At 60.7% G+C, this 57,671-nt stretch carries 41 protein-coding genes and 1 pseudogene (2 of these 42 running past the window's edge); 12 read left to right on the forward strand and 30 right to left on the reverse strand.

What is annotated here, in order from left to right:
- The 4 genes from OKW29_RS02685 to OKW29_RS02700 all read right to left on the reverse strand — a co-directional run.
- A protein-coding gene (locus OKW29_RS02685; protein WP_429289850.1) for a neuraminidase-like domain-containing protein crosses the window boundary here: on the reverse strand, positions 1-7,160 show its 5' portion. 3,292 nt of this gene lie to the left of the window's left edge; only the first 7,160 of its 10,452 coding nucleotides appear in the window; its start codon is at positions 7,158-7,160; its stop codon lies off the left edge, out of view.
- 267 nt (positions 7,161-7,427) lie between these two features.
- Positions 7,428-8,456, reverse strand: a complete 1,029-nt coding sequence (locus OKW29_RS02690) for a hypothetical protein (RefSeq protein ID WP_429289851.1) — start codon at positions 8,454-8,456, stop codon at positions 7,428-7,430.
- A complete protein-coding gene (locus tag OKW29_RS02695; RefSeq protein ID WP_429289852.1) occupies positions 8,453-8,746 on the reverse strand; it encodes a hypothetical protein in 294 nt (97 codons plus the stop codon). The genes OKW29_RS02690 and OKW29_RS02695 overlap by 4 nt, the downstream gene beginning before the upstream one ends.
- Positions 8,747-8,823: 77 nt before the next feature.
- Positions 8,824-16,749, reverse strand: a complete 7,926-nt coding sequence (locus OKW29_RS02700) for a SpvB/TcaC N-terminal domain-containing protein (protein WP_429289853.1) — start codon at positions 16,747-16,749, stop codon at positions 8,824-8,826.
- A 1,119-nt stretch (positions 16,750-17,868) separates the two neighbouring features.
- On the opposite strand from OKW29_RS02700, the gene OKW29_RS02705 reads away from it, so the two are divergent.
- A complete protein-coding gene (locus OKW29_RS02705; protein ID WP_429289854.1) occupies positions 17,869-19,761 on the forward strand; it encodes a phospholipase D-like domain-containing protein in 1,893 nt (630 codons plus the stop codon).
- 35 nt (positions 19,762-19,796) lie between these two features.
- On the opposite strand, the gene OKW29_RS02710 is transcribed toward OKW29_RS02705, so the two are convergent.
- The 4 genes from OKW29_RS02710 to OKW29_RS02725 form a co-directional block, all read right to left on the reverse strand.
- Positions 19,797-20,543 (reverse strand): DUF2278 family protein, encoded by a 747-nt coding sequence (locus OKW29_RS02710; protein WP_429289855.1) that lies wholly within the window; start codon positions 20,541-20,543, stop codon positions 19,797-19,799.
- 147 nt (positions 20,544-20,690) lie between these two features.
- Positions 20,691-21,176, reverse strand: coding sequence for a histidine phosphatase family protein (locus tag OKW29_RS02715; protein WP_429289856.1), 486 nt, complete (start codon positions 21,174-21,176; stop codon positions 20,691-20,693).
- Positions 21,177-22,868: 1,692 nt separating this feature from the next.
- Positions 22,869-23,822 (reverse strand): IS5 family transposase, encoded by a 954-nt coding sequence (locus OKW29_RS02720; protein ID WP_429289857.1) that lies wholly within the window; start codon positions 23,820-23,822, stop codon positions 22,869-22,871.
- Positions 23,823-24,101: 279 nt separating this feature from the next.
- Positions 24,102-25,124 carry an IS30 family transposase gene (locus OKW29_RS02725; RefSeq protein WP_429289858.1) on the reverse strand — a complete coding sequence of 341 codons (1,023 nt, stop codon included), beginning with the start codon at positions 25,122-25,124 and terminating at the stop codon, positions 24,102-24,104.
- A 327-nt stretch (positions 25,125-25,451) separates the two neighbouring features.
- Here OKW29_RS02725 and OKW29_RS02730 point away from each other — a divergent pair, with 327 nt between their 5' ends.
- The 4 genes from OKW29_RS02730 (at position 25,452) to OKW29_RS02745 (ending at position 30,130) form a co-directional block, all read left to right on the forward strand.
- Positions 25,452-25,733, forward strand: a complete 282-nt coding sequence (locus tag OKW29_RS02730) for a hypothetical protein (RefSeq protein WP_429289859.1) — start codon at positions 25,452-25,454, stop codon at positions 25,731-25,733.
- A 477-nt stretch (positions 25,734-26,210) separates the two neighbouring features.
- Positions 26,211-26,660 carry a hypothetical protein gene (locus OKW29_RS02735; RefSeq protein ID WP_429289860.1) on the forward strand — a complete coding sequence of 150 codons (450 nt, stop codon included), beginning with the start codon at positions 26,211-26,213 and terminating at the stop codon, positions 26,658-26,660.
- A gap of 153 nt (positions 26,661-26,813) precedes the next feature.
- The gene (locus tag OKW29_RS02740) at positions 26,814-29,045 is read left to right on the forward strand and encodes a lanthionine synthetase LanC family protein (RefSeq protein ID WP_429289861.1); all 2,232 of its coding nucleotides are present in this window, start codon (positions 26,814-26,816) and stop codon (positions 29,043-29,045) included.
- Positions 29,046-29,530: 485 nt separating this feature from the next.
- Entirely contained in the window at positions 29,531-30,130 is a 600-nt protein-coding gene (locus tag OKW29_RS02745) for a type IIL restriction-modification enzyme MmeI (RefSeq protein ID WP_429289910.1), read from the forward strand.
- Here OKW29_RS02745 and OKW29_RS02750 read toward each other — a convergent pair.
- The 6 genes from OKW29_RS02750 to OKW29_RS02775 form a co-directional block, all read right to left on the reverse strand.
- On the reverse strand, positions 30,030-30,236 hold the full coding sequence (locus OKW29_RS02750) for a hypothetical protein (protein WP_429289862.1): 207 nt from the start codon (positions 30,234-30,236) through the stop codon (positions 30,030-30,032). The genes OKW29_RS02745 and OKW29_RS02750 overlap by 101 nt on opposite strands.
- A 77-nt stretch (positions 30,237-30,313) precedes the next feature.
- The gene (locus OKW29_RS02755) at positions 30,314-32,635 is read right to left on the reverse strand and encodes an SMC family ATPase (RefSeq protein WP_429289863.1); all 2,322 of its coding nucleotides are present in this window, start codon (positions 32,633-32,635) and stop codon (positions 30,314-30,316) included.
- Positions 32,623-33,192 carry a hypothetical protein gene (locus OKW29_RS02760; RefSeq protein ID WP_429289864.1) on the reverse strand — a complete coding sequence of 190 codons (570 nt, stop codon included), beginning with the start codon at positions 33,190-33,192 and terminating at the stop codon, positions 32,623-32,625. Before OKW29_RS02760 ends, OKW29_RS02755 begins: the two co-directional genes overlap by 13 nt.
- Before the next feature lie 218 nt (positions 33,193-33,410).
- A complete protein-coding gene (locus OKW29_RS02765; RefSeq protein WP_429289865.1) occupies positions 33,411-34,793 on the reverse strand; it encodes a metallophosphoesterase family protein in 1,383 nt (460 codons plus the stop codon).
- A 130-nt stretch (positions 34,794-34,923) separates the two neighbouring features.
- Complete coding sequence (locus OKW29_RS02770; RefSeq protein WP_429289866.1) at positions 34,924-36,327, reverse strand: hypothetical protein; 1,404 nt, start codon at positions 36,325-36,327, stop codon at positions 34,924-34,926.
- Entirely contained in the window at positions 36,324-36,590 is a 267-nt protein-coding gene (locus tag OKW29_RS02775; RefSeq protein ID WP_429289867.1) for a DUF7696 family protein, read from the reverse strand. The genes OKW29_RS02770 and OKW29_RS02775 overlap by 4 nt, the downstream gene beginning before the upstream one ends.
- Before the next feature lie 632 nt (positions 36,591-37,222).
- On the opposite strand from OKW29_RS02775, the gene OKW29_RS02780 reads away from it, so the two are divergent.
- The 4 genes from OKW29_RS02780 to OKW29_RS02795 all read left to right on the forward strand — a co-directional run bounded on the left by OKW29_RS02780 (position 37,223) and on the right by OKW29_RS02795 (position 39,742).
- Positions 37,223-37,843 (forward strand): DUF1845 domain-containing protein, encoded by a 621-nt coding sequence (locus OKW29_RS02780; protein ID WP_429289868.1) that lies wholly within the window; start codon positions 37,223-37,225, stop codon positions 37,841-37,843.
- 415 nt (positions 37,844-38,258) lie between these two features.
- Complete coding sequence (locus OKW29_RS02785) at positions 38,259-38,774, forward strand: hypothetical protein (protein WP_429289869.1); 516 nt, start codon at positions 38,259-38,261, stop codon at positions 38,772-38,774.
- A gap of 8 nt (positions 38,775-38,782) precedes the next feature.
- On the forward strand, positions 38,783-39,175 hold the full coding sequence (locus OKW29_RS02790) for a bactofilin family protein (protein WP_429289870.1): 393 nt from the start codon (positions 38,783-38,785) through the stop codon (positions 39,173-39,175).
- Between the two features lie 285 nt (positions 39,176-39,460).
- Positions 39,461-39,742, forward strand: a complete 282-nt coding sequence (locus OKW29_RS02795) for a hypothetical protein (RefSeq protein ID WP_429289871.1) — start codon at positions 39,461-39,463, stop codon at positions 39,740-39,742.
- An 84-nt stretch (positions 39,743-39,826) separates the two neighbouring features.
- On the opposite strand, the gene OKW29_RS02800 is transcribed toward OKW29_RS02795, so the two are convergent.
- From OKW29_RS02800 to OKW29_RS02810, 3 genes are read right to left on the reverse strand one after another with little or no spacing between them, the layout of a single operon-like run.
- Complete coding sequence (locus tag OKW29_RS02800) at positions 39,827-40,540, reverse strand: hypothetical protein (protein WP_429289872.1); 714 nt, start codon at positions 40,538-40,540, stop codon at positions 39,827-39,829.
- Positions 40,541-40,557: 17 nt separating this feature from the next.
- Positions 40,558-42,264 (reverse strand): ATP-dependent helicase, encoded by a 1,707-nt coding sequence (locus OKW29_RS02805; RefSeq protein ID WP_429289873.1) that lies wholly within the window; start codon positions 42,262-42,264, stop codon positions 40,558-40,560.
- Between the two features lie 14 nt (positions 42,265-42,278).
- Positions 42,279-43,166 (reverse strand): ATPase, encoded by an 888-nt coding sequence (locus OKW29_RS02810; protein ID WP_429289874.1) that lies wholly within the window; start codon positions 43,164-43,166, stop codon positions 42,279-42,281.
- Positions 43,167-43,487: 321 nt separating this feature from the next.
- On the opposite strand from OKW29_RS02810, the gene OKW29_RS02815 reads away from it, so the two are divergent.
- Positions 43,488-43,886, forward strand: a complete 399-nt coding sequence (locus tag OKW29_RS02815) for a hypothetical protein (protein ID WP_429289875.1) — start codon at positions 43,488-43,490, stop codon at positions 43,884-43,886.
- Positions 43,887-43,968: 82 nt separating this feature from the next.
- Here OKW29_RS02815 and OKW29_RS02820 read toward each other — a convergent pair whose 3' ends face one another.
- The 11 genes from OKW29_RS02820 to OKW29_RS02870 all read right to left on the reverse strand — a co-directional run bounded on the left by OKW29_RS02820 (position 43,969) and on the right by OKW29_RS02870 (position 54,576).
- A complete protein-coding gene (locus OKW29_RS02820; protein WP_429289876.1) occupies positions 43,969-44,574 on the reverse strand; it encodes a DUF4400 domain-containing protein in 606 nt (201 codons plus the stop codon).
- Positions 44,564-44,839, reverse strand: coding sequence for a hypothetical protein (locus OKW29_RS02825; protein ID WP_429289877.1), 276 nt, complete (start codon positions 44,837-44,839; stop codon positions 44,564-44,566). Before OKW29_RS02825 ends, OKW29_RS02820 begins: the two co-directional genes overlap by 11 nt.
- Entirely contained in the window at positions 44,805-45,323 is a 519-nt protein-coding gene (locus tag OKW29_RS02830; RefSeq protein ID WP_429289878.1) for a hypothetical protein, read from the reverse strand. Before OKW29_RS02830 ends, OKW29_RS02825 begins: the two co-directional genes overlap by 35 nt.
- 9 nt (positions 45,324-45,332) lie before the next feature.
- Positions 45,333-47,204 (reverse strand): conjugative transfer system coupling protein TraD, encoded by a 1,872-nt coding sequence (traD, locus tag OKW29_RS02835; protein WP_429289879.1) that lies wholly within the window; start codon positions 47,202-47,204, stop codon positions 45,333-45,335.
- On the reverse strand, positions 47,201-48,520 hold the full coding sequence (locus OKW29_RS02840; protein WP_429289880.1) for a TraI domain-containing protein: 1,320 nt from the start codon (positions 48,518-48,520) through the stop codon (positions 47,201-47,203). Before OKW29_RS02840 ends, traD begins: the two co-directional genes overlap by 4 nt.
- 129 nt (positions 48,521-48,649) lie before the next feature.
- Positions 48,650-49,363 carry a type IV secretion system protein gene (locus OKW29_RS02845; RefSeq protein WP_429289881.1) on the reverse strand — a complete coding sequence of 238 codons (714 nt, stop codon included), beginning with the start codon at positions 49,361-49,363 and terminating at the stop codon, positions 48,650-48,652.
- A 234-nt stretch (positions 49,364-49,597) separates the two neighbouring features.
- A complete protein-coding gene (locus tag OKW29_RS02850; RefSeq protein WP_429289882.1) occupies positions 49,598-50,332 on the reverse strand; it encodes a type VI secretion protein in 735 nt (244 codons plus the stop codon).
- A 26-nt stretch (positions 50,333-50,358) separates the two neighbouring features.
- Positions 50,359-52,821, reverse strand: coding sequence for a VirB4 family type IV secretion system protein (locus tag OKW29_RS02855; protein WP_429289883.1), 2,463 nt, complete (start codon positions 52,819-52,821; stop codon positions 50,359-50,361).
- Positions 52,815-53,078: a conjugal transfer protein gene (locus OKW29_RS02860; protein ID WP_429289911.1), complete on the reverse strand. Its 264-nt coding sequence runs from the start codon at positions 53,076-53,078 to the stop codon at positions 52,815-52,817. Before OKW29_RS02860 ends, OKW29_RS02855 begins: the two co-directional genes overlap by 7 nt.
- A 40-nt stretch (positions 53,079-53,118) precedes the next feature.
- Positions 53,119-53,511, reverse strand: a complete 393-nt coding sequence (locus tag OKW29_RS02865; RefSeq protein ID WP_429289884.1) for a conjugal transfer protein TrbC — start codon at positions 53,509-53,511, stop codon at positions 53,119-53,121.
- Positions 53,512-53,529: 18 nt separating this feature from the next.
- Entirely contained in the window at positions 53,530-54,576 is a 1,047-nt protein-coding gene (locus OKW29_RS02870; protein ID WP_429289885.1) for a CpaF family protein, read from the reverse strand.
- A 270-nt stretch (positions 54,577-54,846) separates the two neighbouring features.
- On the opposite strand from OKW29_RS02870, the gene OKW29_RS02875 reads away from it, so the two are divergent.
- Both OKW29_RS02875 and OKW29_RS02880 read left to right on the forward strand, forming a co-directional pair.
- Positions 54,847-55,314 carry a hypothetical protein gene (locus tag OKW29_RS02875; RefSeq protein ID WP_429289886.1) on the forward strand — a complete coding sequence of 156 codons (468 nt, stop codon included), beginning with the start codon at positions 54,847-54,849 and terminating at the stop codon, positions 55,312-55,314.
- 135 nt (positions 55,315-55,449) lie between these two features.
- Complete coding sequence (locus OKW29_RS02880) at positions 55,450-55,767, forward strand: hypothetical protein (protein ID WP_429289887.1); 318 nt, start codon at positions 55,450-55,452, stop codon at positions 55,765-55,767.
- A 79-nt stretch (positions 55,768-55,846) separates the two neighbouring features.
- Here OKW29_RS02880 and OKW29_RS02885 read toward each other — a convergent pair.
- Together OKW29_RS02885 and OKW29_RS02890 are read right to left on the reverse strand one after the other, a co-directional pair.
- A pseudogene (locus OKW29_RS02885) lies at positions 55,847-57,134 on the reverse strand (vWA domain-containing protein).
- A gap of 7 nt (positions 57,135-57,141) precedes the next feature.
- Positions 57,142-57,671: the 3' portion of a hypothetical protein gene (locus OKW29_RS02890; RefSeq protein ID WP_429289888.1), read on the reverse strand. 421 nt of this gene lie beyond the right edge of the window; the window shows 530 of its 951 coding nt (coding positions 422-951); the start codon falls outside the window, past its right edge; its stop codon occupies positions 57,142-57,144.

Here is a 57,671-nt window from a genome sequence, read left to right on the forward strand (position 1 = left end):
AGCGTCGGCAGTTGCTGCGGGTCATGCCAATATCGGGAGACTTGTTCCGATGGGTCGTAATACTCGTCCTGAAGCGGCTCCTCGAATGTCTGCGCCGGCAGTAGCCAGAAATAGTATTCGTCGACGAGTGGCGGATGCGCGCAGCCACATTCGGTGCAGCAACCCGGTTCCGGATGAAAATCGCTCGGGACGAACGCCGCCGCGGCAGGCGGCACGCCCCCGGCGGCAACGCGGATGAAACGCACGCCAAGACGGATGGCCGCCTCGATCCAGAGCGGCAGCTTGTCGGACGAGGCAGCCGGTGATCCGCTCGTGGCCGACATCGCGATCACCTCGCCCGCAGCACTTGTGTCCGCGACGCGAGCAATCGTGGTCGGTGGTGGATTGTTCGCGCCTTGGGGTGTCCCTTGAGGCGCACCAGCGTCAGGCGCGAGCCACGAGGGTCGGGCATCGCGCTCGGGTGTCCCCAGCACGCCGAGCCCTTCCCTCGGCGGCGTGAGTGAGCGGAGCGCGGAAGGCGTGCACCGCTGCAGCAGTTCGACCGCCGGATGCGATGGCGGTAGCGACGCCGCCCAGTATTCGAGGCCGCCGGGCGCAGCCAACGTCAGCGTCGAGCGGCGCAATTGATCTTCGAGGAACTGGAACGCTTCGATTCTGCGCGCCTTTCTCAGCTCGTCCCACGCGATCCAATTCTCGCGGTAGAGCGTCCGGCAGCGGCAACTTTCCCAGACCTTATAGCTGGCAAACACGTTCTTCCACAGACTCAGGAACGACGGTCCGATCGTCCAGTCCTCCAACCCCAGCCGTGCGCGCTGCACGAACGTCTGCACCGCCGTAATCCCTTCTTCGATACGGCTGGCCCTTTCGCAGAAGCCGGCTTCGACGTCAATCAGAAGTAGCGCGCTCAACGCCTCAGGTGATTTTGCGTGACCGCCCCACGGCAGCGGCACCCGATTCATTCCGCACAAATACGCAAGCAAATGCGCTCGTGCATGCTCGCGCAGGCAATCGTTGATTTTTCGCAGATCGTCGTAGCGGCGCAGATCGGGTTCGTCGGGCTCTATCATCGCGTTTTCGAACAGCCGCACCAAATCGAAATTGCCGGGCTGCGCTTCACTGGGCACCAGAGCCCCAGGGTCGTCCGATGCCCATAAGTCCGGCCGTGCGAGACGAATGTCATTCGGCGGGCAACGTTCGATGAGTTCGTCGATCCACTGGTTCGCATGCCAAACCCTGATGGCCCATCGATCGTCCTTCAGGTCGTCGCTGACGATCTTGTAGACGTGCGTCGTCTGCGTCGAGAAATACGACAGCACGCAGGGTGCGTGATCCAGGTCGACGTCGAGATGGCGCAGCAGCTGAGCGGGGTTGTCGGGTTGCTTCTCAGCCGCTTCTTCGAACAACAGCCAGACGGGTCTTGCGTGCGCCCCGTCCTCCTTTCCGCTCTCGTCTTCCTTTTCGTGCCCGCGCATCCTCGTGTAATCGAACATCCTTTCCCACCAATCGAACAGCGCCTGCTTGCGCTGGCTGCTCGGATGGGTGCGCTGATCCTGGCTCGCTGACGGTGGTTTGTAATAGTCGAGGAGCGGCAGCAGGTTCATGTCGAAATTTGCTGCATGCCTGACAAAACCGGGATTTTGGTAATAGCTGACGCCCGCGAACAAGTCCGCATGCCCGAACATATAGCCGAGCTCGGACTGACCAAACGGCTTCGTCGGATGTCCCGTGAGCGCGAAACGATGCGTGAACAACAGCGCCTTGAACGCGCGTTGGTAAGTACGGCGTATGTCGCGCAGGGTGCTCGTGTATCTCAGGTACAGGTACTCGGCAACGCTGCTGCCCTTCGGAAAGCTCATTTTGTCGATGAGCTGTTCGTCCTTGCTCACGCAAAAGAGCTTATCGAGCGGCAGCACCACGAGTTGCCCACGCGTATCGGCGCCCGAGTACTTGACTTCGAACCCCGTATGCAACGGACGCACGTCGTCTTCGCCCGCAAACTGAGGCTCGTTCTGGAAAAACTCAACTTCGATGTTGTATGCACCCGACTTCAGACGCAGCGTCGACTCGCTTTCGCCATGTTCGTCTTTCCAGTGATGAGACAGCACCGCCCACGTCTTCTGTCCGCGGCTCAAGATGACTCGCCAGCGGCGTTCCGGAATGCGCTCGTGCTCGTCTTCTCCGCCTTCGCCCTTCTCCTTGCCTGCGTTCCTGCGCGGCACGTCAGCTTCGAAGTGGTAGCGGCCTTCTTCGTCGATCATCAGCACGCCATGCCACTTGATATGAAAGCCGGCAGCACCGCCAAGCTCGGTGCCGCGACGGTTCTGAATCGCAAAACCATTGCGCACGCCGAGGAGCCTCAGCTGCTCGGGTGAAAGGCTCAAATCGAGAGCCGGCAGAATCGTAGGCAATGGCGCATTCTTTTCGCTCTTCTCTGTATCGAACGCCCGCATGTTCGCACGCAGCTCGCGCCAGACGAGCTCACCGCCTTTGGTGTGAAACTCCCCCATCAATCCTGTGCCGACGAGTCCCAGCAGCGCTGCAAACGCCCCGCCAGACGGCAACGGCTTCCACATGACATCGGGTATTGCACCCGAATCGTTTTCCCACGAAGTCAAACCGCGGTTCTCGTCGCCGAAGAGGTGCTGCAGAATCAGCCATGCCGTTTGCGTCTCGTGCGGCAACGGCGCGTCAGTGCAACCGCAAAACGAAGCGCTTGCGACAGCACCAACATGGCCGACCAGATGTGCAGCAATCACATGGCAGCGCTTGACCATCAGCGCAAACCGCTCGAGAAACCAGTGCCAGCGTTTTTCTTCGTCGGGCTCGGCAATCAAATGTTTTTCCGCCGCCGCGAAGTCGGGGAACAACATGGCAAACGGCGCGAGGTCGACGCGCGGCATCGCATACAAGTTCTGCACCGCATGTTGCTCGTCCACCGTCAGGTCACGGATGTGCACCAGCTTTTCGATCACGGCGCGATCGGTCAGCGGCAGCTGCGTGCAGAGCTCGTTGGTTGCCGCATCGAATCTGAACGGACCTTCCGCCGGCGTATTCCACATGTCGGCCGATGCCGTCGTCAACGGCGTGCGGTATTGCCGATCCGTCGCCCCGACGGTAACACCGGCGCGCTCGAGCATGCGGGGAAAGAAGTGCTTGCCGAGCGAAGTCAAGTAATCGGTGCCGCCGGGCGGCACGGCATAACCGAACTCCTTCTTCAACGCGCTTTCAATCCGATGCCACGTCCAGTCGTGAATCTCGCTTCCGTCGACGGTGAGAGCCAGCAGCTTCTTGCGTAACGCATTCAGGCTGTGGCCCCGCGGATTATCAGCGTTACGCTCCTGCGTCTGCCGTGGCTCTTCCTCGGGCAGATCGAAAGGATTGTCGAGTGATTCGCTGGCGTCCTGCAGCGGGAACGGATCGTCGCCGTCAAGATGCGTATCTTCCGAAAACAAGTACAGCAGTTCACCGATGCCGAAACGCGAGGCGGTGACTTTCGCGAGGACTTCGGCAAAGCGCAGCGTATATGTCGGCAGGAAATGCCAGCTATCCTTCGCGACGGTCGTCGAGAAACCAGCCAGTTCCGCCAGTGGATCAAGGTTTTCGACCAACAGCTTGATGAAATGGGGCGGACGTTTCGGGCAATGGTCGATGCGTGTCTGGGCATAGCGCATGACGCGATCGACGAGGTGACGCACAGCCCCCTTCCACTTCGCCGCCGAGGGCCCCTTCCATAGCGCGAGCACATGCGTTCTATCCGCGCCATGCGCACCCTTCGTTGCCGTGCCATCGGTCAGACGCAAGCTGAACTGGTCGCGTAGAATCTGGAACGATACTAGCTGACGGATGAAGTCGGGGTTGATGCTGCCGCCGATGAAAAGCTGCAGCACCTCGCAGATATCGCAAAGCTGAGTGAACGTGTAGCGCGCGCCGCATACGGTCTGAAGCTTGCGCCACAGTCGAAGGTATACCGCGAGGAACCTCAACGCGTCGAGAGGATCCTTTGGGTCCTGGAAAGCGATCCGGTAATGCTCGGGGCAGCACGGCTCACAATCGGGTAGCGATCCTGACTTATCGCCCACATCCGTCGCATCCGTGCCGGCAGGCGCAGCAGGCGCGTTGGTATTGCGCGGCCTTTGCTGCTGCACAACGGCGAACCGGAAGCAGTTCGATTTTTGCAGCTCGACAAGTTCGCAATGAGTGAGGCCCGTACGCTTCAGAAATTCAGGCAAACGCAATACGACGTCGACCCAGTTGAAGCCCCCCGGGTTGTCTACGGGGAAGCCATACAGCTCGTACAGCACCAATTGGCCTGACGTCGGCACAAGCGCGATGTCTTTGGTGAAGAGAAGCTCGTACTCCTCGGGATTGATGCCGAGATACTCGATGCCGATATCGATCTTTACTGGGTATCGCCATAAATGGCTTTGAAACGTCGGCGCAACGATTGTCGGGTCGAGCGCGAATTCGGTGATCTCCTTTCTGAAACTGCGCATTGCCGCAAAACGGCACGATGAAAGCGCATCGAGATACGCGCGGTTGACATCGAGAGGCTGCGCATACGGCAGCGCAGGTGACGAAAAGTCGGTTTTCAGCGCGTCATACGCCGCCCGGTTTGCAACCGGCGTGGCCGGCGAATTGAACTCGGGCAACGCGCGAAACAAGCTGGCCGGCGGGTGGCCTTTGTCCGTATTCTCGATCACGTCAGCGCACTCGTCGTCGGAGCACAGCTTGTGATCCTTCAGGTGATGTTCGGCAGTGTTGTAGACGCCGCCGGAAGCCGGTGGCGCAACAAGGTTTTCGAGTTGCTCGATGACGATGTCGACGAGCGGCAGCGGCGTCATTGCGTTCGCCGCGCTCACGTCCAGCAAGCCTGGGTCGCTGCGGCGGGCGGCAATTGCCTCTTCGAGCGTCGGCCTGCCTTGATCGGGCGGCGCAGCAGGCGTCGCGCAGGTCGAATTCTCCGAAAGCCGCAGCAGTTCATGCAAATACTCGACTGTGCCCGTGGGCGACAGGTAGCACGGCGGGACGCAGTTCTCCAATCCGCCGGGGTTCACAGGCTGAAATGGCCCAGATGGCGGCGGCGCGGGAGGATTGATGCCGCCCGCCGCGCTCCAGATTGCATTGGCCTGATCGAACGCGACGGTCCCGCGCATTGCATCGGCAAAATCCGTCTGGCTCAGCCGGTTGATGTCCGCCGCGCTGGTGAAGCCGCGCGCATACAACGCTTCGGCGATGGAAAACGCCAGGCTCGGCACGGGCGGCATCACATTCGATGCAACGCTGGCAAGCTGGCACAAAGCGTTCAACGTCGTGACGCGCTGAACGAGCCACGCCTGTGCCGACGGGTCACCGGGCAACGCCGTTTGCGCGGCAGCGGTCACGTTCGCATCCACAAGTGCGCCCGCGCCGAAGGAGAAGGTGCCGCCTACCAACCCCTGATATGCGCTGACCCAGTCGGTAATGACGTCCACCGTGGGCAAATCGAGCACGGGTGTGGGGGGCGCGGCGGCAGACGGCACGGGTGCGATCCCGAAACCTACCGCAAAGAATTTTTGGGCGTGGCGAATGAACGCCGCCACACGAGCTTGAGCCGTTCCCGGCGCGGTGAAGGGCGGTAGCAGCGCGGTGTTGGGCGGCGTGCCGAACAGATTCTTCCAATCCGTGACCGACATCAGTGAAAGTTGGCTCACGCTCGTCACGGGAATGGCCCGAATCGCAGCGATCAACGGCTTGTGGTCGTTCGTCACCGCCGCGAGGTCGAGCGAGAGATAGGCATTCGGCTGCACGGGCGCGGCGATTTCCGGCGTCCAAAATCCGGCGGTATCGTCACCCGGGTAATAGCCGCGCCAGCTGGCCGCCGACGGATACGCAAGCCAATCATTGATAAGGGGGGTGAGCGTGGCATCGACTTCGCAGAACGGTGCGGTAGCATCGTATTGCACGCTAGGCACGAGTGCCGCAATTCGCCGAGCGGCCTGTGCGGGATTGACGGCAAGCGAATCGCTGATGGTGCCGGCATCGACGGCCGCCGTCAGCGCAGGTAGCGTGCGTTCCTCGTTGTCGCGGCATGCGAGCTGATAACGCTGCTTCGCCGACATCTGCAACGGCAGCATGACACCGAGCGCATAGAAATACTCGGCCGGCACTCTGAATGCGGGCATAAGCGCACCGCCGCCGCTCGCGACCAGCACGACATCGGCCTCGCTGATCGTTGTGGTTGGACTCGGCACACCGGGGTTGACCGGAAAGACCATCAACGCCATCGCGGCGTCGATGCTCATCTGTTCGCCGGCCATCGCGCAGCTGAGCGCAAATGTGTAGCGAGCAAGCCGATCGACGTTGGCGTTATGCGTCGCGTAATAGCTGTTCAAGTTGCCTTCGAACTGCTGCCGGTTCTGTTCGAGCTGATTGCCGATCGTGCCGTCGTTCGGCAGATCTGTATACAACGCACCGAGATCGTCGTATCCGGTCGCACCGCTCGTCGGCAGCGCCGGCGGCGCCGGCAGCGGATCTAGCGAGCCCCAGATAATTTCATTGGCGATATGCGTCGCCTGGGCCGGCGTGATGTCGGTAATCGCGGGCACCGGCCCCTGATCCGCAGCCAACACCGTTTGCACGGCGGCTTTCAGCGATTCGAAATCGGGTACCTGCCCCTGGCTCAAGTCGATTTGGGCGAGATTGGGCGACAGGGGGCGAGGCAGGGGCAGATAGATCCCGACCGCGCTCGCCCGGAGGTCAGGGTACGTTGGCGGCGTAGGCAACGCACCGACGGTCACGACGTTGACGTCATAGTAGACGAGCCTGCTTGCGATCTTCGTGCCACTGCGGCTGATTTCAAGCCGGATATCGGCCGTCGCGTATTCCTTGTACCCGGCCGGCAGCGTGATCGCGATCACCGCCGTTGCTTCGGATTCTGGGTAAATCGTGAGAGGCAGCGGCGGAATCGGCGGCGTGTAATGCTGAACGATGGTCGTGCTCGGGTCGGGGATAGGCGGCGCGGCCGGTGCCACGAATGTGGCGTCACCGATATGCTGACCTACTATGGGATGGCCGACGCTCAGATCGAAGGCCGAGATTTTCAGGCCGGTCAGAAAATCGCTGAAACTTGTGCCACTGATTGGTGTGACCGGGTGGAGCCGGATCACGAGAATTTGCGGCATGGTCTATCTCCTCGGCGCATTTTCGTTTCGTTGAAGTCGTCGTTGTTTAGCGGTATCGGCGCGATTTTCTGCGAGATCATCCTGCAGCAGTTCGCTGATTGTCTGCTTTAAGAACGCGGACCGTTCATCCCACAACTCGGGCTCGAGCAAGCTTTCCGGGAAGAGGGAGGATTTGCGTCCGTCCTCTGGATGGAAAGGAAATTCGCCGGGTCGATGAAGGACTTCGGCGTTGGATTTTATACAGTCACTCGCCACATATCGCATGCATTAACCCTCAGGGCGCCGCATCAGGAGGGGTTTCAGAAATTGATTCAGCAGCGCCAGTCTCGATACGAGCGCCGAGTAGTGGCCGTCCCGGGTGATTGCGAGGAAAGACGCCTCGGTTTCGAGGAAGGTGTCGAGTTGGTGATCTGCAGTCCAGCTCAGCTCGATGTGATCCTTATTGAGAATGGGGCGGAACAGTTCTTCCAGACGCAGCAGACTGATACTGCGGGCGCCTCCCAGTTGTTCAATCTTTTCTCCGAGTTCGCTTTGCAGGGCCTGCTCGGCGAAAAATTCGTTCGGCAGGCCCGTGGCGGGGTCGTTTGCCATCCACGGGTGGCGTTGCGCAAGTGGTCCTAAAGCTGGCTGCCAGGTTGGCCCTCCAGGCGCTGCAGCCGGCTCCATTAGCGCCACCTGGCTGGCTGCAGCGCGGACTATGTGCAGGCTTCTTTCGAATTGCGGGTGCGCTTTCGCGAGGCGCGGCAGCAGATCGCGGGCGTACGACCAGCCCTGGAATTGCTGCTCCTTTCTCGCGTCGGTGCCCACAAATACGATCTTGTCGGGCCGGCCATGACGGACAGCGCCGAAGAGCAGCACTAGCAGACGAGTTTCCCACCAAGCTTGGCCTTCCTCGAGATCTATGACGGCAATTTCCTGCGCTGCTGCCTGCCTGAGGGTGTCGAGGATCTCGGTCGTGCTGCTGTCGCTGAGTGGCTTGCCGCGAACGCCGATGTTGGCAGGCACGGTGAGACCGCTCGAGCCCAGTTCCCGGCCTTGTGAAAAGTCGAGCTTCACTCCCCTGTATTCGACGACCGCGCCGCGATCGATAACTGCGTCAAGGAATGCAAGCGCTAGCGGCAGCAGACTGAGGATTAGGATACCGATCAGAACGGCGGTTTCCGATTGCGTGCTGGGCCAACCTGCCGTGGCCCGGAATGTTCCGAACAGGAGCAGCAGCCCAACGAGCAGCGCGGCGGCTGTGATGAGACAGGTGCGAGGGCCAAATGGCCACAGTCTTCGTCGCGTATCGATCATGACGATGCCCACCGTATTGTGGGTTGGCACAGCGTGTTCAGCATGTAGCGCCGCGCCCAGTCGTAGAACTTGTCCAGCCAGGAGCCGAGCAGGAAGATCAGATAGCCGAAGTGATAGCTCGCGAACAGGAAGGCGGCCCAAGATTGTGCGCCGTCAAGCTCGGCATAGCGATCTCCCAGCACGACCGGGTCCACCTCGCTCATCAGCAGCCAGGGGAGTAGTGCGCCCGGCAGCAGGATGGAGACGAAGTCCATTAGGCCGGTGAAGAATTTCTGAGGGTCGAAATTCATCTGTCTTCTTCGCTATCGCGCAGTCGCAATGCCGTGTTGTGTGCCGTTGGGCATATTCGTGGTCTCCCTATTACAGGTTAGGGAACACCGTAAAGTTGCTTGATGTTCCACTCCAGCCCGCCAACAAATTCATTCAGCTTCCTTGTGGCCTTTACGGTTAATTGCTTGTCGATGGCCTCTTTCCGCCTTTGAGCGTCCGATGCGGTCAGGCCGCGGTCGTCAAGCCCGGCCAACTTTTGCGATGCTGCGGCAAATTCAGCATCGGTAAGCTTGACCCGCACGGCCTTGTATTTGCCGTTCGCCTGCTGTACCGCAACCCAAAGCCCTTTTTCGTGGAATTCCTTGAGTAAGGCTTCGGCGAGTTGCTGGGGGCCGCCCACGACATTGCGATTTGCTTCTCCAACGGTACGTCCGATGATGTTGTTGCGCAGGTCTATGGACTGATCCGCTTCCTCAAGGGTATTGAACTCCTTGGTTGCGGCATCCTCATTAGCGATCGCGTCTGGATTGACTTCATGGGAATCCGCAATTGCCTTGGCGGTCGATTGGTCATACGATTTCGTCAGCATGGCCTGCCAGAGAGTATGGCGAATGGCGTTGACTTGGGATCCCATACGTTGGGCGTTTTCAGAAAGTCCCAACTTCGTCGAGAAGCGAACAGCCAACGTATTGAAGGTCGGATTCTTAGTCTCGATCTTGTCATCGAAAAGCAGATTCTTGGTATTCCACGCGGCACGCGGGTTCCAAATGCCTGCCCAAGTTTCCTTCACGGTTCGCCAATCCCAGAAATCACTTCCATCGGGATCAACCCAACGTTCGGGGTTGTCCCCAGCGTATCCATAAAGATCAGGCAACGCCTCATTCCCGGGCATTTGGGGCTCCGCGTAACCCTCGCTGGAGGAGTCGCTCGGTTTTTCCGGATTGTTCGGAACATTGACGAACCCGCCTTGGGAGGTCGCACCAAATATCTTGCCGATGACCATTTTGGGCTTACTCTTCTTCATTTCTTGGGTCAGTGATTTCGGATCGCAACTCACCCATCTCCCCAACCAAGCCGCGTAGTACCGGGCTCCGAAGTAATAAAGCTCACTCTCCCCCTCCCGTTCTTTCCCCGTATACCGATACCGCTTGGTTGTCTCCATCTGGCTGCGCACGGCCTGATAAGTTGAGCTACCGTAGGGCGCATATTCCTCGTAGGAAATGATCTGTCCTTGGTCATCCAGTTCCAGGCTGGCCGACCCGAGGTGATTGCCGAACTGGTAGCGGATGAGTTGACGTGGCGCCTGGTCGTTGCCCGCCGTGTCGAGCGTGCGCGTCTCCACCAGCGCAATGCGCTGCTTGTCGTCCATCACATGCAGCGTCTCACGCTCCCGCGTGGCGGTGTTGGCGCCGATCGGGCCGCCGTGCCTGCGGAAGATCTCGAAGCCGCCGAGGTAGATGCGCTCTTCGGTAAGGCCCGGGGCTTTCTCCCACACCTTGCGCACGCGCTGACCCGAGGCGTCGTAGACGTAGAAGGCCGTGCCGCCACCACCCAGATCAGTCTGGTGTAGCTGGTCCTTGTAGTCCCAGTGCATGTTCGGCCCGGGCAGGCCGCCGCCCAGGTGCGGCATGCGTAGCATGTTGCCGTGGGCGTCGTGTAGGTAGGCTTCCGGCTGCGGGATATTACCTGCAGGGTTGAGTGTGGTGCGGGTCAGGCGGTTGCTGTTCTTGAGCAGCGCGCCTGCGTTGCCGTCTTCAATCAGGCTGGGCTCGAGGTAGTCGTAGGCGCGGGTCCAACCCGCATGCGCCGGGTCGGTGCCGCGGTGCTGCATCTGCAGGAAGTTGCCGACGGCGTCGTACACATAGCGCTCAATGTACGTGCCCATGGCGTTGCCGTCGCCAGGTTGCAGCAGCCCCACGCGATCCGCGTCGTCGTGCGAATGGAGAATGGGCGTTCCGCCCTGGCCCAGGTGCTCGCGGCCGGTGGCCTGGATCAGCCGGTAGAGGGCGTCATAGACGTAGTCGTTGCTCGGCTCGACGCGCTTGTTCCTGAAGTAGATGGTCTGCTGCGCGTCGTCCTGGATGTGGGTGATGTTCCCGGCCGGGTCATAGGTGTAATGCAGGTTCTGCACCTGTTTGCCTGGCCAGCCGGCAACGTGCAGCTGCGGATCGTCGCCTGGGAAGTCCGCTGCCTTGCGCTTGGTCAGCAGTTGGGTGAGTCGGAAGGTGAGCGGGTCATAACTGTAGAAGGTGCTCGCGCCATTCCTGTAGTCGATGCGCTGGCGCTGTCCCTTGGCGTCATAGCCGATGTTGCTAACGCCGACCGCGGACGTCGAATCCGCTATGGAATCGAGCAGCCCGGCCGGCTCGGCGGCACACTCCAGCCACACATCCACTCGCTCCAGCAGATTGGCCTCGTTGAACACCAACTGGATGACATTGAACTTGCTGCGCCCCAGACTGCTGCGGGGCGCGATGGACTGGATGGGGCGGTTGAGCGCGTCATAGTAGGTCCCGCCTTCGAAGCTCTCGTCATCCAGTTGCGGGTTCAGGAGCCAGTCTGGAACGGCGGTGTAGTCGCTGACGAGTCGCCGGGTGCTGCGCAGCAGATTGCCCTTGAAGTCGTAGGCCTCGTTTGGATTGCTGTCGGCATCGAGCCGTGCGTTGGTGGCCACGCCGGCCGAATCGAAGTGGCGATAGATGCGCCTGCGCAGGTTGAGCGCCTCGGCGTTGGCGATGCCCTCGCCGTATTCAATCCAGTCGACGAGGATGTCGCGGTTGAGCGTGCGCGGGTCGGAATCCGCGCTGGTGCCGCGCACGGCCTGCTCCACTGGGCGGCGCAGCGCGTCGTAGGCGATGGTGAAGTTGTGGCCGCGGCTGTCCCATGCGCGAATGGGTTTTCCGGCCACATCGTTCAACATCCATCGCGCACCGGCTTCCATGCTGAGCTGGTGGATGCGGTTGCCCAGCATGTCATAGGTGTAGCGTATGACGATGCGGCCGAGCATGTCGCCCGCCTGATGGATGGAATCGCGTACGGCGCGCTGGTTGCCTTCGACGTCCAGCTCGACGCGGGTGGTTAAGCTGTCTTCGCTGCCATCGAGATCGTGGCCGAGGCAAACGACGCAGTTGCGCGCGAGGGTCAGGAAGGGGCGGCCCAGGGCATCGAAATGGGCGGTGGTGGGCGTATCGGCATGCGCTTCGGCGCGCACGGCGGCGTTGCGTTCGTCCACGCCCACTGCACCACCGATTCGCTGCGCGCGCCAGGTCTGCCAGGTGGCCGGCTGGGTCTTGAAGTATTCGGCGACGTAGCCGCCGATGTCGGGGTCGGTGCGCGGGTCGCCGGTCTGCACTTTGCGCGGCGCGCAGGTGTCGTTGACGTCGTAAGTGATCTGCTGCCACGGGTCGAACACCACCTTCTCGTAGGTGTGGTTTGGGTGCAGCGTGGCAATCACGCGCTGGGCCGGGTCGTAGAACAGTACTGGGCTGACGCCGATGCGGACCTCGAACTCGAAGCGGTGGCTGTCGGTGAAGAAGGGCTCGAACTGGCGGACCGGCTTGCCCTTGTTGTTGAAAACCGTCCAGCCACTGCCGACCCAGCGCGGGCCCACGTCATTCGGTGTCACCACGGGCTGACCATCCGCGCCGACGATGATCGTGCCGGTGGGGTCACGCTGGGGCACCGGACCGGGTTCGGCCTGGATCTTCTTCTGGATCTCGCGGCCGAAACCGTCGGAGTAGGAAAAGCTGAGCTGGATCTTGAGACCCTCCGGTGGCAGCGCAGCGCTGACATGCGTTTCGCGGGCGAGCGTGACGGCGCAGGCCGGCTGCCACTTGTCCGGCTTGTCGGGGTTGGCCTGGCGAGTACGGCGGAAGCGGTCGAGGTCGTAGACGATGCGCGTGGTCGCACCTTTCAGCAGCGCCACTGCGGTGGCGTGCGGATCGGCGGCATCGAAGAAGCCGTCGAGCTGAGCTTGCGTGAGGTTTGCAACGAAGCCGGCGAGCGTGTCGCCTTCCACCGGCGCGGGCGCCGGTTTGCCCATGACCGCGGTGCCCACCACCATGCCCAGCGTATCGAACGCGACTTCCGTCCGGTTCCGGTTCGGGTCGCTGACCAGGCGCGGCTGCAGGACGCGGTAGTCGTTGGCGTTGACGGTCACGCGGTTGCCAAGAGCATCGCGGGTCTCCGTCATCAGCAGGTCGTGGGCGTCGAATTCAACGAAGGCGTGCTGACCGAACGGGTCGCTGTAGCGGCGCGGCAAGAAGAAGTGCTGCCGGGCCTGCGCCAGTTCGGTAGCGGCGCTGTCAGCGGGATTCGAGCTGTAGAAGGATTGCCCCGAGGGGACCCACCAGTGGTCATCCGCATCGCTCGCCGGGAAGCGGCCATCCGCTTTGAGGATCTGGCTTCGCAGATAACCGCCCCGGTTGCCGGCCTGGCCATTGAGCACCGCCGCAGGATCTGGAAACAGGGGCTCGTCGGCCTGCCCTTGGCGTGGACGCTGGAAGACCTGCTCGAGCAAGCCGTGAGTGAAGGCAAGCTTGTAGCTCTCGCCGGGCAAAGCGCGCGGTTGCAGCTCACCAAGCGGCAGGAGGCCGCTGAGATCGTCTCGCCGATGAAGGGTACGTAGCGATTCGATGGGGCGACGGCGCTTGCTCCCGGCGGCAGTGGCCTCGTAAGCGACTTCCGGGGCGGTGAACTTGTGACGCAGGCGGCCGGGAGCGGCGGGATCGGGCTCGACGAAATCGGTCGCCCGGTAGCGACCCGCCGTGCCTGTGGCCGTATAGCCCGTCAGCTCGAAAGTAATCGCCTCGCAGGGCAGCGGATTGCGGTGGGTGTCTGACGATCCGATGGCGTTGGTGACACGGTTCTCCGTGTAGGTGAGCAGCGCCGTAGTCTGGCGGTCGCGATCCCATTGCGTCCACAGCGGCGAGATGCGGCGCCCGTAGCCGATTGTGGCCTGCTTGAGTACGTTGCCGAAGTCATCGACTTCCAGGGTCAGCGCGTGCTGGATGCGCGGGTCGGCTGGGTTGCGCTCGAAGTGATAACTCAGCGCCTCGTTCGCATGGCTGAAAAAGACCGCGTGGCGGTTCGCGCCGCGTTTCTGCAGGGCGCGTATGGTGAAGTTCTGCTCGGTGACGTTATAGGGCGTGCGGGCGCGCTGGATCTGTTGCGGCGTGGCACCTGGGTGATCCGCGTCGTCGGCATAGACCTCCTGGCGCAGCATGGAGCCCTTGAGGGCACGACAAGCCTCGCGTTCTTCGTCCGGCGTCAGGTCCGCTGGGACAATGGTGTCATCAAGCAAGAGCGGCCGCGCGGCTTCGACGGTAAGTCCGGGCTCACGGAAATACTCGCTTTCGAAGTGGCGCGAGACGCGTTCCCAACCGAGGTAGACGCCAGTATGGAACCAGGTCTTGGTGTGCACCGGCGGCACATGCGATGCAGCGGTGATGTTATCTGCCAGGACGCTGCCGTCGGCGAGGGCGGCGAGCTGTTCCGGGTCCCATTGCTCCACCATGCCGAAGCCGCGGAACTCGCGCTCCTCGCCGTCGAAATAACCATGATGGTAGGCGTAGCGAGTGACGAAGCGATTGCGGCTTATGTGGTCGTAGGTCTCGACGCGCTCTACCACGTGGACAGGAAAAGGCAATCGCGTGATCCACGGTTTGCTGTCGCGCTTGTCCTGCAGGTAGAACTTGGTTGAGGGGGCGTAATCGACACGCGTCTCCGCCCCGAGGTTGTTGACGGTCTTGACCAGCAGATGCGGCTTGCGGCCGCCCATCAGGTTGACATAGCGCATCGGCCGCCGCGCATCGCCCGGCAAGGGGGAGGACCAGACCAAGCAGGCGGTGCCGTTGCCGAGCAGGTCGGTCGGGACGATGCTTACGAGGTCATCGATGCGTGGAAACACCTTCAGCGTCTGCGGCTGGCTCCAGCCGTTGCCCGACTGGTTGAAGTACAGGCGCACGCCGTCGCGGTGGAGATAGATGATGTCGGTGGTGCCGCTGCCGTCGATGTCGGCCAGGCGGATACGCTTGTGGTCGAACTGGTCCGAGTTGTCAAACCAGGGCGCGTTGTCCATCGTGACCTTGGCGCCGAAACGGCCATAGCCCAGGTTGGGCCAGTAGCAGACTTCGCCGTTGCGAATGCGGCAGATGTCGGTCAGGCCGTCGCCGGAGAGGTCGGCCAGGTAGATGGACTGGGTGCCGTCAGAGAGGACAATGCGCGGGCCTCTTTCCTCGTCCAATGCCTGCGCAACGCGGCGGGCTGGGCCGAAGCCCTCTTCGGCGAGTGAGGCATGCCAGACGAAAGCGTCATCTTCGGTGATGAGCACGTCGGCGCGGCCGTCGCCGTCCAGATCGACGAACTTGAGGTTTGGGTCGCGCAGGTCGCGGTTCACGCGCGAGGTGAACGGGCGGAAGGGCTGCCAGCCCTCGGCGTCGTCATGCTCGTACAAGCCGGGGACGGGACCGTCCATGACAACGACGTCGGGCTGGCCGTCCCCCGCGAGGTCCATGAAGTCGGCCCCGCTGCTCAGGGCCACATTGGGCTTGAGGGCGACGGTTTCGAGGGGCGCGAACTCCGCCGCGCTGGCCAGCGGGCTCAGGTTGCGCTTGTAAAACCAGGTACCGGCCTGCTCGGTGAGGATGCCGGGGATGCCTTCGCCGTGCAGGTCCGTCCATCGATAGGCGCTGCCGTCTAGGCCGATGGGGAGGTTTTCCAGGCTCTGCGTATCGACTTCCTCCACAGCGTCCTGTACAACAGGCTCGGTGTACTCGAACTCGACGGGCGGCAGGCTGCGCTGGTCGTAGCCGCCGTTGGTGCGGCGATAACGGCTCTGGGTGACAGCCTCCAGGAACGTGAAGATGGGGTTGCGGACATCGGTCGGATCGACTTCGTCCGAGTAGCTAAAATCCGTCGAGCGTACCAGGCAATTACGTTCCACACCGGCTTCAGCCGGAAAGTGGTGGAACATCAGGACGCGCTGGCAGATCCGATAGGTACGAACCTCAAAGCCGGCGCGGTAGGACGAGAACGGATCCGGCCGTGAGGGCCAAGGGCCTGCGTCGTTGGGCGCCGGCGCATTGGCGTCGTGTTCGCCGTAATCGAAGACAACTTCGAAGTGCAAGGCATCGCTGCCGTCAGGTGCGCCGGCATCCGGAGGCTCTGGCCAGGCGGCGTTGGCCTTCAATTCCGGAAAGTAGGGCGAACGATTGCCGTAACGAATGCGCTTCAGATAGCGCTGCGCTGAACGGGACTGATTAGTGCGGTTACGTTCGTGGGCCTTGGGCAGATTGTTGCCGGCCGAAACCTCGAAAACTTTCGCCGAGTCCTCCGCCTTGTAGCCGTAGACGATGACGTTGCCCTTGTCATCGTGACTTTGGCAGATCAGCCAACTGAAGATGCGGCTTGGGTCTGCAGGATCCGCAATACGGCTATCGGCGGTCTTCCCGTACCACGTGGTGATGTTGTCCTTAGAGATGGACCGCCAGAACACATCGGTCGCGACGGTGGTGTTGGTCCATCGCTCGACGTGCGCAAACAGGCCCTCGATGCGCGGCCGGTAGCGACGGATGCGGTAGATCTGGCCATTTACCATTCTAGGTGAAAGCTCTTCTCGCACCCATTTGCCGTTGGCATTCTGCACAAGGACGGGCACCAGGTCTTCCGCGCCCGAAAGGATGAAAACGTCCGAATCGACAGCGTCGCAATACTGCGGTAGCCCCTTGTCGGTCTTGCGCGTGAGCGACGGCAGGGAAAGGCTCCAGCCGAAGCCGAACGGGCCGTTCCCGGCGCCGGAGTCGTAAGAGAGTGATAGTTGAGGCCCGAAACCGGAACGGCCCGGGCTGGTGGCGATCGGCACCGACATCGATCCCGTGCCTGTCACCGGATTGGCGGCGAACTTCTCGCCAATGCCGCGGATGGCGCCGCCGCCTTTGGGAAGCGTCAGTGTAGGCGCGCTGACACCGGACGCGTTGGCTGTCGCATGCCCGTCGCCTTCACGTCGTCCCTGAAGATTGGCCACGATCCCACCTTTACAGTCGTCTACGTTTTTGTGGCTCTAAGGCCATCGACTTCAACAATACGTGCGTCTTAGTTATGTCCTTTCAAAGGCAAATGTGCAACGGATAGTGTTTGAGGAATGTTGTCCATTTATAGTCGAGGAATACCGTTTCTAGCAAGGAGCTAGCACCCACAATCCGGGTGGGCGAAACCATGACATGAAAAGTGCACCTGCTTGTCATGTTATTCGTTACACCGCTGTTCTTTCATAACGCAGTCGGCAAGTTTGGTACGGCCAAGAATCGCCCGGCGGCCAATTCTCGGTGAGTGACTGTTTAAACCTTGGAAGCCGCCGTTAACCTCGCGCTTACTCCAACTGCCATTGAGGGTCGCTTTGGTGCGTTCGCGATCTGCCCGGATCGGCCAACCCGCGTCGTTCTCCTTTCCGGTTGGACAGACGGTCAGACGTCGGCTAAGCGTTGCGAACGGTCATTGGCCTTCTAGAGATGAACCCCGGCTCTCGTCCATCCACACATGCTGTCCGCAGCTCGTGTCAGAAGCGGCCGAGAAAATCCCGTCGCGTCGTTGAGCAGTTCGCGTCGATTTAGCAAACGCATCATGAGAACTCTCACACCGAAGACGGTCACAAAAGCATGATAAGAAGGCGCGAAAGGCATAGGTATCGGCATGCATCCGCAAGGCCATCGGCTATTCTTCAGATGCTGCGACCAGCGCGTCTCCGGTCAGCTCTGAAACCTGCCGTAGGAACGGATCCATTACCGCGGAAAGTGGCGAAAGGTCCGCACAATTCCGCGTACGCGCGGGAGCGGTTGCGTTTCCACGGCGCGATGCCTATGCCTACGCACAACGCGCTGCCCGTTATCCAGACATCTGTTTCTTCGCCGATTTGCGCCTTTTAGGAGTGCGACGATGTCACAGGAATTTTGTACGGCACGACTCGCGGTGTACTTCTAGGCTAAACGCGGGACAATCAGTATCCGCCGTGTGATCAGATCTCGATCAGTCTTTTCAAGGAAGATGCTTAGACTCGGTGACTTCACAAACTTGTCACTGACTATGTCGACGATTACCAAACTATGCTACCGGGAACTCAGTTAATTAACGTAAGTGAGGAGACGTCATGCCATTCATCCGTTCTGCGAACGCTTATGCGAATAATGCTGTCGCTTACCTGGCATGGACAGTAGATGCAGCCATCCCAGACTGCCTCGGATTCGAGATTACGCGCATCTATGAGGACGGCAACAAACGCGTACTCGCCGCTTGGGTGGCCTTCGATCGTCAGTCCAATCCGAAATGGTTGCCCGAAACGACGTCCGTCTGGCCGGTCCAGAAATTTACCTGGCGCGACCTCACCGTGCGCCAGCGGCGCGACCAGGCAACACTGCGTGCTGCTGATCCCGTTCTGAAGTATTTCGTTCGTCCTGTGGCTCATATGCGGGAAGGCCTGGAACCCGTACCAGCACCTGCAGCGGCAGGTTACAGCGGTGCGCCTGTGCCACTAGGCTATCTGGACGAAGGAATAGAAACCAATCAGGTCGCAGTGACAAGCACGTTCGACGAGGTGCACGCGGCGTTCAACAGCGGCATTCTGTCTACGCAATGGCTAACGCATGCAATGGAACAGACCCTAGGACACGTGCCGACGAAAGACGATATCAAGACGGAAATCGCAAACGTCGATAGTCCCATCCGGGCGTATCTCGCCGGCGATCTTCCAGTCATGATGAAGGATTTCTTCGACCATCTGAAGAATGGAGGCGAGCTATTTCTCGCGCTTTACGAGCTGACCGATCCACTGCTGGTCGGTCTGATCAAAGAGCACGCCCCGAAAATTCACCTGATTCTTTCGAATACCAGCCTCGATAGGAAGAGCGAACAGTGGGACCTAGAGAACAAGCCTTTCCGTGCCCAGTTGCATGGAGCAGGTCTTGCCGAGATGTACGACCGGATGTTCAACAACAACGCTCACATCGGGCACAACAAGTTTGGTGTTTACGTTGACAAAACTGGACAGGCCCAAACCGTTCTCGCCGGAAGCACGAACTGGACGCAAAACGGCCTTTGTGCCCAGAGTAATAACTGCTATCTAGCGGAGCACAAGGAACTGGCCGAGCAGTTCCTTGACTACTGGAAGGGACTGCGCGACGACAGCGGACATTTCGAGCAACCCCACCCTCTCTCTGCTCCGACGCGCAACGTGCAAGGTTCGCCTCTACGTAGCCAAAACGCTGCGCCACTCAAGGCACTTGAACTGACGAACGGGGCAGTTCGTCTCTGGAGGTCGCCCAACACGCGTCAGGCTAACAAGCCGTCGACGAGTCCTGCTCTGCCGCCGGACCTTACTGAGGTATATGGTCTCCTTCGAAACGCCAGGCAGGCCGTCTTCTTCGCAGTATTCCTGCCCGGCATGAAGGGAGCGACCAGCATCATCCAGGAGGCGATCGACATTGGCCGCAAGGACAGTACCTTGCTCGTCTATGGCGCAATCAGCAGTCCGATGGCCATGCCTAACTACATCAGCCCGAAAGACAGAGCGGCCGGTGGTGACGACGACAGTGAAGACACACCAGACGCGCACTATGAGCCGTCGTTATTCGAGGAGAGCGGAGTGCATATCGTGCGCGCCAATGCACTGAACGCGGGCGATATTACGGGTAACTTCGAGCGCGAGATGCTGAACGCTGGCAACGCGATCGTCCATGACAAGATTCTCGTAATTGATCCGCTCTCTGCCGATGACTGCGTGGTGGTGACGGGAAGTCACAATCTCGGCTACAAGGCATCCTACGCGAACGACGACAATCTCCTCATCGTTCGACGTAACCCGGCGTTAGCCAAGGCTTACATGGTCCACGTCCTTGACCTATACGAGCATTATCGCTTTCGCGGTGTTCAGGCAGAGTTAAAACATGACGGAAAGCGGCCGTGGAGCGGGTTTCTCAAGACAGACGCCAGTTGGCAAAAGACGTCCGACATGCAAGTACCCTCGTTAGCTCGTTACCTTGGCTAATTCCGACGGTGACCCGCGGGTCACCGCCAGCATCCCTAGCTTAACGTCAGAATGGGGTGGGCTCCGTGGCGAACTGGTCTTCCACGATTGTCGGTGGGCACAAGCTGAGTCTGGAACGCAACAAACAGGGCCTCAAAACTGTCGCCAACCTGCACGATCACTGCGCCATCCTGGAATGGACCATTTTCCGACGAATGGTCTCTGATGTGACTTCCCGGTTGTGGCTTTGGATTTCCCTGGTTCATGTGGGTTTCGTGGAGACCATCCTGCTTCGGTTCGAACAGGAAGCCAAAACCGTACACAATGACGTCTTGAGGCGATGTCCAGCCTTTCCTGAGGTCGTCGCCGCTTTTGCCCGGATAGACGTATTTCACCGGCTCGGTACTGCGGTCGAGTTGCAGCATACCGTCCAGGACATCATTGATGTCATTTGTCTCGTCATCAGTATCGAAAGCAATGGGCCTCATGCTGCCGAGTTCAAGCAACCGCGGGTCGTGCACGTAATCGAGTTTCGGAAATCCTGGTTGCGCAAGCCCCATTGGAAGGGCTTTGAGCGCGGGGACCATTGGATGATCGAAAAACTGATTCCACGTGTAGAGAACATGGTATCCATCGGGGCCGCCTTGTGAGCTGTCCGACTTGACATCGGCCACAATCCTGAACAGGCCGTCGTTTCCGTCATCGAGCACAATCACGTAATGTGGATCGCCGTTGTAACCGTGAAGATAGGGAACGCCGAATTTAAGCGCCCCCTTGAAGAGGGTATATACGTTTTTGGTCATTTTGCAGATCTCCGGGTCGATAACAACCAAAAGGAAGTAGAACAACCGGGCGCAAAGCGTTGCAGATTGTCGATCTCACACAGATCGGAATTTTGCGCGCTACCCCGTGCCCACCAGTCACTCAAGATGGCGAGACGGCCGCGCTCGCTAGAACGGTTCCACAATCTGCGAAACGCTGGGGGTGCCCTGAGCAAATTCGACCTTCAGAATAAGATTGAAAACCTTGTGATCCCAGGGGTTGGGATAGGCTCCTTCCTTGCAGCCAAGCATTCGCATCAGGGAAGGGATGTTCCCATGATGCCAGCAGACTACGAGCTGCTGATCCGCGTATTGCGGTGTGGAGAGCAGCGTGCTAGCAAGAGCGCTGTAATCCTGATCCGCAAAAGTCGCGTCAATCGGTTTTCCCGTCGCCTTTGCTAACGGTTCCACCGTCTCATACGGCCGGACGCTGTGCTTCGAAATAGCTGCCGCGAAAATAAAGTCTGGTGACCCAAGAGTCTTACGTGTTTCAGGCATGTAAGTGGCCAGGCTCCTGGCTCGAGCAAATCCCTGTTCAGACAAGTTCGGGTCCATGGGGTCCGTCGGCTTCTCAGCGTGTCGCATGACGAGAATGAATTTCGGATTTGTTGGCATGTCATCACCTCATGTCAGAAGGGCATACCGCATCATGTCACCGTCGCTTTGACGCAATAAGCGGTGGAAAGCACTCAGTGAGTGCACCAAACGAGATACTGACGAGGAAGACCGGGGTATGTTTTCTACGCAAATGCGAAAGCCATGAGCGAAGGCGTCACCAAGACCGGCGACCCACCCGCAATTTCTGGCGCCAAGGATGAGATGTCACCATCGGAAACAACCGTGCCTCCGCGAAGATGGCCCTCAATCAGTAAGCTGTTTTTTATGTGCCGCCTGTTTCCGCGCTTGGCGAGCTTTCAGTTGCCTTTCTGCAGGAAGTCTTGTTCTATCGCAAATTTGCCCGGTGCGATTCTCTATGAGATTAGGCAATGTATGGCGATCCTTAGCTTGGAGTCGGCGGTCTGTGTGCGGTAGACCACACACACGCATTTGCTGTTGAATCGGATGCCGTGGCAATCCGGTCACCGTAACGGTCCCCGCGTTCCCACTGCACGCACGTGAGTGCGCTTCTGGTCGAGTGCGAAAAGCCTGTGCTCCGAACTGTTCAGTTCTGGCCCCGGGGAATTACGGTGCCTCCGCTCAACGCAACGGATTGCAGCGTCGCTCGAGTCCAATATGCAGTGGCTTTGCACCGGGCAGGCATTAGAAGTCGCCGGCTGAGCGGCTTTCGGAGACGTAACAATGCTTGGGACATTGGGACGATATGACAATGGTATGTCGTGTCTACGAATGACCACTGTACCGTTGCAAGCGGCCTTCGAGCCATCGCGACCGCGTAGGGCCGTTGAGGGTCGGCTACGGTCAAACGCATCGGGCGACTGTCGGCCACAACCCGCCGTTCACATGCGTCGCCCGTCGGACGTCCAGGCGTCGACTTTGTCCCGTAACCGGCCATCCGGTTGTCAAAGACGAACTTGCCCCCTGCAATCGAGCGCGCGACCCGGGCCGTTGTAGGCGGCGCGGCGTAACCGCCGCCGTGCGTACTTCGGTGGGGCCACTAGGCCGGCTGATCACTCGTCACCGTGGAGATCATCGAACTGCCACGGCGATCCCGTACCGAGCACGCCACATCCAACGTGCTCGCCATCGCCCGAGACGCAGCTAATTTCAACCAAGCTCGGTTTGGAGCCAAATGCGGTCAGCGGCAACCGTAAGCGCGTTTTAATTGTGAGAGGGGCTTTCGTACCGATCACGTTTCTCCCTCGACCATCGTTAGCGTTCGTCGGGTGTTGCCATTTTTGAACCTCGGGGCGGATATTCGAGTCAATTGCTTTTCATCGCCGGCCAAGGGCGTTATCGGCGATCGACTCTCACCGCGTGTCGCCGTCCCTAAGAGTTTTAGGAAAGTCGCGATTGGTAAACAAGAGTGGTTGGTGAGACTGCGCCGCTTTTCGTGAGGCCGGAAAAACGGAAACTTAGAGAACGCCCTAATCAGGGCCGATGGTCGGATTGCGGTGGGGTGGCGGCTACGAGGGTTGAGCCTCCCGCCAGGGACGGCAGCCGACCATGAACCGCCCTTTAAACGCACAGAAAGTTAAGGAAGGTCTGCACAACCCTCTTTGCAAGCGTTATCTTTCACATCCAGCGCGGCCTCTGCGTTCAGATCTTTGCTGGCGAGTCAATCGCCGGGGCTTTTTTCGCGCGCCGGAGCGCTTCAACCAGACATACGGACTTTATCGGCTCGGTGTTTCAAGCTTTGCGCAAAGCTCTACGCGCCATCCATAAATTGCCCAAAGCAAACAGCGTAGTGATCTGGGCGGTGTTCTTCATCAAACCACGATAGCGGGTCTTCATGTAACCGAACTGCCGCTTGAGGATGCGAAACGGGTGTTCGACCTTGGCTCGAATACCCGCCTTCAGACGTTCGATCTGATCGTATATCGCCTCCAGCGAATCACTCAGATCCAGTTTCCTGCGCTTTGCCGGTCGCATTGCAACATGCCAACGAACCGCGTCAGCCTCACAACGCTTTTCGATACCCTGATATCCGGCGTCCGCGTACACATCCGTTTCTTTACCATGCAGCAATGCCTGGGCTACGTTGATGTCGTGAACATTGGCCGCCGTTCCGAGGACCGTATGGACCAGGCCCGAGTCGGCGTCCACGCCGATATGCATCTTCATCCCGAAGTACCAGTTGCCACCTTTCTGCGTTGATTGCATTTCCGGATCACGCGTGCCGGAGCCATTCTTTGTCGAACTGGGCGCGGCAATCAGAGTGGCGTCGACTGCCGATCCAGCCTTGAGCATCAGGCCTTTCTCCGTCAGGATTTCATTGACCAGCGCCAGCATTTGCACCGCCAGTCCGTGCGTTTCCAGCAGATGGCGGAACCGGAGAATCGGGCTTTCATCCGGCAAGCGAACCATCCGGCCGTCGAGACCCGCGAACTCGCGATACAGCGGAACGTCATAGAGTGCCTCTTCCATGGCAGGGTCTGACAGACCGAACCATTGCTGCATGAAATGAATCTGCAACATCGTTGCAATCGGGAACGGCGGCCGACCGGTTTTGCCCGTGGGATAGTGCGGCTCAATCAGCGCAATCAGCTTCAACCAGGGCACAACACGTCGCATCTCATCGAGAAATTCCCGTTTGCGCGTGCGCTTCGTTGACAGATCCAGACCAAGACCAAGTTGCGTCATCACACTGCTCCTCACCTAATTCGCTCTGTTTCCAGGATAGCTCAGCAGCAACGCAATGCCAGGACTTTTGCAGACCTTCCTTAACGGCAGCTTGCCGAGCACGACGACCGTTCGGCTGAGTGCTCTCCACCGACATGCCATCGGCCTCAGGCGCCGCTCGAACGGCGTAGAAGCGGAGCCGTGCTCATCGCTGCTCGGGTCCACTGTCGACAACGGCAACTTGAAAGTTCCATGCTCTGCATTTAACCTGGGCGGTTTCAAGGGTGAAGCGCAACGGGGTTAATGAAACGCAGGCGGAGGCAGTGAAGCGGCTTCGAGCATGCGTGCGAAGACCTCCAGAGGCGAGTGAAATGCGTGCGTAGCACGTGGCCTGCTATTCATGCTGTCAGCGATGGCGTCAAGTTCATCCTGGCTGCACACGGACAGATCCGTACCTTTGGGCAGGTACTGACGCAGCAACCCGTTGGTGTTCTCGCAGGTGCCGCGTTGCCACGGACTGTGCGGGTCGCAGAAGTACACGCGCACGCCGGTGGCGGCAGTGAGTTCGGTATGTCGCGCCATTTCCTTGCCCTGATCGTAGGTCAGGCTCTGGCGCATCGGAGCGGCGATGGAGTTCAGTTTGGCGCTGAAGCCAGCCAGCGCGGAGGCGGCAGTGGCGTCGTTCATCTTCGCCAGCAGCACAAGCCGGCTGGAACGCTCGACCAGCACGCCCACGGCGGAGCGGTTGCCCGCGCCCTTGATGAAGTCGCCCTCCCAATGTCCGGGCATGACGCGATCGTCGACTTCAGGAGGACGCACATGGATGCTCAGCATGCCGGCCAGCTGGCCGCGCCTGTCGTTGCCGCGACTGCGCGGCATACGCGTATTGTGGGTCTGGCGCAGACACGCGATGAGCTGGCGACGCAGCTCGCCGCGCGGCCGCGCGTAGATCGCGTTGTAGATCGTCTCGTGCGAGACATGCATGCTCGGGTCATCAGGCCACATGCGTTTCAGGGTACCGGAGATCTGCTGTGGCGACCACTTCCAATCCAGCAGGCTGAGCACAATGCGCCACAGCGCGCCTTGCGGGTCCAGTTTGTGCGGCGGGCGAGCCGCCGCCCGACGGCTCGAACTGATGGCCTGCGCGTGAACCGAAGCGTAGCCACGCACAGCACAGGTATTGCGTGCCAGCTCGCGGCTTACACTCGACGCCGAGCGGCGGAGCGTTCGGGCCATGGCCCGAACGCTCAACCCCTGCTGTTTCATGCTGGCAATAGTGAGACGTTCTTCAGGCTGCAACTGCTGATATGTTCGCGAATTCATGTGCGCACCTTAGCAGGTCCAAGGTGTTGCACTTCACAATTGAGGCCGCCCCTGTGAAGGTGGCGGCTTTTCGATGTGCCAAGGCGACATACGTCCTCACCGTACCGATTTATCCTTTTGTGTGGGTCTGTTCGTATCAGGTCACGGATGGGTTTTTTGATTGGTCGATGCGTTGCCTACACATCCAGCCCCGCGCGACGACGCCATGGGAGACCGTTTATGGAGTTCTTCGTTAAGGATCTTATCATCAGCGTCTTGCCTCTCCGGCCTGTTCCGGGGCGCGTGGGCTTGGGAGCGAGCGGAGGCTGCGACGCAGGGTGCACCACCATGACTAACTGTCCCGGTGGATGCACGGGCATTACGCCCCATCCTCAGTTAACGCTTTACGAGGAAGTCATCGATCCGAGTGGTTTAGCGAACTTAAAGCAGCAGCTTCGGGAAGCGCTAAGCGTTGTTGAGGCACGCGAGCAGAACCTCTATGAATCGATGAGACCTAAATCGCTTGCCGAAGTAAAAATCCTTCAGGCTCACCTTAAAGCAGCATTGGAGGATCTGGAGCAAACGGCGCAGGCGCTCGCCCAAAAGCAGGAAGGGAAACAGGAGGGGTGAACGGTGACCGCCTCTTTGCCTGAAGCGCTGGGCACGTGCCCGGACAAGAGAGACTGGCGGTTAGTCGCAGAGCGCGCTCGCTCCGCGCAGATCCAGATCGTCCAAGACCCGGACTCCCCCCTAACCCCGACTAGTGTGCAGGCGCTTTCCGTAGCGGCCGTGAAACACGCGCAACGTTTCGCGTGTGACGACCCGGCAGCTCTAGCCAAGAAACTTTACCAATACCATCGAATTCCGCTCACTGCGGGATGGAAACGGCTTTGGCCCGATGTTCCATCCGTTGTGAGCTTTGTCGAGGCCGCATGCGCCGCCAAAGGTCTTGAGCCGCTTGGGACGCGAGCCGGCTGGTCGCAATTCGCAAGTAGGCATCAAACATGGGTGGTGTGGCACCGGCTCCCGCCCTCCGGGCAGCAGGTTCGGTCGCCGCCACGCCAAAAACTCTATATCAGTCCCGGGCCGACCGCTTTGGGAGCGTTGTTGCCGGAGCTATTCGCTAGCCTCTCCAATTCCGCAGCGGTGAGCCTGAAGGTCGGTGGCTCTGCATGCAATCTCCTGCGGCCCGACAAGTTGGTTGTCTATTTTGACAGGAAGGACGATCTACACGATTTCGCCGAGCAACTTTTCGCCCGAACCGCTGGTATTCCTGCACAGGGGGTTCCCTTTTCTTTCCCGATTGATAGCGATGGCCTTCTTTCCTGGGGACTCGATCCGCTATCTGCATCCGAGGAAGCCACCGCCGAGCAAATGAGCTGGCGCTGGTCGCTATGTCAGCAAGTAGCGTTGGCAATGGTCGATCGATCGCCGCCGTATATCGCTATGGAACCGTGGCAACGCGCGATAGCGTGGCTCCGCGGCTTCAGCATCGACGCGCGGCATTGTGTCTGGCGCTTTCCCGCCGGCGAGCAAGCGCCGTCGAAAGCCGGCTGACATTCCATGTCGATCACCTCACGGCTTGTACTGCCGCCGGACCTGTTGGTATTGACCGCAGCGGCGTTCGCGGGTGATCCCCGGGTCGAGGGAATATGCGGCCCTACCGACTATGTAGTGACGCGACCCCATTCGCGAACGCCATCTCGCGTGGTGAGCAGCGATGTCGCAAATCTGCTTGAGCAATTCCGCCGTCCGCGAACGATCGTCGAGGCCGTGATAAACCTGACCACCGGTCGGCCACACGAGGCTGAACAGCTCTTAGAACTTGTGCTGCCCACGCTTTCGCCGTTCATCAAAGCGAGATGGCTCGTCACGGCCGACTCCGAGGAGGCGCACCGTATAGCGCAAGGATTTTCGCCGGGGGATGTAATTGAAGCTTTCACCGTCATCAATTGCATTCAAGTGCTTGAAGACACGGAGGTCTATCAGGTCCGGGCGTGCGACGGTCAAGTGGCTGCCCTCAAAATTGCACGCCCCGGAGCATCCAACCACGTGGCGACCGCCCTAGAGCATGAGGCCGAGATTTTACGAACGCTGAAAATGCCAGCAATTCCTCAGGTCTTGGCGCACGGGGTGTTCAACGGACAAGCTTATTTGGTCTTGTCGTGGTGTGCTGGCATTCCCGTCACACAACGCGCGGCAGAGATAAGGCAGTTGAAGGGCATAGCCGCATCGGAGCCTCTAATAAGGCTTTGCGTCAATATGCTTCACGTATATGGAGAGCTTCACGATTGCGGGGTGCTGCACGGCGACATTTACCCGAAAAACGTCCTCGCTAGTGTCAACGATGAGATCTTCCTCGTGGATCACGGTCAAGCGCTCAGAATAGGTGATTCAGTGGGTGTCCCGCGCGGCTACGTACCGCAGTTCTGTGCGCCGGAGCATGCGCAGGCGCTCCTTGATGCTCGGAACAAGCATCAGCTCGACGTCGCGTGTGAACAATATTCGCTTGGGGCGCTCTGTTACCTCTTGATCACAGGGCAGACGTATCTAAATTTTTCCCCCGTCCGCAACGAAATATTCCTGCAGATCGTCAACGATCCTCCGCTCTGCTTAGCCGAGATCGGCCTGCCGCATCAAGAAGATATTCAGGGCGTACTGCACCGGGCGCTAGCCAAGCGCGCGGAGGAGCGCTTCCCGACCGTGAAGGCTTTTGGCGAGGCCCTTGCGGCGGTCGCAAGACCAGCGACCCATCCAGTTACTGGAAGGACGCAACGACAATCGCACGATCGCGTCGACGCGCTGTTGGAACTACTGGATAGCGAAGACATCGCTGATTTCCCGCTGCCGGCAGCGTTACCATCTTGTTCGATCACTTTTGGCGCGGCCGGAATTGCCTATGCACTGTACCAGGTTGCGTGTCGACGCGGCGAGGGAAGGTTCCTTGCCGCGGCCGATGCTTGGGCCGCACGCGCCGCGAATAGCGCGAGCGATAAAAACGCCTTCACCCATGACGTTTTGCATCTGCCTGATGCACTGATTACGCCAGCTTCGCTCTACTATGGATACTCCGGCGTACCGTTCGTGCAGGCGCTCGTCGCGAATGCCATGGGGGATGAGGCTGCGCTCCTCAGCGCGATCGACGATTTTGCGGCCTCGGCTCGGGAGCCATGCGCAATTCAAGATCTCACTCTCGGCAATGCTGGGACATTGGTCGGATGCGCCCTCCTAGTCGACGCGATCGGGAGCCGGATCTTGCGCGAGAACGTTGGCCATCCTGCCCGGCAGCTTTTCGAGCTTGCGGGGGGGATGCTTTCTCGGATAATGCCCGACGATATGCAAGGCCCGCTCGCGCCGAGCGGCTACTTGGGCGTCGCGCACGGTGGCGCAGGTCTCTGTCACGCGGCCCTCTTATGGTCTGAGGTCAGCGGTGAAAGGTTGCCGGGACGGTTCATCGCGCATCTAGAAACGTTGGCTGACACTGCCGAGGAGCACGGCCGTGGATTGCGATGGCCGGTTACAAAAAGCACTCGCGAATCAGCGAGCGAATATGCGGAAGGTTGGTGCCATGGTGCGCCCGGCTATGCACTTATGTGGACCGCCGCCTATCGTGTGCTGCGCGAGAAGCGCTATCTGGCACTCGCCGAGCGATCGGCTTGGGCGGTGTGGGAAAACTCGGGCCGACTAGGTCATCTCTGCTGCGGTGACGCCGGCCGCGCCTACGCGCTGCTCTCGTTGTTTCGACATACTGGCGAGGGTGAATGGTACAAGCGCGCCGTGCATTTGGCGGAGCGCAGCGTTGCAGTCTGCGCATGCGACACCGAGGCGCGCTTTTCACTTTTCAAGGGTGAGCTTGGCGCAACGCTGCTGCTCGAGGATCTGAAGGTTCCAGAGCAAGCGGGCTTTCCGTTGTTCGAACGGGACATGCACGCGGCGGGATGACGCTGGCTGCTGATGGTTTAGCGCACTTGCAACTTGCCCGAATCCGGGCAAAGACTGCAGTGTCCGGTGGCGACCGCTAGCTGGCCGGAAAGCCTCGAAAGAGCTTCCCAACCCGCGGCACGACGGCCGGCCGATGGCATCGGTAATATTCATCTATCGCCCTCCGAAATTGCGTCAAAATCCACCCGGCGACTTATGAAGACGGAGCCCGCTCCTTGACGCGAAAAAGGTCTGGCCCGCGAGGATAGCTTGCGCGACACGATTCGCGTCGCGCATCCCGCGGCCAGCGAACCTCGACCAGTGGCTGTCGAGGTTCGCGAGAAATTGCGGAGAGTCTTTGCGAGCAGGCATCAGTTCTGCGCGGAAAAGCGGCCATGGCTGGGAAGCCATGCCCAGCGAATTGGTAAGGACAGCCAGAACGCGATCAAGTGTCGCGCGAACGACGAAGAAGACTGTATTGGCAGTTCAACGAGACTGCACCGGGGATGCGAAGAAGTATCTCTTCGCTTAATCGCTTCATCGTGACGCCGGAGGTATCTAAGCATCGGGTGTTCGCTTGGCTTCGCGCAAATACGATACCGAACAAAAACTTGATCGTCTTCGCGCGTTCCGACGACGTGATGTTCGGCATTCTTCATTCTCGTTTTCATGAAGTATGGTCCCTCCGACTAGGCACCTCCCTGGAGGACCGTCCACGCTACACAAACTCAACTGTGTTTGAAACTTTTCCGCTTCCACCCGGACTGGCGCCGTCCCAATCATTGGGAGATCCGCTCGACGAAGGAGACTATGTGGTACCGCCGGTGGAAGAGGCTATGCTGCCGACCGCTAGAAACATCGCGGCATGTGCCGCTCGCTTGAATGCACTCCGGGAAAGCTGGTTGAATCCCAAAGAGTGGGTTGAACGAGTTTCGGAGATCGCTGCCGACTATCCTGAACGAGTCGTTCCAAAGAAGGAGCATGTCGAGGAGATTCAAGCTGAGATCAGGAACAGGTTTTCGGATGCGCGACCGGGAACACCAGCACGCGACCATCCTTGCAGAGCACGAAGTCGCCGGGCTCGCCGCGCGGCTTCTGGACAATGATCGTCGGTGCCGGCTTCGCCGGTTCAACATGCACCGCGGCTTGAGTCGTGCAGGCGCACAGCGACGAACTGCCTGCCGCGAAAAGCAGCATCAGAAAGTTCAGCATGGGATTCCTCGTTGTGAAAACAGGCGAGGGAACGCCCCTGTGGGGAGCGTTTCCCCACAGGGTTAAAAGAAACGACGTCAGGCAGCGAGCGCCTCGACGTCAATGACTGCATCAGCTTCCGCCACCAGATCGGGTGTCTGCGAGATGAAGTACTCCCGCTCGTACCCGCCCTGCCGCAGCACTTCCCGCTTCATCCGCATGAACTGCAGCTTGCGCTGCGGATCGAGCGGACCATCGGACTCGTCGCTGAACAGGGTCTGATACGGCTGCCCTGCGTTGCTCGCCAGATACAGCGCGATGCCGCGCGTCAGACACTCGTTGATCCAGACTTTCTGGCCACCTGACATCACCGTGACTGCCTTGGTGCTGTCGTGATCGGCGTCGTGCACGAGAATTTCAAACCCCTCGCGCAGTTCTCCCCTGGCCAGCGCACGCTGCGTCTGGATTTCGACCGTGAAGCGCATGCCGTAGCAGGCGAGCAGCAGGTCGTTCACCATCTTCGTGAGTGCCGGGCCGGCATCATCGATCGTCAGGGCGATGACGCCTTCATTGCCGAGGCCTTTGGCAAGGAGCTTCCACTGGGCAATCTCATCGGAGATGCGGTTCGCACGCGATTGTGTCGCGTCGAACCCCGCAAGCTCGTTTGCGATCGCCTGCCGTTCAACCTCACGCATCGTCTGCGAGCGGATCAGCGATTCGATCCGTGCATCGGCTGCGGTGATGGCTTCACGGAACTGCGTGAGCTGCCGATCGATATCGGCGATGGCACCGGTCACGTCCTCGACGCCGAGGCGTGCGACTTCCGCATCCAGTTCCTTCACTTCCTCCGACTGACGCTCCTGCTGCGCCTCGCGACGGGCACGTAGGGTTGCTTCCTCAGTCCCGAGCGCGGCCAGTTCTTCACTGGCTTTGCTGAGACCTTCGGTTGCGGCATCGAGCAGCGGCTTGCGTGCGGCGAGATCGACGGCCTTCTGAAGGTCACGGCGCGCGGCCGCGATCGCATCATTGACCGCCTTCAGCTCCGTGCGCCTGCCAGCAAGATGCTGCACCTGAGGCGTCAGAAGTTCGATCTCATCGCGTTTGGCACGAAACGTCGCACGAAGATTCGTGAGCGAAATACGGTGCTCCTGAACCTGTACGTCTGCCTGACGGGCCTGCGCCAGCAAGGGGCAGGCGTTGTGCATCTCATGACCGGCACAGGGCACGGTACTGATCACACTCGCCTGCTGTTCCAGCGACCTCAGGAGAGTCATCTTCGACGTCCCCTCCGACTCCAGCCCTTTCAGACGGGAGGTCGCCGCGGTCAGCGCGAGCTGCTTTTCCTCAAGGGCAGAAATCTCCCTCTGGATCGGCTCGACCCGCGCCTCCTCGCTCGCGATACGCGCCTGGGCAGCATCGCGTGCTGTGACGGCACCCAGAATCGCGTCACGTTGCGCAATCACTGCGTTGTGTTCCGCGATGGATGAGCGCAACGACGCGCGCCGCTGGTTCAGGCGCCGTTCGTCGGCGCTCGCATCGGTAACAAGCACCTGCATGGCCGTCGCGATCTGGCTTCGCCGCGTGCCGAGTTCCCGCAAGCGGGCCTGCGCACTGGCATTGGCAGTCTGCTTTGCCGCGAGCACGGCGCGCTGGACGGTCAGGGTTCCCACCTTTGCGTTCAGCGTCTCCCGGCTCTCGCGGGTCGTGATGACGGACTGTGCATCGGAAGCGATGGCCTGATCGATCTGCGCGATGCGATCGCGCTTCGATCCGAGCGCAACGAGTTCCTGTTGCGTGGAATCGAGCGCGCGACCAAGCGCCTTCGCGACATCAGCGGCTTTCGCCGACAGCGTGCGCAGGTCATCGATGTGCAGCAGTTCCGCGAGCAGTGCCTTGATCTCACTTGCACCATAGGATGCGAGCGGACGCCGGTTCTGCGCGGAAAACACACTGGTAAAGAACGATTCCAGCGAGCCACACACCGACTCGACGCACAGGTCATAGGACTCTGCCTTGCCATCGGAGACGGTGCCGTCCTCTGTCTGCATGGGCTGCCAGTTCCCGTCCGCATCGCGCCACGCCAGGTAGTACTCGGCCTTGCCGGTCCTGCCGGGCTTGCGGAACGCGAACGACGAGCGGTACCGCACACCACCATGCTCCCACTCGAACTCACTGAGCGCGTGCGCGCCGTAGACGTGGTCCCAGTACGAGAACGCGTCCACCGACAGTTTTGCGGCTCGCGAAGGCATGATCCGGTACGGATGCAGGTTGTCCATGATCGTGGACTTTCCCGCCCCGTTCGGACCCGTCAGCGCAATCAGGCCTGCCGGAAGCGATTCGAGATCGAGCGTGATGGTGTCGCGCTTCATCCCGTCACGAACGCCAATGAAGCCCGTCAGTGTCAGTTTCAGTGGGCGCATGTCGGCACCTCCTGAAGCGGCGCGTCGTACAGATAGTCCGATGGCAGCCACGGCGCATCATCGTCGTTGGACAACATCCGTCCAACGATCGGATCAGATACGTGTGCAGCTTTTGCAGCGGCCTTTTCAGCCGCCCTCTCAGCCGCCCTCTTCTCCAGGGACCCGTCGACCGCTTCGCCGACCGTCCTGCAGACGGCGGCATACGCGGCGCTGGTACGCCGGATGAGCCCGTCCCAGTTATCACTACCGGTCAGCGCGAGCAGCTCGCGCGAGCCCCACTGGTTTGCGTAGCCCGTGTTAAACGACCACAGCAGGTTCTGTAACTGTACGTCGGGCACAACGGCCAGATCCGCCGTTGCCGCGTTGACGGTTGCAGCGAGGATCAGGAAGCGGTCCGACTGCGCAATCACCGCGCCGCGCTGTTCGCCAAACGGAAGGTGAAAGATGCTCGCGCGATAGCCAGCATGATCCGTCAGGATCTTCTGGATCTCGCGCGGCGTGCGGTTGGCTGTGAAGTGCCGGACCCATTGGGCGCCGGCGGGATAAAGACCAAACATGATGACACTCCGAAGAAAATCGGCGGAGTGCATCCCTGAGGGGATGAATCCCCGCCAGGGTTAAGGAAAAAGATGGATGCAGCAAACTGCAATCGATGTGTCAGTGACGCGGGTGAACCTTGTTCCGGGAGCCCGCCGGGGTGTGGTGGTTGACGGGCTTCCGGAACACGGCTGTGTTCCGCGCGAGAGTGTCCTGCAGGACACTCCCGCCATGGCGGCTAGGCCGCAAACAGATCGTCGTTGAGCCAGTCGAGCGACGCCGGTACGCCGGTCGCCTTCGTGTCGGATTCGACGGGCCCGGCCGCGGCTTCGTCTACCGTGTCCAGCGACGCAGCCGGGTGCGCAAGCACCGTAGCGAACGCGGGCGATTCAGGCTGCGAATCAATACCGGCGAGCACACTGGCCGCGATCGCGTCCACGTCGCCGGAGGCGAGCAGCTGCAACCGGTCCTGAAGCGGGCTTGCGTCGACGCTGGCCAGTTCGCACCAGCGCCCGAGCTTCCCCTCGACGGTCGTCTCCAGACTGATGCCCTGGGCACGACTGCGAACCACCGGCAACACGCGCGACTCGATCTTCAGATCTGCTGCGCCGGAAAACAGCGCCTTGATCGCTTCACGATCCACCACCTGGCGATGCTCTTCATCGACCTGCCAGCGCACACGCACGAACTTGTCGCCGGCGTGCGCTGCGATCTCCCCGAGCTTCGCCATATCCGGTGGCCCGTCGAAGTCCACACAGATCATCTGACGCGACGGCGTTGCGACCAGCGTTGCTGTCGCACTGCCCGGTTCAACGTCCCACGACAGATAGCCCTTGTCGCCCTCTTCGCCATAGTGAAACCGGCCAATCGAGCCCGGGTACGCGACAAGCCTGCCGTCGCGCTCCCACTGCTGCGCCTTGTGGATGTGGCCGAGCATGAAGCCATCGCATTCGGCTTCGAACAGCGCCGTCAACGAAAACTCATGATCGAAGCCCGCCATGACGACGCCATGTTCGGTCGTACAACCGTTGACCGTCCCGTGCGAAACACCGACCGTACGAATCCCCGCTGCGCGAAGCTGCCTGTTGACCCGGCCCGCCGCCGCCAGAAATGCGGCGAGCACATCGCCCAGTCCCGTACCGGCCTCGAGCGCGCCGACGCTCGCGGCCAGCTGGCCCTTGTTGACCGTGGGAAGGCAGGTGAAGACAACTTCCGGAATCACGCTGATGAACCCTCGCAGTTCGTCATCCGAGAACACCGGCCCCGTCGATGCCCAGAATCGCCCGTCGACGAGCGCGACCTGTGAGAACCGGTTGGCCACGAAGATCTGATGCGTGCCGCCCATCAGCGTGAAGTTGTCGAGCGTACCGGGTGGTTCGTGCGAGAACGTTCCCTGAAGCATGAGAACGGGCATAGCCTTGGCGAGCCGGTGAATCTGGGTCGCCAATGCATTCAGCGATGGTGCATGCGCGTCGAGCCGGTGATCGGTTGCGTCACCCGAGACGACGCCGACTGTCGCGCCGCTGACTATCGCGTTGCCTACAGCGAAGCTGAAACAGCGATCCGACTCAGCCAGATTGTCCGGCGCGTAATGCAGGTCAGAAAAATGTGCGAGTTGCAAAATCGCCTCCATAATGAAAACGGCCGCCATACGGCAGCCATTGTTGGGAATGCGCGCCCGGGAGGACGCAGGGACAGAAACGGAAAAAGCCAGCCCAGAAGGGCTGACGGAAGGGGGCGCGGAAAGCCGGTCAGTCGAAGAACTTCGTCTGCCTGGTCGCCGCGATGTCACGATCGAGTGCTGCGCGATCAGTCAGTGCCTTCTCAAGACGCTCGTTCATGCTGTCGACATCCTGTGGCCGCTCGACCCATCCACGTCCATAGGTGTTGTGCGCAAAGACCCGGAAATCCTCCTTCCGGTTTTCCGCGCTCAACCCGAGACGCTTCAGCAGGTCCGACATACGGTCCAGCTTGTCTGCGAGTGTCTCCACCACACTGTCCGCCCCGACATCAGCTTGCGACGACACTGCGTGTTGATGCGCACGACCCGCTTCGGATGCGCCATCGTCAACTACTGACTGTGGCTGCCCTCTTGCGGTTTGGGCGGCAACCCCGTCATCGACTTCATCGGCGACGCTCGCGCTGGCGCCTTCTGCGACAGCGACCGGCAATCCAGCGCCGATCGGGACAACGTTGCCACCGGCCTCGAGCAAAGCGACGGCGTGTCCGGCCGCTTCGATTGCCGGGACCGCGTCATCGGCGCCGTCGAGCAGTGCGCCGATGTCGATGTCAGCATCGAGCACGGTCAGCAACTGTTTTGCACGAACCGCTTCGCCGTTCTCGTTGATCCGCGTGATATCGAACTCGCGCTTGGTGATCCAGAAGCGCGTCCCGGTCAGTTTGCCTCTGGCAAGCTGCACAGTCTGCATGGCCGAATACGCCTTCTGAAGCACGTAGATCGAATTCGTCGGCAACTCGATGAGTCCCAGACCCTTGATATCCGGCACAGCGAAGATGAAGCTCGCCGACAGATTGCAATGTCGCGCCTGATACTGCGGACACTGTTCGGGGTCACAGATGCCGTCATGGATCGCTTCGTCCTGGCGCCGGATGACGGTGCGCCCGCCGAAGTGGCGAACCGCCCGCTGGGCACGCTGGTCGCGTTCCATCTTCGCGTACGTCATGCAGTAGCGGATGCCATCGCGTTCGTACTGCGAGAAGAACTTGCGACCGTTGGTGCCGTAGACGGCCATCTGGTTGGGCAGATTCTGCATCCAGTCGTTGAACGCAAACAGCACCGGAAAGCGGTACAGCTTCAGGCCTTCGCCACGGTCCTCGCCGTACAGCCTGAGGATTTCGTCGGCGACGTCTGGATTGGTGAAGTCCGAGCGGCGGCACGTGAAATAGGGCGTGTTCTTCGGCGCGAGCGCGTTGTTCAGTCCGCACTTCGATTCGATCGACTTGCCGATCGTGTCGAATGAGTCGCCCGCTGCCACCATGTCGTTGTAGATTTCCACGGCACGGTTGTTCTTGCGTGCGCTGGACGTGAGCACCTTGATGCCGGGCCGGATATGTCCGATCACCGGCGGGCGCAATGCCCGTTCTTCAACGACGCTACGCACAGGGCCGTTGAGCATGCTGACAACTGCGTTCATGAGAGTTTCCTTGCCAAGAAAAAGATTGCCGTAGTGCGCAGTTCGCTGGCCGACTGCTCCAGTTCGTGCGCCGCCGCCTCGCCGCGGCGTTCAGCAACATGTGAAAGAAAAGCGCGGCGCTCGGGATCGCTGAACGTCGCGAACCGTGCTACCTCGCACCGCGTGCGCCATGCAGGCGATGCGGTATCTGCAGATGCGCGTTCCTGGGCAATCGTGTCGCTGATCGCTTGGGCAATGCGCTGGTCAAGACGGTCGGGAAGCATGGAAGACCTCCGTACGGGACAGGAACTAAAGGACGAAAAAAAGCGCGTTCCTCGGTAAGAGGAGCGCGCTTCGGGATTCGGATCAAATGACCCGAGCGCCACAACCCTTCCGGGGTCGTGGCGCTCAGGGAGCCGTGAGGCTCACAGTCGGGAACGTTAGGTCGTTCCCGCGCAGCATGGTCACGCTGCGCAACAGCCCATTTTCGGAGAATACATTCCGCCGCAGGATCACGGATCAGTCCACTACGATCGTTCTACCCAGACGGGCTCTGGAGAGAGAACACCCGAATGATCCGGGTCCGAACGATGTCGCGGCGCAAATGAATGCGGCCAGCAACGAGTTTTATGACTGAAAGATGGGGAGCGCGGGCTAGGCGCTCATCAGCAGAAGATTCCACACCAGTTGCCGGCTGGTCGGAGCGTGCGCAGAGGCACGACTTGGACAGAAGATGGACTCCGGGCTAGCCGGGTCAGTGTCGATGCGCCAGTGACGCGAGAAGTAAAGTCAGTATTGCGCAAAACCCTGCCTCAAATCCCCCGAAAGATAACGAAAACGGCATAGCTTTTGCCTGAATTCGTCCGACGACTCGCGTTGACAATGGACGGTGAGAGAGACCACATCCGAATAGACCATGGCCGCAGTCCTTGAACTTTCCTCCGAGCCCGACCGGCAGCCGGAAGGCAGCACCGGGCGTCCAGCGCTCAGTGTTGCCAAACCTGCTTCAGAGGCTACCCCGTCATCCGGTAGCGGCATGAAGCCCATCGAACGCCTGACGGGCGACAGCCGGATTGAGCGGATCAATCCGGAGACCGATGCGAAAACGGTGCTTCGGTACAGCTCGCAGTTCGCCCGCAACTACATCAGGTCCGACTACAACTTCTGCGCGTCGAAGATTGCTGTCGCGCGCGGGGGCAAGGTCAAGGCCCTGGAGAAGGCGTTGCGTGATACCTCGAACTGGCTCGGCAAGACAGATGAGTGGCTGGCGCGCCACGAAGCGCGTCCACTCGAAATGCCGCACGAACTGATCGAACTGACGATCACGCGTCCGCTCGCAGGTTTGCTGGTGCGATGCCTGACCCAGTATGACCGGGTCTTCGTGCGCTCAACCGAGCGAATGATCGAGCGAAAGATCACGGACCAGGATCGCGCGAACATTCTCGCGAACGCCGAGCGGCGCCTGAAGCACATTGTTCAGGTGTGCATGCCCGACAACGACCAGTACGACTTCGATGGCCAGCGCCGCGAAAGCTGACTGCATCGACCTCTCACGCCTTCTTTAAATTCCGGCTCACTTGACTTGGTGACCGGATGGATACGCTCGACTTGTCACCTTGTTGAGGAAAAATATGGATCTACGGCAAATTCAGGCACTGCACGCCCAGTATTCGGGACAACCCGTCGTCATCGACATAACCAGCCATACCGCCGCGATGCCGGCGCTACCAGCGCCCGAAGGCGGCAAATCCCTGCGCTCCCACGGTACCGCGCTGACCGCAGCACTGAGCACCGCAAGACGCCCTGCCCTGATCGGTATTGCCGTTGCGGCCCTTGCCGGTCTGGCCGGAATGAGCGCAGCGCGTGTGTGGCACCCGACACACGAGAGTTTTCACCCGGCACCAGCGGCTGTGGCTCCCGCACCAGCTCGCCTTCCCACCGCGGCACAGTCCATGGACGACAGCACGATGCCCGTCAATGCGGCTCCCGCGAAACCACTGACTGCGAGTGACTTCGACGTGCAGAAAGCGACCGGCTCGTCTGGACTCGCGAACGTCGACGCTCGCTCGCTCGCGATGCCGCCTGCGGCCCCCCGGATCGATCCGCGCACGGCAACTGAGTCCACCAATCCGGAACAGCGCGCCGCAGTGTCCCCGATCCACGCGCAACGCCCGACCGCACCCACACAGACAGCGCAACCGGCGATCGCACCGCAGGCTCTGGCGCAGGCACCGGCGCCATCGCAGAACGCGTCGGCGCCCGTAGCCCCAACCGCAACACCGACCACAACGGCGGCCGCCGCCCCGGCAGAGCAGTCGCATGGACCGGCAAAGCCGGCCTTGCGGCCCTTGCATCACCTCACCCGTCACCAGCCGACGGCGAACGAGGAGCCCGCCGCGCCGGCGACCACAACGCCCGCGCCGTCGAAAGCACCCGCTGCGAAATCCGGCGACGTTCAACTTTTCTAGGAGTGTTCATGAAGTCACAAGGTCCCAACGTCACTCTGCTTTGCGCAGGCCTGTCCGTTCATGGCAGCGTGATTCTCGACCACGGCTTGAGCGTCTTCGGCATCGTCGATGGCGATGTGGTTTCCAATGCCGGCCTGCTGCACGTCGGTCTGGGCGGCATGGTCAAAGGGCAGATTCAGGGCGAGCACGTCCGGATCGACGGCACGGTCGAGGGCGACGTGCACGCGCGCGGCATCCTCGAGATCCACGGCCGCGTCAAGGGCAACGTGTTCTATTACGGCACCATCCGGCTCGGCCAGCATGCATCGCTCGAAGGGCAGGTCAGGCGCAAGAGCGACCTCACGATCGAAAACGCGGCGAGCAACGTCCAGCAGCTCTCGCGGACTGCGGCAACCGTCTGACTCGCAACGACCCGAAGCAGAATCACCCACCCACTAAGTCAAAGGGAGCATTAGCCTTGCATAGCTTTTCGAAAACCCTCGGCGCAATCGCGCTTTGCGCTTCTGGCATTGCGAACGCATCGGCCGCGTCGCCGGCGCAACAAGGTCGACGTCGCGTTTTATAAGGACGGTCACCTGGTTTCGGCCGGAACCTCGATCATCGCCCACGAGTTCGGGCAGAGTCCGTTCGCGTATTCCAGCGGCACGCACGTCGGATTCGGGACATGCCATCTGGAAGGGGCAACGATGCGCCTGCAGAGCGAAAGCCGGTTCGTCGGCCTCTCGCTGGTGGTGAAGCCAGTCGATGTCAACGCTAACAGGATGCGTCTCTCGGTGATGGCACAGGATACCGAGTTCGTAGGCAAGCGCGAAGTCGGTACGGCTGAATGCCGTTCGGAAGTGGTGGACGTCAAGGGCCTCGAAGCCACCAACGTGACGGTCGACGTGGCCGATGGCCAGAGCGTGGACGTGCCGCTCGGCGACGCTCATTATCGCCTTGTCCTGAAGCTGCACCACGCGGACCTTTAATTTCCGCGCCGCGTAGCGACAAAGGGCGCTTCCTGACGGGGAGCGCCCCTTTTTTACTCCATCTACGACCGGAAGGCTGGCCGGTCAAAGCGTTGCCGGTGCCCTATAAAAGAGCGCGCGGTAGCCCGGCAGATTGATGAGGCACCGCGTCCCGTCAACCGTCAGGCCGCGTGCCGCGAACCAGGTGGCGAGCCACTCAGTGACCCTTTCCAGGGCATGATCGTTCGCCTCATGCGCGAAGCGAAGCGCGTGGTGATCACGCAAGGCGGCATAATGCTCCGAATTGGCCAGAAAGAAAAACGGCGATGCGACGCGGGCGCGCTGCCACGCCAACGCGAACAGTTCCGCCATCTCGATGGCCTCCACGAACGGGACCAGTTCCTCTTCTCCGATGACTGTAGCCATCGCCAGATTCAGGGGTGACACGAGTTCCCGCGAGCCAATCCTGTCGAGCACCGGCCGGTTCTCCGCATGCCACGATTCCAGCGTTCCGGTTCCGACCCAGACGCGTGAACGCAGGTTCTCGTTCAGCCATGTACGACATTGCTGCTGGCTCACCAGCGAGAAGCCCGCGACCCCCATTGGTATCCAGTCATCACGACCGACCGCATAGTAGTGAAAGTCGCCGTCGCAGTACGAATAGCACAGGCCGTCGAGCTTTGCCCTGTCGAACTCGAAGGCCGATGCCCGGTGTCGATGCGGTGCAACCGCTGGCGTCTGCGATGCGGTCTCAGGCGGCATAAGGTTTAGCGATGAGACAGGTACATATCCAAGCTTGCGAAACAGTCGATCGAGCATGGAAACTCCAGAGATTCCTATCGTGCTTCCGATTCGATGACGAATCGCGACACGGGATTTTTCTTGATCGTGGCGATGACAAGGCTGTCGCGCGCCCGCGTCATCGCGACATAGAACAGACGCCGTTCTTCCGATTCGGTGCTTTTCTCGTCGGGCACGATACCCTCTTCGGCACGCGTGATCCAGACGTGGTCCCATTCCAGCCCTTTCGAACTGTGCATGGTGGTGAGCACCAGCGCACCGTCCGCGGGCTTGTTGTTATCCCGCTTGAGATATTCGATCCGCTCGGCAAACGTGCCGTTAAGTCGCGACAGCACGTCATACGTGCCCTGGATTGCGCGAATCGCCGGATCGGCCTTCGCATAGGTCATCATCAGTTCCAGCACGCCATCAAGCGCAAGCGAGTAAAACTCACGCTCGCACATCAGCTGCCATTCGCCCAGACGCTTCATGAACGCGCGGTAGACGGTTGCTGTCTCTTCAGGCAGACCTAGCGCGACCAGATCCTTTTTCTGCCGTTGTACGAGCGCGGACCCCATGTCGCGGTGCAGTGAACCCAGATGCGCTGAATTTACCCCCATGTAGCCCAGGACCGCATCAAGGCCGTTCTGCTTGCGGCCCTCGACGATTTCGAGCAGGTTGCACATCAGCGCGCCCTGTGGCCGGTTCAGTACCGAACTGCCGGACGCGCGGAAGTACGGTACGCCATGCGACCGGCAAACCGCTTCGATCGGATCGAGAATGCGGTTCGTGCGCGCGAGGATGGCGCACGACTTGCCGGACGCGAGCAGCGGTTGCAGAAATTCCACCGCGGCAACGGCGTCCGCATATTCGTCGTCGGACCGCTTCGTCACGACCGAGCCGCCGGCGCCGCGTTCGGCCTGCAGAACCTTCGGAATGCGATCCGCGTTATTGCGGATGACCCGGTCGGCGGCCGAGAGGATTTCGCTGCGGCACCGGTAGTTGCTGCCCAGCACCACCCGTTGCGCATTGAACGCCTCGGCGAAGCTTTCCATTCCGCGAAAACCGAGCGCGGCGCGGAATCCATAGATGCTCTGGTCATCGTCGCCTACGACCGTCACCTGCGCCCCCGCCTCCGCGTGAAGCTCGACCCACCGGTACTGCAACGGGTCCGTGTCCTGAAACTCGTCAACGAGCAGGTCCGTGAAGCGATATGGCGTGATGTCTCCCGCCTCCATGCCCGCAACCGCGAGGCGCAGCATGTCCTGGAAGTCGATCTTGCCGTTGCGGGCAAGCGCTTCCTGATAGGCCTCATAGAGTTGCGCGTCGGCGGTACCAGCCTCGACGCGACCGAAATTGGTCTTGATCCGCTCGATGACGGGCACGACTTCTTCGGGCTTCCATTCGAGGCCGAGTTCGGCAATCACACGGGCAATCAGACCCATGCGATCTCCATCGGATGCAATGTCCCGTCTCTTTCCGCCGGGCTGCCCCAGCTGCCGGAACGCCAGCGAGTGGAAGGTACCGGCGACCAGCCGACGCTTTGCCTGAGTGCCCGCCAGCGCAAGGATACGATCGCGCAATTGCACGGCCGCATCCTTGCCGAAGGTCACGGCACCAACGATCGCCGTGGGCTGCGCCAGGAGCAGAGCGGCCTTGGCAGCAATCGTCTTCGTCTTGCCCGCGCCCGGACACGCGATCGCAACGCAGTGCCGGCGGTGCTCGGCAACCTCACGCTGCTGGGGATTCAGGCCGTCGAGCATGATCGCACCAACGGTTAGCGACCACGCACCGTGGTCATCAGGCGGAGGTGGGTCATGTAGCCACGCACGCCAATCGGGTGGAACTTGCGCAGAAAGCGCGTCGTTTCCTCGTCGACGTCCGACTGATCGCGGATGCCGTTCCAGACGAGAAAATCGAAGTTGTCCATCACCCGGTCGAATTTCATCAGCAGTGACAGCAGACGCATCGAGAAACGCGAATACGCCTCTACCTCGATAGCGAGCGACGGCTTCGTCACCGTCGGCGCGAACACGATGTCGCCCTGATCACGCAGCTTCTGCTCGGTCTTCTCGCGGAAGTCCTGAGCCACGCCAAGCTGTTCATCAACATACGCTTCGAGCTCGGTGACCTGCTTTTCCAGCCACGCGGTGACCGTGCCCTGGTCCTCCGCTCCGAACGTCGAGCGGCCAAACCGCTGCATATTGATGCTCATGCGGTTCAGGTACGGCCACCACTGTTCGAACAGCGGCTTCAGGCGGGTGTGATTCAGGCGCACCGTCGCGGCCACCACCGCCGCACCGGAAAGCTGGCGCTCCATCAATTCCCGGCCGATTTCCCGCCGGCGACGCACGATCGCGGCGCGCTCGTCCGGAGACAGCTCGCGGAAAAGCTTGCGCGTACGGGCGACCTGCTCGCGCTTTTGCGCGGCTTCGGAGTCGCTGATCATCCCTTCCTTTTGAAGGGTGTTCGCCGCGTCTTCCATCTGTTGCAACTCGAGTTCGATCTCGCCGCCGTCCGCGCCATCCGTCGTCGCATGCTGGTTCGCCGGCGAAGCACCCGCGGCATCGTCACCTGTTGCTGGGTGGCCCGCTGCGGCATCGATGTTGTTTGCTGACGATTGGTTTGCGGCGTCGAGATTCGTCTCTTCGGAGATGGTGCTCATGAGGGGTCCCTGTGGAAAGTGCACGCGCACGCGCGCGGCATGTCCCTATTGTTGCGAGCCTCACCTCGCCGGGACCGTCAAAACATGTGTGATTTGAAGCATCTTTCTGACCAGTTGATGATCGGACCAGGGCAGAGTCCCACTCGCTCGCCCATGCTCGCAGTGCGAGCCGCGTCAATATCTGTGGTCTTGGAAAACGGCTGCGAGCGCGTGAAGCGTCCATCGATGCCGACGCCGATCCACATTCGAGTAAGCTATCGCGTGTTTGACTACAGGAATTTGAGGGCGGCCTTGCGGTCCTCACAAGTTCAGAGCGAGACCATGAGAAAGACAATCGTTAGCTTATGCATGCTTTGCAGTGCCATCGCCGCACATGCTGAGAACTGGATTCAGCAGGTCAACAGGCCCCATCGCATTTACATAGATTTCGATTCGATACGCCATGAGGATGGACTCACAAGCTTTCTTGAGAAGGAAACCTTTCCAACCCCGGTCAACACCAGACTCCCTCCTACATATCAGCAACAGATTTTCTTCAGTCAGGCGGTCTCTGAACAGATCCTGAATTGCGAGCGTCTGACAATCATGCGCACGGAAACGACTTTGCTCGATGAATCGGGTGAGGTGGTGGCCACACAGCGGTTTGATGGGGCCGATTGGGGCCGAATCAACGAGCCGTGGCTTTATGGGGCGCTGAAAAAGCTCTGCCCCGCAAGGTGAGCCGGAATGAATGTGCCGTCAGCCGGCTGACGGCTTTAACCCGGAATGATGCGGTTTTTGACGTAGCTTTCGGGCTAGTCGATCACTGGTAGGACGACGCTGCGTGCCACAAAAGCGCACCGAGGACCGCCGCGATGGCGATCCAGCACGGCGCGAGCACCGGGATCGGCGCGACGAGCACCGCAAAGGCAACGCCAAACACCAGCAGGATGCCGTGACCGGCCAGGTGGAACGACAGCGGACTGGCAAAACCCGCAGCCGACGCCTTGATCTTGCGACGCATCGCACCGTCGAAGAACGCCGCCAGACAGAAGATCATCGTGCCGAAAATCCAGAGCTTCATGACGCTCGCGCGGTACACGACACGGTACAACTCGTGCCAGAAATTGTGGACCCAGGTCCGGGCGAAGTCAGAAACTCCGCCATCGCCAAGATCGCCGGTTCCCGTCGCGTTGATGGTTGCGCGCACGAGACCCGTCTGTACGAACCAGGCCTTGAACCGCTCGTTGGCCTTCTCGACCACTTCTTCGGCCCGCTCGACGCCGACAATCGCTGCAACCGATTCGGCTTCCCCGGGCGGCACCGAGAACAGCGACGGGTCAGGAATGGCCGGCATGATGAACACGGCAATCAACGGGACGAAGAAGAACCACCATTTGACGTGGGAGACGAACCGGCTACTGGCCATACGCGTGCATCCCCCACTCGATCAGGAACGACCCGATCCGCACCAGAAGGTAGACCGGAAAGCCAATGAGCCCCGCCAGGCCAAGATAGAAATGCACGGGCCGCCGCGCGACAAAGAGCGCCAGTGCGAAGGCCATTGCGTTCGGACCGCGTGAAAACTCAGCCGGATGCCCGCCTTCGATCTCGTCGATCGCGCTGGCAGTCGATATCGCACGGCGTGCGACATCCGGTTCAACCCTCGAGAGCTTCGCTATCAGAAAAGGCATGAGCGACATCGTAGTCCTCGAAATAGAGTCGGAAATTTTCGCCCGTCAACGCGCGTGCGGCCAGCTGGAATGCGGCAGAGCGCTGGGTGACCGATTCCGGGCAGCGCTCGTCGAACATGCCCGTTTCCAGCTTCCCGTATCGGGCCTCGAACGTGGTCACCGGCTCAAACATTGGCGGCCAGACGTGACAGCGATCGCCGTCCATCGCCACGTAACGGCGCGCATAGAGCAGGTGTGCGCGGGAAAACAGACCCTGCATGAACGCAATATGCGGATTGCCCGTCTTGCGGGTCCGCTTGTACGCGGCCAGCCCGCATGCCAGCATCTCCTTGACGAGGGGCTCGCGCTCGCCCATGAACTTCTCCCCGATGAAATCGGCCACGCGCGCGCAGGCGAGTTCAAGCTCCGGCGCCACGGTAAAAACGGGAATCAGGCGGGAGGACAGCTTGTGTTCGCGGATAATTTTTTTGAATACGACAGACATGCGTGGTTTTCAGCCCTGAAGGATTGGAATACGGCCCTGATACACGGCGGCGCCCGATATGCGCATGAAGTACTGCAGATTCGGCAAGCCGTGAATCAGGCGGGTTGGAATCAGCGGAACCTTCTCCAGTTGAAGCGAACGTGAAACGGACCCAGTGAATTCACCGATATGCGCCTCGCTCCCTGTACTCGTACTGCCAGTGAGCGTCAGGTTGCGAATCGCGGTTTCCCCGACCTTGTCAGAGAACCACTGCGCGGTATCGCTGTCTTCTAATCGTAGGATTATCTGGTTGTTCAGATTGCCCAAAACCTGCAGCATTTTTGCCGCATTTCCGAGCCTGGCCTCGAGGTCGGCTCGCGCCTGGAACGCGACGAACGCCTTGAAGCCTGCGCCGCGCCCCTTGTTGAGGATCTGGATCACCTGTTCGTTGATCGCTTCTGCAATCTCGTCGATGATCAGCACGACTTCGGGCGGCGAATCGTAGAAGTTGTAGATCGAGCCGCACACGGCAGCCACATCGGACAGGATCATCGACGCGATGGCTTTCTGCACGATGTTGTTCGACAGCGAGTCGAGCCCCATGTACAAAACGGCCTTCTGTTTGATGACCTTATCGATATCCCAGATCTCGCGCTCGTCGTCGAAATCGTCGGCCTTGGGCGCGAGCATCAGGCCCGTCTCGCCCGTTGCGAGCATCTGCAGCAGTGGCAGCGCCGACGCGATGATGCGCATGTAGTGCTCGCGATCATGCACGTGCGTGGCAATCAGCCCGTCGATGGCTTCGTAGCCACGTTCCTGTGACGCGAACTGCGCGTTGTAAAGCCCGATCATCCCGTCGACGAGCGAAGCGGCATTGTTGCGCTGACCCTGCCGCGTGGTTTCGGTGGCGACCTGTTGCTCCCAGTCGAGCAGCCGCTGTTCAACGAAGAAGCGCTTTAGCGCCTTTTCTAGCAGCGAAGTGATGCCCGACTGCGCATACTTAAGGATCGAGCGCAGGGTCGGCTTGTCGCCGATGTAGAGCTCGCCCTTCACCGCTCGGTCGATGAACAGGAACGCGAAGTCGCGGAACGGCCCCTCCTCCATCAGCTGTGCAATCCGGCTCGGGATTTCCGACGGCTGCGACCAGTTCTCGATCGGGTTCAGGCGGATCGACTCGGACGGCTTGGCCTGGTTGAAGTACAGGAATTTCCGGCCCGAACGCCTGCATTCCTTCTCGACGCGCAGTTTCCACTCGGCATCGTTTTTCGGGTCAACGATGATGAGCACGTCGCCGAGGTGGATGACCTGGGTGGAGATCACCTCATAGGTGCGCGTCTTGCCGGCGCCGGTCGTGCCGCCCACCAGGGTGTGACCACCCATCGCCTTATAGTGAAACGGCACCAACGCTTTTTTCGGCTCCATGCCGTGAATCCACGACGAACCCTGCGGCATGCGATCGCGTTTGCTGTCTTTCGGCGCGAAGATGCCCTCGATGGCCTTTTCGATCCTGCGGCCCGTCTTCGTGCGGTTGAGCCAGCGCGGCAGCCCGGGAATATCCGTGGTCGGCATGCGCAGAATGTCATGCACGATCTGGCAATGCTTCTGTGTCCACTCGTAGCCGATGCCGAGGTACATCGAATTCGCTTCGGCGCGCATGCGCTTCTGGATCTGCAGCAGCTTCGGCACCTCGAGCGTCGTCAGCCACTTGGTCGAGATGGCCATGCGGAACTTCAGGGCTCGCCAGATCTGGAGGAAGCGCACACCGAAGAACGCCAGCGCCACCAGTGCGAACGCCCAGCCATAGGGCATGCCCGACACAGGCAACAGCACGATCGCCGCCAGCCAGAAAACCGCCGCGCGCACTTCGTAGATTGGCCTGAAATGGTTGATGTAGCTGTTCACTGAGGGCTCGCGAGTATGAGTTGTCCCGCGCGGGGCGCGAGGGTGACTTCGGTCGCCGCGTCGGCGACCATCAGGCTGCGCTTGCGCATGTGTTCAACGAGCGTGCTGGCGGCGATGCCGTAGCTGCCGATCAGACGCTTGGGCACGACGAGCCCTTTTTCGGTCGACTGCACGGTCGCCTTGCCACTGGCAACGTCTTCGCTGAGTGCCTGAAAGAACTCACGTACGGAGTTAGGCAGACCCTTGAGTACCTCGTCGAACGCTGGCGCATTTGCCGGCTTCGCCTGACTGGCCGTGGTTGCCGGTGAGCGCATTGCAGCGGGATCGACCGCGGCGGACACTGGCGCCGGTGAGGGCCCGGTTGCCGTGTCGGCACGTCCCGGCGAAGGCAGGATTTCGCCCGTCGATGGCTCAACGACCATGCCGGGCGGCATTGCAACTGCCGCTGCCGCCGTCTGCGTCGTTGGTGCTGGCTGGGGCGCCGAGACGGGGGTGGCCGACGCGGGGGCAGGATCGGTCGATGCCGTCGCGGCCGGCGCGACTGTGACAGGTGTCCCCGGCATTGCAACGGGCTCGAGCTCGGCCGCGACGTGTACGGCTGACGGCACGGCGAACTGCACAGGTGCGAACACGCCACGCTGCGCCTTTCGATCAAACTCGTCGGCGGTGCTGACGCCCTGGCGGACCACCTTGTGCAGTAGCGACTCTGCCTCGATCGGCCGCATGTTCGGGTTGATTGCGCCAAACAGTTCGGCGAGCACTTCGGCGTCGAGACCGGCAAGCAGTTCCGAGCCCACCAGCATCTGTGCCAGCATGCCGGTACGCATCCGTTCGACCGGCAGCGGGCTTTCGCGCCGCGTCAGGCGATAGGACGATCCGGCCAGCCACGGACCGAATTGACCGTGAACCGGCGGATTCCACAGTAAACGGTCGCTGTCCCGCTCGATGGCGAAGTGCCGGTACGGTTCATCAAGCCGCGAACACACGGCGGCCAAAAACACCGCGTAGTTGTACTGCGGCTCGATGCGACGGCGCTTTTCCGAAGGCAGGTTGGTGCCGAACTTCTGGCCGCCAGCCAGCCGCATTGCGTAGAACGCCGTCTCGATCGTGGCGCGAAAGGCGCCACCCGGTTCACGGTACAGATCCGGGCTCAACGGCAACGACGAGAACCACGCCGCGCAGGCGCGCACCATCACGAGCCACTTCCGGTTCAGCTCGCTCTGGCTGGCTTCATTCGCACACTGGGCAATCAGGTCCACCCGTCGCTGGTATTCGCTGACGAGCGCTGCGTGTTCAATGGGAGTATGCAGGGTCATCCGATCGGCACCTTCGTCGCTGCCTTCGCGACCTTGCCAATCATCGCGCCGCTTGCGCCCGTCCCACCCCCGAACATCCCGGAAATTTTCGGAATCTCAAACGACACCAGGAACACAAAGAATGCAAGGTCAAATACGTAGCCTGCCGAGAACGCGGTGGTCAATCCCGCGTTGGCCGCCGGCCTGAACTGCGTTGACCAGACTTCCCGTCACGAGCTTCATCATGATCGCGGCCACGACCATATACATGCCCGAACTGATCATGAAGTCGAGCCACGACTTGAAATAGCCGCGCGTGAGCGATGAAAAACCGAGCGCAAACGCGATCTGACCCATGACCGCGCCGCACGCGAACTGCAGCTGCCCCACGTTGACGAAAAACAGGAACACTACCGACGTGATTGACAGAAGAATGTACGCGGCAAGGAGTGGGAAGACGCCAATCAGCACCGATATGTATTCGTACCATTTCGCGCCGGAGAATGCCTGTACAACGGAGTCGAAGATCTGACCGGCGGCGTTGCCGATAATGCTGAGCGAACTGCCCATGTTCGTGCCACCGGCAATCTCTGACGACAGCGTCTGGAACCACTTGTAGAACGATGGCACCCAGGTCGCGTACCCGATATAGAACGATGCAAAAATGCCGAGCATCCCGAGTTCCTCGAACAGCGCGACCCACGCCATGACGGGGTCTTTCGTCGCAGCAAAGCGGATCGCGGCCAGCACAATCGTGATGACTGCGAGACCACTGGCGAACTTGTCCGATTCCTGGCTGATGCTCTTGCTCGCGTCAGCGGCGGTGCCGATCACCGCCGCAAACATCGCGGTGATCTTGTCCATTGCGGACGCGTTTCCTTTAGCCAACTCGCCAGGCTTTACAAGCGACGAAGCGGCTGATGAGGTACTCGAGCTCGACGCACTGGGTGTGCTGGAAGCGGGAACCACGGTGCCGTCCGGCAAAGTCGTGACATCGTCGGCAAGCGCAAACCCAGGGCACGCGAACACACACAGCGGCACAAGCACCGTGAGGAAAAGCCGGTTCAGATAACGAAGCATGCTGTTCTACCCGCCGCTTCACAAGCCATAGGACGCGCGTTCGGCGGTCTGCTTGTCCTGGAAGCTCTGCGCGGCCGCGGCACGCTCCTTGTCGTCCTGGTTGGCAACCGACTGTCTCTGTGCATCCTGCTGCTGCTTGCCGGCCGTCATCTGGAGCAGATCACTCATCTGGCTCGACACAATGTCCAGATAATGCGTAGTCATCTCAGCGGTCGCCTGTGCCGTCGGCGTGAGCGACATCTGCGACTGCAGCTCCTCGCGGCGCTTGGCCAGCGTCTGGGCATGCACCATGACGTCATTGCCTGTCTGGAACAGGCGCGTGGCCTCGCTGTCACGCTGGTTGTAGAGCGTTGCCATGTCGGCGAACCACTGTGAACTCGACTTGCCCGAGCGCGAAATCAGGGTCTGGACGTGGTTGATCCACTGGCTGCCCTGGTTGAGGTCGCCGTACATGTCGCTCAGGGTGCTCGCAAGCTGGCTGTACTTGCTGATGTCGCCCGTGATCTGGTCGTACTGTGCCTTCATGGCAGCCGGGTCGAGGTTCGTCGCCTGCAGCAGCTGGTTTGCCATCATCTGGTACTGGTAGACGATGTTGCTGTCCTGATAGATCTCGGTCTTGACGGCTTTCGCCGCAGTGATGATGTTCTGCGCGAGGTTAGACGCGTCAATGACGGGCAGCACGGCTTGCGCAGCGTGCGACATACCGAGCATCAGTCCTGCGGCGAGCGTCAGGCGGCCAAGGATCTGTTTCATCGTTGATTTCCTTTTTTCAGGTCGGGTTAGTCGAGTGTCATCATTTCGCGCAGGTATGCGTCGCGCCAGTCCGGTGCGCCGGACGTGTAGTGCCTGTCGAGCACGGCTTGCGCGCGGCCGTCCGAGCGCAGCATCGCCAGCGTTTCCTTCGGGAAGCTGGCCTGCAGCATGCGCGTCTGGTCCGGTGTCACCCACAGGTAGTCCCGGTTGGGCACAGCGTTGGCCAGCATGTCGATCTGGTGTTCCGTCAGCCCGAACAGATCGCGATACAGATGCAGGTTGTTCTTTGCATCCTTGTTGGGCAGATAGAAGATGTTGGGGATGTTCTCTTTGAGAATCTCAAAGTTCGGAATCCGGGCTACCTGGGACAGCGACTGCGTCGCGAGCAGCAACGTGGCATTGAGCTTGCGGATCGTCACCGCCCAGATTTCCAGTCGCTGGTAGAAGCGCGGATACTGGAAGAAGAAGCCTGCCTCCTCGACCTCGATGACCGTGTAGCGCTTGCCATCGAGCCACTGAGCGATCCGGTAGAACGCGTAGTCCATGAAAAGCGCCGCAGCCACCGGATAGTTCTGGAACAGATCCCCCATTTCGATCGAGATGTCGTCGGAAAGCGAGAATGCGTCGTCGACGTGATCGAAGAAACGGCCGTTCTTTTCGCCCTGGGTCCAGACCGCAAGCCGTTCGCGCAGCTCCACCGGCAGAAGGGTGTTGAGGTTGGATAGTGTCCACAGCTCGCGCGGGTAGCCCTTCCCGAGGACGGTAACCTTCTCGAAGATCGTGCGCTGCTGTTGCGGCGAGCATCTGAAGTCATCGTCCTCGATCGCCATCTGTACCCACTCGGCGACGTACGGGAAGTGCTTTTCATCGTGCAGCAGCGAGAGCGGATTGACCGAGGTCGACGCCTCAAAGCGCCCCGTTGCATCGACGAATTTTCCACCCGCCAGAATGGTCGGGATGCGGGTCGAACGGTCCTTGTCGAACCGGATTCGCCGCGCCTTGTGGCGCGCGGTCTGGGAGACGAGGAAATTCAGAAAGATCGACTTGCCCGCTCCAATCGGACCAATCACGAGCGCGTGCGACTTACCGCCCGGATGGTGCAGACTCACGCGCTGCAGCGTCTTGTGACGCGTCGGCAACATCGTGAGTGGCCCCGTCTTCTCGCCGGACTGCTGCGTGAGCCACGCATTGACCGTGTCGCCTTCCGAGACGCTGCGCACCGGGGCAATGTCGGACACAGCCGGCGTTTCGACAAACTGCAGGCGTCTTTGCTGGTCCCAGCGACCCGGCAGCGTCGTCTGCCATGCGGCAAACAGATTGTCGCGCTCGAGGATCACGCCAAAGCCAGCGTTGCCGATGCGGCCGATCACTTCGCGCGTTGCGTCGTCGCATTCGTCGACCGTATCGCCATAGACGATCACCGAGACGTTCGCAAACCCATACTGCTGACCTTCCGCGACCAGTTTGGCCAGCGCCTTTTCCGCTTCATCAGCGAGACGCTCGCGTCCTTCGTCGTTTTTCTGCTCCTCCTGCGAGAAATACGCCTTGATGATCGACCACGGGTTGAACGCGGCGACCTTGTAAAACTTGCGGATCTTCTCGATGTACGCGCTCGCCTTCGTTGTGTCCAGGAAGCGGAACATGACGCACACGTCCAGTTCGGCGTCGACTTCCGCGAGTACGTCCAGTGCCGCCTCCTGAAAACCCATCCACTCCTTGACGGCGATGACCTTCGCGTACCGTTTGCCGTGCGCGGATTCGAACATCAGCGTGTCGGCGCCGATCGTGACTTCGCTCTCGGTCAGGTGCGTATCCAGCATCGTGACGGGATAGCGCACGCGCCGGGGCGGCACGGACGGATTGGCCGCCTGATGCAGAAACGCGAGCGCGCTCTGCAACTGCAAACGCTTCATCCTCAGGCGCGTGACGCCGCCATTGAACGCATCGATCACGCCTTCGAACCGCTTGATGTCCGACGTGAGCCGCTCGATATCGAACGCGAAGGCACTACGCGCGAGTACCGAGTCCTTGACGGTCTCGAAGATGGCAAGCGGCATCGATTTGCCGCCCACTGTCATGTGGTACGCGACCTTCTCGAAGATCTTGTTGACGCCGGTTTCGGGCGTGAAGGCAAGCGCAAGTGAGTGCGTGTTGCGGAAATATCGCCCGCTAGCGACATGGGCGCGGTTGATCTCGTCGACGCGCGCGTCCATGGACGACTCGAACGTCCCGCCGATATCCCCTTTGATGCGGCGGTGCGAAAGCTTCCACCATGCGGTGATCCGATGGTCGAAGTTCTTGCAGGCGTGATCCAGGTTGTCGCGCGCGGCCGAAATATCGGAGGCGTTCGGGCTGTCGGCGTCCACGCCATCGAACGTATAGACGGTCAGCAGCGAACCGTCCTTGTCCAGGATCAGTTCGGGCGTGACCATCGTCGCCCAGGGGGCGATTTCCTGGATTGAGCGGCGCTTCAGGCGCTTCTTCAGCATGGCAGGTCCTGATCGAATCCATAGGGACGTTTGAACCGGGCCGAAAACTTAGCGGTCGGCAGTGGCTCATAGACGTCCGCGTAGCGGTTGTAGACGAGCATGACCTGTTTCCACCACGGATCTTTCGAGCTTTTCCAGCGCAACAGCCAGTGAACAGCGATGCCCACGACGAGGAAAGTTGGCGTCATGCTGGTGTAGCAGAGGAGCATGGACATCGTGCCGTTGGCGATCGCGAGTCCGCGATCTGCCCCGCCCATCTGGCGAGGCAGCGAAAGCGAACGGCTGACGCGGGTGGGCTTACGCACAGGTGTAGGTGATGTGGAGATGGTTTTTCACAATCGGTATCGCACACGCTGCGAGGCCGAGGCCGACGAAGACCGTCGAGATGATCTTGCCGATCGTGCTTTCGGAGTTGCCGATCGCGACGGCGCCGACGATGATCAGCACAATGCCGATGCCGTACAGCCAAGGACCGCTGATATAGGCCGAGATCAGACAGATGACGTCCGTCGCGGAACCGAGATCGGTCAGGTCGGTGGCCGAGGCGAACGGTGCCAATGCTGCAAGCGATGCGCCCACTACCGTCGAACGCAGCTCCCGGCGCGTCAGGAAGCGGGTCCAGATGAAACGGCTCAACGCTCGCGTGCGCTCGCGCGCGGTAGCGAGAAACTCGGGCAGATACTTCTTCATTAAAGGCACTCCGATAGGTTAGAAAACGCGGTTGAGAACGTAGTCGCCGTCCCTGAAGCCCCTGATTTCGAGGATTTCCGAAACGTGACGCAGCTCGCCTGTGCGGCGAAGATGAATGACGTAGTGGAAGCAGTCGGCCACCGCCTTTCGCATATCCGCCAGTTCCCACCGGCTGCCCGGCGGCACGCCGAGCATGGCGAGACTTTCGAGGCGGCTCAGACCGCCACGCGCGTCGTTGGCGTGGATCGAGCCCATGCCGCCGTCGTGGCCGGTGCTCAATGCCTGGATGAAGTCATAGGCCTCGCCGCCTCGGACTTCGCCGACGATGATTCGGTCGGGCCTGAAGCGCAGACACAGGGCGACAAGCAGTTGGGTCGTCACGCCCTTGTCGGGGTTTGACAGAAGCCGGACGCGGTTGGGCGCGCTCAGCTTCAGTTCCATCGTGTCCTCGACCGTGATGACGCGTTCGTCCTCAGGAATCTGGGCGTTGAGCGCGTTGAGCAATGTGGTTTTGCCCGAGGACGTGCCCCCAGCGACGAGCACGTTGCGCCGGGCTCGCACCATCGCGGTCAGGGCCTCGCGCAGTGCATCGTCCTGGATGCCCGGCGGGAAGAGATCGAGTTCCTTTTCCTGGCGAGCGTTCACGAGGGAGAACGCGCCCATGTTCACGTAGTCGTGAAGCGAGAGGTGCTTGTCGCGGTGCTTGCGGATCGACATCGCGTTGCCGTCGATTGCGGTCGGCCGCATCACCGATGCGATACGGAGATTCTTGTGACCCGCGTTGATAATCCCCTGTGCGGTGCCAGCGACCGCGGACTTGTCGACCGATGCCGCGAGCGCGCTGATCGCGCCGTCAAGCACCGGTTCGTTGAGCGTGAGGTCCAGCCGGTGCATCTGGCCGCGGCGCTCGATCCAGATGTTGCCGAAATCGTTGATCATGATTTCGGCAACGTCGGGCGCGTCAAAGCACTCGCGCAACGGACGCAGTGACTCGAAAAACATGCGAACCGCGCTCTCTTCGAGCGGACGCAGTTTGAGCAGGGGATTTTCGGCAGCTTCTGACATGTTGCTATTGTTCAGGCTGGCCAGGCCCTGAAGCAGACCGAAAGAACGGTCAAATCAGCGAGCTTTCGGGGCAAGCGTCGCGCTGGATGTAATCGACCATAGGCATGCGTGACGCCACTCGACTCCGGCACCCGGCTCCCGTGTGCGTCAGCCGGCTAACGGGTTTAACCCGGAAAGCTCGACTAAACCGTATAGCTTTCGGTCTGATCGCAACCGGAAACTGTGATATATGTCTGCGGCGCGATTGCCCATCCACCCCACCCTGCTTCAATGGCAAGAACCCTTCCGTTTTGCAGAAACCCGCAGGCCGCCCGCGCTCGCCGCGCGAAAACACCGCTGTTGCCGATGCCGCGCGCCACGTCCGATGAGCTTTCCCTGCAGGCGCACGTAGCCCTCGACGCGATGCGACGAGGTCAGGGCAACGTGAGCGCCGCCCAGACCCTGTGCCAGGTGATGATCCTGACGGGGCTGCTGGCGGAAGCTGGATACGGCTCAGCAACGTTCGAACAGATGCAGTGCGCCGAACGGGTGATTACATCGGCATTCGACCGCGGCCGCGATAGCGGCGTGTGGATGCTCGATGATGATGGCTTTGCGCAGTTCGCGACGATCGTTGCTACCTACGACTATCAGCTTCAGCGGGCGCCAGTCGCTGCGATCGCCGACGCGAGCGAAAGACTCGACCGCTTCCGCGCCGGCGAATCATTCGATCATCAGATCGCCCGCAAGCGGGCGTGAACGCCAGTCCGCACCCAACGTGCACGTTTTCGAATACGGGTTTATACTCACTCCAGTCTCCTCCATGTCTCCTCCGATATGGATTCAGCCCGCCTCCGTGCGGGCTTTTTTCTTGCCTGCTTCCACTGCACAACGATGAAAGGAAAAATCGCCCACGGCGAGGCGCGCGAGCGGCTCATCATCTGGCTTCGCCGGCGCATGGACGAGTTCGGCATCACGCCGGAGGCACTCGCGGCATCTATCCAGCACGATCTCGACAATGCGCCCCTCTATCGCGACGCGCGGGGCAACGAATGGAATGGACTGGGCGACATGCCCGACTGGCTACGGGCTGCCAGAAACGCCGGTGTCAGCCCTGATTTTTTTCGCATCGAGCCGAAGCCAGCGCCGCAGTCGCAGTCCATGGCCGCCAGCGGGAAGACCGACCCGCGCCAGCTCGACCTTTTCGCCTGAAACGGAAACCAACGGGCGAAAAAAAAGCCCGGCACATCGCCGGGCTTTCGTTCAAAAGAATGGGCAGTCACATCGCCCCTCAGCAGATCACTTCCATCATCTCGCCAAACGGTGCTTTCTTCGCGCGCCTGAGCGGCTTGGTCGAGGCCCACAGCACGGGATACGACGGTTCATCAGTCGGGAACGTTCCATCCATGTCGGTGAGATAGACCAGAAACGCGGGGTCAATGCCTTCGTCGGCCAGCCGTTTGAACGGATCGACAAACGAAGTGCCTCCACCGCCGCGCACCGGTAGCAGCTCGACAGCGTCGCCGCGCTCGAAGATCTGCACCTGCTTTACGCGCGTATCGCAGTCCAGCACGATCAGCCGGCGTGGCCGTACAGTCTCATTGACAACGAGGATTTCAGCGTCGAACTGAGCCTGCGTCGCGTCAAAACACCGAACCGCTCGCGTCGCGCACGAACACCGCATCGCCGACCGCCGGTTCATTGAGCGATGGCAGATACAGTCCCATGTGCAGATACCGGCGATTGGGCATCGCGAAACTGTAGTCAGTCGGCGACGATTCCTGCGCGAAGCGTTGCAGGATCGTGCGCCAGTCGACCACCGGTTCCACCGCCAGCTGGACCATGCCTTCCAGAGAACCGCCCAGGACGCCGCGCATCTTTGCCGCTTTCGCGGCCTGCAGCACGGCGACCTTCCAGTCGGCTTCTTTCTGCGCCTTGTCGTCACCCCTGTATTGACGGACCTCGCCACAGGAGGGAGCGGCATCTGCAGTCGCGCCAGGGTCGGGGCTCGCGGACGGTGTGGTCGCGCCGTTCGCATTGGTGGACTGTGGTGGGCTGTTGCCCCCGGGTGCGCGGTCCGGCTGCTTCGGCGGTTGAGCCGATTGCTGCCCAGACTGCGCATCCGGTTTGCCACCGTCCTGCTTGCCCTTGCCCTGCTGCTTCTCCTGCTGTTTCTCCTTCTGCCGCTTCTCCTTCGCGAGGGTGCCGTAAATCTCTTCGGCCGACTTGCCCTTGAACCGGGCGTCGACGAGCACGCCTTTCGGTAGCAGGATGCCTGCGTCATACACGATCGGGTTGATCGCGTAGTCACAGGCGTCGTTCCAGAGTTTCGGATCGCGATCGCCCTGACGCCAGCAGTGGCCGTTGGCCACGTGCAGGACTTCATGCGCAATCACGCCCCGAGTCTCCAGATCGTTCAGACCACCGAGGTACGCCGGGTTGTAGCCCAGCGATTCCCCGTCGGTCCAGAACGTCTTACACGATGGATCTTCGACAACCTTCAGCCGGAGCGCGAGCGCCCCGAAGAAAGGCTGATCGAGAACCAGCGCGGTGCGTTGATTCGAGATACGCGGGTCCATGGCCACCTCAGGCGACGAGTCGCAGAAGCGGCGTCGGCTCCGGCTGGACAACCTGCTCCAGCGGCGCGAACGTCGTAACCTGATGCGCCATCGGCTCCGGTGCTCCGCCCATGAACGCTGCCATCAGCCCCTCGATTTCCGAGGCCGTGGCGGCGACCTGCGAACGCAGCACGCGCGATTCCTTCAGATCCGCGCCGGTGTGAACCGCGAGATGCGTCTTCGCCTGCTCGAGGATGTGGTTGAGCTTCGGATCGTTCGTGAAGTTCAGCTTCGGCAGCAGTTCGCACAGTTCGCGCACCTGGTTGGTGACGCCCAGACGAACATCGGTGGCACCGTACAGCTTGTCGGCCAGTTTCGAGACCGCTTCATATAGACGCCCGACCAGATCGTTATTCGCCGTCGAGATCGAGGCAAGCACGTGCTGGTCGATTTCCGAACGAAGATCCGTCAGCACGTCGGCGGGCAGATCGACGCCAAACTGGCTCGCGTCAGGGAACGGCAGCACCGCCAGCTTGACGCCGAACTTCTCCGACATGC

Source organism: Paraburkholderia sp. CI3, from assembly GCF_050436505.1.
GTDB classification, from domain to species: Bacteria; Pseudomonadota; Gammaproteobacteria; order Burkholderiales; family Burkholderiaceae; genus Paraburkholderia; species Paraburkholderia tuberum.

What these genes read in the sequence shown, in the direction of transcription:
- OKW29_RS02690 (WP_429289851.1), bottom strand. Translation starts at nt 8,456, where the DNA reads ATGATCGATACGCGACGAAGACTGTGGCCATTTGGCCCTCGCACCTGT.
- OKW29_RS02695 (WP_429289852.1), bottom strand. Translation starts at nt 8,746, where the DNA reads ATGAATTTCGACCCTCAGAAATTCTTCACCGGCCTAATGGACTTCGTC.
- OKW29_RS02705 (WP_429289854.1), top strand. Translation starts at nt 17,869, where the DNA reads ATGCCATTCATCCGTTCTGCGAACGCTTATGCGAATAATGCTGTCGCT.
- OKW29_RS02710 (WP_429289855.1), bottom strand. Translation starts at nt 20,543, where the DNA reads ATGACCAAAAACGTATATACCCTCTTCAAGGGGGCGCTTAAATTCGGC.
- OKW29_RS02715 (WP_429289856.1), bottom strand. Translation starts at nt 21,176, where the DNA reads ATGCCAACAAATCCGAAATTCATTCTCGTCATGCGACACGCTGAGAAG.
- OKW29_RS02720 (WP_429289857.1), bottom strand. Translation starts at nt 23,822, where the DNA reads ATGACGCAACTTGGTCTTGGTCTGGATCTGTCAACGAAGCGCACGCGC.
- OKW29_RS02725 (WP_429289858.1), bottom strand. Translation starts at nt 25,124, where the DNA reads ATGAATTCGCGAACATATCAGCAGTTGCAGCCTGAAGAACGTCTCACT.
- OKW29_RS02730 (WP_429289859.1), top strand. Translation starts at nt 25,452, where the DNA reads ATGACTAACTGTCCCGGTGGATGCACGGGCATTACGCCCCATCCTCAG.
- OKW29_RS02745 (WP_429289910.1), top strand. Translation starts at nt 29,531, where the DNA reads ATGCGAAGAAGTATCTCTTCGCTTAATCGCTTCATCGTGACGCCGGAG.
- OKW29_RS02750 (WP_429289862.1), bottom strand. Translation starts at nt 30,236, where the DNA reads ATGCTGAACTTTCTGATGCTGCTTTTCGCGGCAGGCAGTTCGTCGCTG.
- OKW29_RS02755 (WP_429289863.1), bottom strand. Translation starts at nt 32,635, where the DNA reads ATGCGCCCACTGAAACTGACACTGACGGGCTTCATTGGCGTTCGTGAC.
- OKW29_RS02760 (WP_429289864.1), bottom strand. Translation starts at nt 33,192, where the DNA reads ATGTTTGGTCTTTATCCCGCCGGCGCCCAATGGGTCCGGCACTTCACA.
- OKW29_RS02770 (WP_429289866.1), bottom strand. Translation starts at nt 36,327, where the DNA reads ATGAACGCAGTTGTCAGCATGCTCAACGGCCCTGTGCGTAGCGTCGTT.
- OKW29_RS02775 (WP_429289867.1), bottom strand. Translation starts at nt 36,590, where the DNA reads ATGCTTCCCGACCGTCTTGACCAGCGCATTGCCCAAGCGATCAGCGAC.
- OKW29_RS02780 (WP_429289868.1), top strand. Translation starts at nt 37,223, where the DNA reads ATGGCCGCAGTCCTTGAACTTTCCTCCGAGCCCGACCGGCAGCCGGAA.
- OKW29_RS02785 (WP_429289869.1), top strand. Translation starts at nt 38,259, where the DNA reads ATGGACGACAGCACGATGCCCGTCAATGCGGCTCCCGCGAAACCACTG.
- OKW29_RS02790 (WP_429289870.1), top strand. Translation starts at nt 38,783, where the DNA reads ATGAAGTCACAAGGTCCCAACGTCACTCTGCTTTGCGCAGGCCTGTCC.
- OKW29_RS02795 (WP_429289871.1), top strand. Translation starts at nt 39,461, where the DNA reads ATGCGCCTGCAGAGCGAAAGCCGGTTCGTCGGCCTCTCGCTGGTGGTG.
- OKW29_RS02800 (WP_429289872.1), bottom strand. Translation starts at nt 40,540, where the DNA reads ATGCTCGATCGACTGTTTCGCAAGCTTGGATATGTACCTGTCTCATCG.
- OKW29_RS02805 (WP_429289873.1), bottom strand. Translation starts at nt 42,264, where the DNA reads ATGCTCGACGGCCTGAATCCCCAGCAGCGTGAGGTTGCCGAGCACCGC.
- OKW29_RS02810 (WP_429289874.1), bottom strand. Translation starts at nt 43,166, where the DNA reads ATGAGCACCATCTCCGAAGAGACGAATCTCGACGCCGCAAACCAATCG.
- OKW29_RS02815 (WP_429289875.1), top strand. Translation starts at nt 43,488, where the DNA reads ATGAGAAAGACAATCGTTAGCTTATGCATGCTTTGCAGTGCCATCGCC.
- OKW29_RS02820 (WP_429289876.1), bottom strand. Translation starts at nt 44,574, where the DNA reads ATGGCCAGTAGCCGGTTCGTCTCCCACGTCAAATGGTGGTTCTTCTTC.
- OKW29_RS02825 (WP_429289877.1), bottom strand. Translation starts at nt 44,839, where the DNA reads ATGCCTTTTCTGATAGCGAAGCTCTCGAGGGTTGAACCGGATGTCGCA.
- OKW29_RS02830 (WP_429289878.1), bottom strand. Translation starts at nt 45,323, where the DNA reads ATGTCTGTCGTATTCAAAAAAATTATCCGCGAACACAAGCTGTCCTCC.
- OKW29_RS02840 (WP_429289880.1), bottom strand. Translation starts at nt 48,520, where the DNA reads ATGACCCTGCATACTCCCATTGAACACGCAGCGCTCGTCAGCGAATAC.
- OKW29_RS02845 (WP_429289881.1), bottom strand. Translation starts at nt 49,363, where the DNA reads ATGGACAAGATCACCGCGATGTTTGCGGCGGTGATCGGCACCGCCGCT.
- OKW29_RS02850 (WP_429289882.1), bottom strand. Translation starts at nt 50,332, where the DNA reads ATGAAACAGATCCTTGGCCGCCTGACGCTCGCCGCAGGACTGATGCTC.
- OKW29_RS02855 (WP_429289883.1), bottom strand. Translation starts at nt 52,821, where the DNA reads ATGCTGAAGAAGCGCCTGAAGCGCCGCTCAATCCAGGAAATCGCCCCC.
- OKW29_RS02860 (WP_429289911.1), bottom strand. Translation starts at nt 53,078, where the DNA reads ATGGGCGGGGCAGATCGCGGACTCGCGATCGCCAACGGCACGATGTCC.
- OKW29_RS02865 (WP_429289884.1), bottom strand. Translation starts at nt 53,511, where the DNA reads ATGAAGAAGTATCTGCCCGAGTTTCTCGCTACCGCGCGCGAGCGCACG.
- OKW29_RS02870 (WP_429289885.1), bottom strand. Translation starts at nt 54,576, where the DNA reads ATGTCAGAAGCTGCCGAAAATCCCCTGCTCAAACTGCGTCCGCTCGAA.
- OKW29_RS02875 (WP_429289886.1), top strand. Translation starts at nt 54,847, where the DNA reads ATGGCAAGAACCCTTCCGTTTTGCAGAAACCCGCAGGCCGCCCGCGCT.
- OKW29_RS02880 (WP_429289887.1), top strand. Translation starts at nt 55,450, where the DNA reads ATGAAAGGAAAAATCGCCCACGGCGAGGCGCGCGAGCGGCTCATCATC.